This window comes from uncultured Aggregatibacter sp. (assembly GCF_901873365.1).
Taxonomy (GTDB): domain Bacteria; phylum Pseudomonadota; class Gammaproteobacteria; order Enterobacterales; family Pasteurellaceae; genus Aggregatibacter.
This window is the reverse complement of the sequence record NZ_CABFLM010000071.1, coordinates 57,672-99,045: the sequence shown is the minus strand read 5'-3', so window position 1 is coordinate 99,045 and position 41,374 is coordinate 57,672. Positions and strand designations below refer to the sequence as shown.

Here is a 41,374-nt window from a genome sequence, read left to right as displayed (position 1 = left end):
CTCGTAGCGTGCATCTTGATGCACGCTACGAGGGGTAAATAATTCTCCTATATGTTGAATTTTGGTTGTCAGCCTTGTTCATTATATAGCGAGGATTTTTTTGTTCATCGCTTAAGCTATTTGGCTCCATACGCATAGCGTATGGTTTTTATAGCCAGACTTTGGCTAGCTATAATAAAAGTGCGGTGAATTCACACCGCACTTCCACAAGGCTAACAGCTCAGCCTATTACCACTTAGCTACATTATTTTCAATCTCTCAAGCCTAATGAGGTATCAAAACAATGAATATCAGCTTTATTGCTAAATAAAAAATTGTGCAAAAATCTCTGGTAAATGTGCTGTTAACGCATTTTTCCCCGCAATTTCTTCATTTTCCCACGCCTTCAATAGCACTTCAGGGGTAAACACGTTTGCCGCCTGCTCTGCTAACGGTATGTAACTCATATGCCAAGGCTCACGCCCGATTTTTTTCTCTACCGGCATTTGCATAAAAGGCAAACTAAAATCAAAGTGCGGTAGGTTTTCAATGAGAAATTCACTCAGTTCAAAGAAATAACCGCCTTTTTCATATTCCCAAGGCTCAAGCTGTAAGGATTGGCCTTGAGGCAAAAGATCAGGATCGAAAATATCAATTTCCGTGCCCCAATGGTGACGACTCGCCCCCGGTAGCGCTGACCAGCGTAAAATGGCTTGCGCTTTTTGCCAATCATCCAACCGGCTCAAATCTAACGCATTGCCTGCATCATCGTGCACTTTACGTTCACCGTTAAATTTACCGTTCCAAATAAGCTGCTGACGGGCAAAATCACGAAAGCTACTCGCAGGCAGTAAATTAAAGCCATTTTTGACCGCACTTTGCTGTAAGCCTTGAAAGGCTTTTGCCGCTTCCGCCTGTAAAAAATGGTTTGGCGAATGCGGTGTCGGTAAATGGATTAAATGCGCGCGCGATTTGCCGGTCAACATGTCAGGGGTTAATTTCATCTTATTTATCCAATAAATTGACTAACATTTGGTGATAAATCTGACCGCACTTGGTAAGATCCTCTACGCTCACACACTCATTGACTTTATGAATAGTCGCATTGAGCGGGCCAAATTCCACCACTTCTGCGCCCATGAGTGCAATAAAGCGCCCATCAGAGGTACCGCCACCAGTTTCCGCTTGTGGCGTAATGCCTGTGGTTTGCTCGATAGCGGCAGTTAGCGCATCTAATAATTTACCCGGTTTGGTTAAAAACGGTTTGCCGGAAAGATTCCACTCAATGCGGTATTTCAATCCATGTTTTTCCAGCATTTCAGCGACTTTTTGCTTGATGATTTCATCGGTCACTTCCGTGCAATAACGCAAATTAAATTGCACGTAAAGCTCACCCGGGATCACGTTATTGCTACCCGTACCGGCATGAATATTGGCGATTTGCAAACTGGTCGGCGGGAAAAATTTATTGCCGTTATCCCACTGATAGGTTGTCAGCTCTTGTAGGAAGGGAGCCGCTTTGTGAATCGGATTTTCTGCTAAATGCGGATAGGCCACATGGCCTTGAACGCCTTGAATATAGAGGTTGCCTGTAATCGAACCGCGACGGCCATTTTTGACCACATCGCCCAAGGTTTTTGAGCTGGACGGCTCGCCCACCATGCAATAAGTGATTTTTTCACCACGCGCCACCAAGGTGTCCACCACACGCACCGTGCCATCTTTCGCAGCCGCTTCTTCATCGGATGTAATCAACAAAGCGATTGTGCCGACATGATTCGGGTTGGCTTTCACATATTCTTCCGCTGCCACAATCATCGCTGCCAGCGATCCTTTCATATCCGCTGCGCCACGTCCGTAAAGCATGCCATCCACAATCTCGGCAGAAAACGGCGGATGCGTCCATTGGCTTTCATCCCCTGTTGGCACCACATCCGTATGCCCGGCAAAGGCAATCACAGGCTCACCTACACCATGCTTTGCCCATAAATTTAAGGTGTCATTAAAAGGCATCCATTCAATTTGAAAACCTAATTTTTCTAAACGTTCGGCAATGAGTTGCTGACAGCCTTCGTCATTCGGGCTGATAGAGGGACGGCGGATTAAATCTTGCGCGAGAGAAATCACTTTTTCATTCATAAAAACTCCTAAAAAAATCACCGCACTTTAGGCAAAAACAGCTTGATATTCTTTTTCATCAAAACCAATCAATGCCTTCCCCTCTTGCAAAATCATCGGGCGTTTAATTAAGGTCGGATTGTCAGCTAAGACAGAAAGTGCGGTGGATTTTGACAACGTTTTTTTCACGTTTTCATCGAGATTGCGCCAAGTCGTGCTACGTTTATTCACCAAATTTTCCCAACCGAATTGCGCTTCGGCTTGCTGTAAAAAAGCAGTATCCAAACCGTCCACTCGATAATCATGGAGTTTGTGTTCGATGTTGTGATCCGCAAGCCATTTCAATGCTTTCTTCACGGTATCGCAGTTTTTAATGCCGTAAACGGTGATCATAAAATTTCCTCAATAATAATTAATCGCTGAGAAATTGTAGCGTAAATCAAGCGAAATCTTAACTTGAAAAACACTATCTTTAATTATAAATAACTTATAAAATACTTATAATCTTGAAGCAAGGACTCTTAAATGTATCAAGTTATTTATAAAACAAAGGCAATTAAACAACTCAAAAAAATTCAACGGGAACAGGCCACACAAATCCGTGAGAAATGCCGTGGGTTATCCGCTTTCCCCAATTGCCAAAATATAAAATCGCTTACCAACCACCCGTACCAATACCGCCTGCGAGTAGGCAATTATCGTGTCTTTTTTAATACAGGTGCCGATGGTGAGCTTTATGTTATTCATATTGAAGAGGTGAAAAAACGAGATGAAAATACATACTAATTATCAGATTATCAATGACTTACAAGGCATGCCGGCTTATGTCCTCGTCCCTTACCACGAATTTCAACTGAAATTTGAGCAACCTCATTTAAGCCTTGATGATGGTGTGCCGGCTGAAGTCGTCGATCTCAGTTTTGATCATAACTATTCTGCAGCACGAGCATGGCGTGAATATTTGGGATTAACGCAATCAGAAGTGGCTGCTCGAATGGGGATCAGTCAATCCGCTTACTCACAACATGAAAATGCGGAGCAATTAACCCAAACAATGCGAACTAAAGTCGCGACGGCGTTGGGTATTAAAGCGGAACAACTGGATTTTTAATATAAAAAAACGCCTCAGCTTGACACTAAGGCGTTTTTATCACTAACCCAATAACTTATTGATGCGCTTAATAAACGCCGCCGGATTTTCTAACGAACCGCGCTCTGCAAGCATGGCTTGCTCTAGCAACAATTCTACCCAATCGGCAAATTCCGCTTCATCAGAAATGTCAGCCACTTTTTTCACCAAGTGATGTTCTGGGTTAAGTTCAAAGGTGTATTTCACTTCCGGTACGGGTTGACCTGCCGCAGCAAAAAGTTTTGCCATTTGCGTGGTCATTTGGTCATTACCGGTAGAAACCACTGCTGGCGTGTCTGTTAAGCGGTGAGTTAAACGCACTTCTTTCACGCGTTCGCCCAGCAAGGTTTTTACGCGTTCAATAAAGCTATCAAAAGCTTTGTCTTGTTCTTTTTGCGCTTCGTTTTCTTCTTTATCCGCCAAATCGCCTAAATCCAAATCCGCTTTCGTAATAGTTTGGAGCGCTTTGCCGTCAAACTCGGTTAAGTAACTTAACATCCATTCATCAATACGATCGGAAAGCAATAAGACTTCAATGCCTTTTTTATTGAACAATTCCAAGTGTGGGCTGTTTTTTGCCGCCACATAGCTGTCTGCCGTAATGTAATAAATGGCTTTTTGCCCTTCTTTCATGCGGGCAACATAGTCTTCTAATGACACAGTTTGTTCACTGCTGTCGTTGTGGGTAGAGGCAAAACGCAATAATTTCGCAATGGCTTCTTTATTGGCAAAATCTTCTGCTGGACCTTCTTTTAACACTAAGCCAAATTCTTTCCAGAACTGCTGATATTTGTCGGCATCCTCTTTCGCCAATTTATCCAGCATTTGTAACGAACGTTTGGTTAAAGCTTTACGTAACGCCGCCGTGGTTTTGTTGTCCTGCAAAATTTCACGGGACACATTTAACGGCAAGTCATTACTGTCAATTAACCCACGCATGAACCGCAGATAATTCGGCATGAATTGCTCCGCATCATCCATGATAAACACGCGTTGGACATAGAGTTTCAAGCCGTGTTTGTGTTCACGATTAAATAAATCCCAAGGCGCTTTAGACGGCACATAAAGTAAACTGGTGTACTCTTGGTTACCTTCCACTTTGTTGTGAGCCCACAATAACGGATCCGCAAAATCATGGCTTAAATGTTTATAAAACTCTTTGTATTCCTCATCGGAGATGTCGTTTTTAGAACGTGTCCAAAGGGCATCTGATTTATTGATTTTTTCCCATTTTTCACCGGTTTCTTTGCCTTCGTCATCATATTCTTTGGTAAGCATTTCCACCGGCAGACCGATATGATCAGAATATTTACCGATAATTTCACGCAAACGCCATTCGTTTAAGAATTCTTTTTCATCCTCACGTAAATGTAAAATCACGTCAGTGCCACGGGATTTTTTCTCAATATCCGCCACGGAATACTCGCCTTCCCCGGCAGATTCCCAAAGCACGCCTTTATCTGCAGCCTCGCCTGCCGCGCGGGTTTTCACCGTCACTTTATCGGCAACAATAAACGCCGAATAGAAACCCACACCGAATTGACCGATAAGCTGACTATCTTTCGCTTGATCTTGCCCAAGTGCGGTCAAAAATTCTTTTGTTCCGGATTTGGCAATTGTGCCCAAATGATCGATCACTTGTTCACGGGTCATCCCAATCCCGTTATCGCTGATGGTAAGCGTGCCTTTATCCGCATCAAAACTGACGCGCACACGCAATTCGCCGTCACCTTCATATAAAGCCGGATTAGACAGGGCTTTAAAGCGTAATTTATCCGCCGCATCAGAGGCATTTGAAATCAGCTCACGCAAGAAAATTTCTTTATTGGAATATAAAGAATGAATCATTAATTGGAGAAGTTGTTTGACTTCCGATTGGAAGCCACGGGTTTCTTGATTTGTACTCATATTCTTCCTACCTATGTTGAATAAATTGAAAACGTTATGGATATAAGTGCGGAAGGTGAAATTTCAAGAGCAGGAAAAAAGAAAAGTGCGGTGGAAAATGATGCTATTTTTAACGAATATCCTAATCTGAACTGTGATCTTTTCTTCTAATTGCGCTGATATAACCCGTTGTTTTGAGAAATTAAATCCTGTAATTCCAGTTCCATCAGCTGAATCAACACCTGTTCTATAGGCATCTTTAAGTTTGTGGCAAGATCATCGGCGCTCATCGGTGTATGCCCAATCGCTTGGTACAACGCAGGGTGTGCAGGGGGCTCTGCTGGAGGCAAGTATGTGTTGTCAAGCGGCGCTTTTGGTGTGTCTATCTCGTGGCTGAATAGCGCTGCCTGCTGATAAGGTGTCGAAGAATGCAAAGGCAAATTGTCTAAAATATCATGAATATTTTCTACCAACATGGCGCCTTGTTTGATGAGCTTGTGGCAACCATGACTAAATTCATTTTGAATATTGCCGGGGAGCGCAAAAATCTCTCTATTTTGTTCCAAGGCATAACGGGCGGTAATTAAGGAACCGCTTTTTTCCGTGGCTTCAATAATTAATGTGGCAATCGATAATCCGCTAATAATGCGGTTTCTTCGTGGAAAATTTTCCGCAATCGGCGGTTGTGATGGCAGAAATTCGGAGACTAATGCGCCCTGGTATTCCAAAATTTGTTGCGCCAGTGTTCGATGGCGGGTCGGGTAAATTTTATCTAATCCGCTGCCTAATACGGCAATGGTCGGGCGTTTTAAGGTTACTGCCGCTTGATGGCAAATGCCGTCAATCCCGAGTGCTAAACCACTGGTGATAGTTAAACCGTTGAGGGTTAATTCCGTTGCAAAATAATTGGCCCAATACTCACCATAGTGCGAACATTGGCGACTACCGACCATGGCAATTTGGGATTGCGCAAGGCTATCGACATTTCCTTTGACAAATAATATCGGTGGTGCGCTTTCGATTTGTTTTAGGAGATAAGGATAATCCGGCTCGAGGCAGGTTAACAGTCTGTTGCCCTCAGCTTCCGCCCATTGTAATGCAGGTTCAATATAGCGTTGTTGCGGTTGAAACCAAGCGCGAATTTGTGCAGGCGACCAGCCAATTTGTGTGAAAGCGACGTCATCGTAATCCAGTAAATCCGTTATATCGATTTGACTAATGATTTTATTCACCGCTGACGGGCCGAATTTTGGGATCTGTAATAAACGTAATAATAGTGCCGAAGGTGTTGTCATTTTTTGATCCTGTGACAGAAAATGACATCGTTAAAGAAATGCAAGGCTGTTGCTATTTATACCTTTGAAATATGCGATCTCGATCGGATTTTTTCTATTTTGTTTGATGAATTTACCTTATAGCAAACGCTATCTGGCATCTGCTGAGAAACAAATGCATGCTCAGACCAAACAAAACATTGAGGCAATGTCGAGCTTTCTTGATTCACAAAAAAGGCGAGATAAAAAGGAAGTTCATCGGTAAAAAACAATTGTCCACGGGGGCAATGGGCAGAGATGATTTGTAAGGTTTCCGGCTGATGTGTGACTTCTGATAATTTTGTGATGCCCACGCCTTGAGATTTCAACACGGCTTCGCGCAGGCACCAAATGCGGTAAAAAGCAGATTGAGATTCAGTTTGTTGTTGAAACCAGTCGATTTCTTCCGTGCTTGCAAAGTGTTCCAACAGGGCTAAATAAGGACGTTCTTTGCTAGGCGATTCAATGTCGATTCCAACCGCACTTTTTTCGCCTGGTTGGCTGATGTGCAAAATCACTGCCACCCAATCACCGGAATGGCTGATATTAAAATCAAGCTCAGAAGAGGAAAATTGCGGACGATCGGTTTCTGTACGCGAAATTTGACCTAAAAGTGCGGTCGGTTTTTCTGCTGTTTTGAGTAATTGCCACAGCAAGAAATGCGCTAAACGACGACATTGCCAACGTTGTTGCATACGCGGGCTGTTGTGGCTTAACGTCAGCAAATTTGCCGGAATCAGGTCGGCTGGGATGTCATGAAAAGGGAAGGCGGTGTGAATATTTCCCCAAGTGATTAGCGTTGTCATCGTGATAAGAAAAGTGCGGTCAAAATCCATTGAATTTTGTCACCGCACTTTGTCGCCTTATTTCAATAAATAAGCTCTTAACTGCTCAAAATCGTTTTCCATTTCATCGGATAACAACGGCAGTTTGTTGTGTTTATCCAACGCTTCCGGTAGCGGCAGCGTTAAATCCAGAATACGTTCGACGGATTCTTTAAATTTTGCCGGATGCGCAGTGCACAGGAATAAGCCGGTTTCGCCTGGTTGTAAATCCTGTTTTAACACTTCATAAGCTACCGCGCCGTGTGGTTCGCATAAATAACCCAGTTGGTTCATGGCGCGTAAAGTGTCTTCTGTTTGTGCATCGGAAATTGCAGCCGAATGTAACTCAGTCAATGCCCAACCGTTACGTTTGAACAATTCTTCCACACGAGGCCAGTTGTTCGGTCGAGAAACGTCCATGGCGTTGGAAAGCGTAGCGACGGTCGCATTCGGTGACCAGTTTCCACTGTGCAAGTAACGCGGTACAGTGTCGTTAGCATTGGTTGCCGCGATAAAACGTTTAATTGGTAAGCCGAGGGTTTTGGCGATTAATCCGGCTGTGAGGTTGCCGAAGTTGCCGCTTGGCACAGAAACCACCAAGTTTTCACGTTGTTCTTTTGGTAATTGTGCCGCCGCTTCAAAGTAATAGCACACCTGCGCCAATAAACGGCTGATATTGATGGAGTTCGCCGAGTTTAAGCCGATGGCTTGGCGTAGTTCTGCATCATCAAAGGCTTGTTTGACTAAAGCTTGGCAAGCATCGAAATCGGCATTGATCGCGATGGTGCGAATATTGCCGCCAAGGGTGCAGAAGAGTTTTTCTTGCAACGGGCTGATTTTACCTTTCGGGTATAAAATCACCACATCGATATTTTCTAAACCATAGAATGCATGGGCGACCGCCGCACCGGTGTCACCGGACGTTGCAGTGAGAATCGTGATTTTGCCGTCACCGCGTACGGTCGCAAGGGCTTGCGCCATGAAGCGTCCGCCGAAGTCTTTAAAGGCAAGGGTCGGACCATGGAACAATTCCAATGCATAAATATTGTCTTCCACTTTGGCAACCGGTGCCGGGAAAGTGAAGGCGTTGCGCACCATTTGTTCAAGCTGTGCTTGCGGGATTTCCTCACCGATTAAGGCACTAAGGATTTTTTGGCTGCGTTCAACTAGCGGCAATGCCAATAGATCATCGATATTGCTTAAGTGCGGTATGTTTTCAGGGAAAAATAAGCCCTGATCTTTGCCTAGACCTTGGCGTACCGCTTGGGCAAAATTGACCTGTTCTTCGGGGTGTTTGATATTGTATAAATTCATGTGAAACCTGTTCTTTTGTTTGGCACCTTTAAGACAAAAGTGCGGTGATTTTTTCCGGTGTTTTAATCGAGTTCTCTTGCGCCGGCATTATCGACTTTGCAAATGTGCACAAAGCCTTCGTTGTTTTGTAAATAATGGTTTTCAAGGTAAGTGGCAAGTTTGCCGGCAATATGTAAATCCGGTACGATGGAAAAGATCGTCGGGCCGGACCCTGAAATTCCGGTAGCTAACGCACCTAAATCACGCGTCGCTTGTTTCACTTCGGCAAAGTTAGGCAACAAGGCTTCGCGATAAGGTTCGGCAATGACGTCTTTCATCATCATGGCGGCTAAGTTTTCCTGTTGTGTGTGGCAAGCGTGCACGAAACCACCGAGATGACGACCATGTGCGATAACATCTTGACGCGTATAGCTTTTCGGTAAAATCGCTCGGGCTTCCGCCGTAGACACTTCAATCCCCGGATACGCCAAGACCCAATACCAATGGTCAAAAAACGGTAAGGTTTGGCAAATGTTGCCAAGCGATTGCACCATAAATTGCACGCCACCCAAGTAGCAAGGCGCTACATTGTCGTAGTGTATAGAGCCGGAAATGCGTCCTTCCAACTCGCCCATCATTTCTAACAATTCCATTTTAGAAAACGGTTCGTCATGGAATTTATTCAGCGCAACCAAGGCGGCAACGATAGAGCAGGCGCTGGATCCTAAGCCTGAACCGATAGGCATATTTTTCTCTAAGGTTAAGCGTAGCGGTTTGACTTTTGTGTTACGTAGTTTGAGCTGTTCGCTGAATAACACATAGGCTTGATAAACGATATTTTTTTGCGGTTCTTTTGGTAATTTACGCACAAAATAACCCGCACTTTCTAACTCAAAGCCGGCGGCGATAGGTTCGATTTGCACCACATCGCCTAATAATGAGCCGTTAATTGGGGAAATTGCCGCACCTAAGGTATCGAAACCGACGCTGATATTGGCACTGGAGGCCGGCGCATAGACTCTTAGCATAACATTCTCCGTTTAGGGCTTTAAGGTTCTTAAAATATCGGCAAAAATGCCGGCAGCAGTGACAGCATTGCCCGCACCGTAACCGCGTAATAATAGCGGAATCGGTTGATAATAACGAGTGTAAAATGCCAGCGCATTCTCACCGTTTTTTACTTTGTATAGCGGATCATCTTTGCCCACGGCAACAATAGACACTTTGCATTTGCCGTTTTCAATTTGGCCAACATAACGTAAAACTTTTTCTTCCGCTTCGGCTTTTTCGACACGTGCAGCAAATTCGGTATCTAATTGCGGCAACATCGCCATAAATTCTTCGGTAGATTTACCCTCGGCAAAACCTTTTGGAAGAACGCCTTCGACTTCGACATCTGACAATTCCAGTTCTAAGCCGCTTTCACGAGCAAGAATTAACAATTTACGGGCAACATCCTGACCGGATAAGTCATCACGTGGATCCGGTTCGGTGAAGCCTTTTTCGCGGGCAAGTGCGGTCGCTTGGGAAAGGCTTAAATCTTCTTCCAATTTACCGAAAATAAAAGAAAGGGAACCGGATAAAATCCCGTCAAAACGTTCTACTTCATCGCCGGCAGCCAATAAGTTTTGTAGGTTCTCAATGACCGGTAAGCCTGCTCCTACGTTGGTTTCGTATAAGAATTTACGTTGGTTTTTATGGGCCAGTTCGCGCAGTTTATGATAGTAAGTTAAGTCACGGGTATTGGCTTTTTTATTTGGGGTTACCACATGGAAACCTTCCGCTAAGGCACGTTCATATAAACTCGCCAAGGATTCTGCCGATGTGCAATCCACAAAGACCGGATTCACAACATGATGTAACTTAATGAAAGACAACAACACGTCAAAATCAGACGGTTGGGTGGCATTTTCCAAATCTTTTTGCCAATGGTCTAAGTTTAAGCCATTTTCGTTTAATAGCATTTTATTGGAGTTGGCTAAGGCGCAGACACGAATTTCAATGTCTTTTTTGGCTAAATACTCTTTCTGATGTTTGATTTGCTCGATTAATTCACCGCCGACACCGCCAACGCCCACGAGAAAAACTTCCACGATTTTTTTGTTATTAAATAAGGCTTGATGTGTTGCTTTTACCGCTTCAATCGCTTTATTTTGAGCAACCACAGCGGAAATAGAACGCTCAGAAGATCCTTGTGCAATGGCATTAATACTGATATTAGCTTGGGCTAAGGCAGAGAAGAAACGTGCAGCAATGCCTTTGGCTTGGCGCATTCCATCACCCACTACTGAAATGATGGAAAGGTCTTTAATCGTTTCGATAGGATCTAATTGGTGGGCGTTTAATTCTTGCTCAAATTCCGTTTCTAATGCTTTGAGTGCAACCTCCAAAGATTTTACCGGCACACAGAAACTGATGCTGTATTCGGAAGAAGATTGAGTGATTAAAATCACCGATACATTGGCGTTAGACATGGCAGAGAATACGCGTGATGCCATACCAACCATGCCTTGCATTCCCGGACCGGAAACGTTGAACATGGCAACGTTATCTAAGTTCGTAATGCCTTTGACCTGCAAGCCTTCAGATTTAATATCACCGGCGATAACAGAACCGGGTGCGCTTGGATTGCCGGTATTTTTAATTAAACATGGAATATTCGGACGTACCAACGGACCGATAGTGCGTGGATGAATCACTTTTGCACCAAAGTAGGAAAGCTCCATGGCTTCGCGATAAGACAGGCTTGGCAACAAACGTGCATCCAATACTAAACGAGGGTCGCAAGTATAAACGCCGTCAACATCGGTCCAAATTTCACAGACGCTAGCGCCTAAACAGGCCGCCAAACAGGCAGCGGAATAGTCGGAACCATTACGGCCTAACAAGACCAACTCACCTTTATCATTGCCGGCAGTAAAGCCTGCCATTAACACTACACAATCTTTTTCAATGGCTTTGGCATTCACACGTTTGGTGGATTCTTCAATATCAACTGACGATTCCAAATAACTGCCTTGAGCCAATAATTGTTTAACCGGGTCAACAACGTGTACGCTATATCCATTGGCTTCAAACCAAGCTTTCATCATTGCAATAGAGAGTTTTTCGCCGCGGCAATCAATGGTCGCCTTTACCGCATCTTCCACTTTACCGGCTTCACGAATTTGTTCTAATAAAGAGGCGATTTGTTGGAATTCTTGATCAATCAGTTGTTTGGTGCCGGCAAGGTCAAACTTATTGTTTTTGGCATGTAGGCCGTTGATGATGGTATAGAAAATATCTAATGCTTCGTTGAAATGGGAATCGGTAGGTTGATTTAAGCTGGCTTTTTCGGAAAGGGCAACAAGATGATTGGTGATTTTGGCCGGTGCCGATAGCACGCCTGCCGCCTGCTCCTCTAAATGGGCTTTCTCAATAAGCTCGGCAGCCTGCAAAAACCGTTCCGGATTGGCGAGTGATGTGCCGCCAAATTTTAATACACGCATGATATTCTCCTGAGTATGATATATAAAAATGTTTGCATAAAAAAACCCGCTTTATAGAAGAAGCGGGTTGATGAATCTTATTCTTAACGCACTAGCCCGCCCCATTAATCATCGTAATGGTAATCATGGTGGTTGACATAATAATAGTGCGGTTAAGTTGACGCATAATTTATTTTACATGGTGAAAAATTGGATATAGAAATACCGAAATTTCATATCCTTGTCAAACGGAATTCAGAGAATTTTGCATTATTTTCTAACTTTTTTAGTTGGTGTAAAATAAATCGCTATTTTAATAAGAAGGAAACCCTATGATTGTGCAAAATCTTGCTCATATTCGGGCGCAAATACAACAATGCGAATGCCAGTTCAAAACGCAAAGTGCGGTCAAATTACTTGCTGTTTCTAAAACGAAACCGATTGAGGCTATTTTAGCCGCATACGAAGCAGGCCAAACGGTCTTTGGAGAAAACTATGTGCAAGAGGGCATTGAAAAGATTCAATTTTGCCAACAACATCAGATTGAATTGGAATGGCATTTTATCGGGCCGTTACAATCGAATAAAACCCGCTTGGTGGCAGAGTATTTTGACTGGATGCAAACCCTTGAACGCGCCAAAATTGCCGATCGTTTAAATGAACAACGCTCGCCGCATAAAGCGCCGCTTAATGTATTAATTCAAGTGAATATCAGCAATGAGACCAGTAAATCCGGTGTACGACCGGATGATATTTTGCCTTTAGCAAAACACGTGGAAAACCTACCGCACTTACGTTTGCGTGGTTTAATGGCGATTCCGGAACCTACCGATGATGTGGCACAACAGGAACAAACGTTTCGTCAAATGCGAACCTTGTTTGAACGTTTGCAACAGGCGCTGCCTCATGCCCAAATTGACACGTTATCCATGGGCATGACCGATGATATGCAAGCTGCGATTAAATGTGGTTCTACGATGGTACGCGTCGGTACAGCGATTTTTGGCAAGCGAGTTTACAAATAAGATTATCGGCAACGCAGTCGTAAATCAGATTCTCAGATTCATTGTTGCAACCACGCTTAACGATGACAGTTCATTAAGCGTTGGAGTAATTTTCTCTCGCGTATTTGGTTTTGCAAAAAACACATAGAAAAACGACCGCACTTTTAGCATGATTCATAAAAAAATAGCTCCCATTGGGAGCTATTTTTATGTTGAGGATAAAGAATTAGCCTTTGTAGTTGTGAACGTGCGCAACTAAGTCTAATACTTTGTGAGAATAACCGGTTTCGTTGTCATACCAAGAAACAAGTTTCACGAAGGTGTCGGTTAATGCGATACCTGCAGCGGCGTCAAACACAGAAGTGAGTGAACAACCATTGAAGTCAGTAGAAACTACAGCATCTTCAGTATAGCCTAAAACGCCTTTCATTTCGTTCTCTGAAGCACGTTTTAATTCCGCACAGATTTCTGCGTAAGTTGCCGGTTTTTCAAGGTTAACAGTTAAGTCAACAACAGATACGTTTGGTGTAGGCACACGGAACGCCATACCGGTTAATTTGCCGTTTAATGCAGGGATAACTTTACCTACGGCTTTAGCTGCACCGGTAGAAGATGGGATGATATTTTGGGAAGCACCACGACCACCGCGCCAGTCTTTTGCAGATGGACCATCAACGGTTTTTTGTGTTGCTGTGGTTGCGTGAACCGTGGTCATTAAACCATCTTTGATACCGAATTTATCGTTGATCACTTTGGCTAATGGCGCTAAACAGTTCGTTGTACAAGACGCGTTAGACACGATGTCTTGACCTTTATACGCATCAAAGTTTACACCACGTACAAACATTGGTGTGCTGTCTTTAGATGGACCGGTTAAAACTACTTTTTTCGCACCGGCAGTGATGTGTTTACGAGCAGTCTCATCGGTTAAGAATAAACCGGTGGCTTCAACAGCAACATCAACACCGATAGCGCCCCAGTTAAGATTTGCCGGATCACGTTCAGATGTCACACGGATAGTTTTGCCGTTGACCACAAGGTTGCCGTCTTTCACTTCAACAGTGCCATCAAAGCGACCGTGAGTTGAATCATATTTTAACATGTAAGCCATGTATTCAACGTCGATTAAGTCGTTGATACCGACCACTTCAATGTCATCACGATGTTGTGCTGCACGGAACACGATGCGGCCGATACGACCGAAACCATTGATACCAATTTTAATAGCCATAAGTTTTCACCTTATATTTTTAAGTTAAACAAAAAGGTTAAATAGGCATGGAGGTTTGTTTTCTCTCTACCAATTTTGAGGGGGATTATAACATACTTTCTTGAATTTGAGAATGTACCTCTCAAAAACACACAAGACTGCCGTCTCAAAAATTTTGTTAAAAACGACCGCACTTTTGCTGATTTTTTATTGGGTTAGAGGCATAATAAGCTAAATTATCGATGAGAGAATAATATGTTACAAGGCAATTTATACATTATTTCTGCACCGAGTGGTGCCGGTAAATCTTCATTAATTAGCGCATTATTGAAACGTGTCAACAGCCATAAAATGATGGTTTCCGTATCACATACTACTCGGCTCCCCCGCCCTGGTGAGCAAGAAGGCGTGCATTATTATTTTGTTTCACATAATGAGTTCGAAAATTTAATCGAACAAAACGCATTCTTAGAATATGCCAAAGTGTTTGGGGGCAATTATTACGGCACCTCTTTGTTTGCCATTGAAGAAAATTTAGCGAAAGGCATTGATGTGTTTCTCGATATTGATTGGCAAGGGGCACAACAAATCCGTGAAAAAGTTCCTCACGTAAAAAGCATTTTTATTTTGCCGCCCTCATTAAGCGAACTCGAAAAACGCTTAATCGGACGTGGACAAGACTCTGCCGAAGTCATTGCCGGCCGCATGGAAAAAGCCATGAGCGAAATCTCTCATTATGACGAATATGACTATGTCATTGTAAACGATGATTTCGAACAAGCACTTGTTGATTTACAAGCTATTTTGCGCGCAGAGCGTTTAACAACACGTCATCAACAACAAGAAAACAAAGGCTTAATTGAACAATTACTGGCAAACTAAAGGCAGTTTTAGTATCATATTGCCCCTTTAGATTCATTAGATTTAGCAAACTGGAGTAATTTATGGCTCGTGTCACCGTGCAAGATGCAGTAGAAAAAATTGGTAACCGTTTTGATTTGATTTTAACTGCGGCTCGTCGTGCAAGACAATTGCAGTTACATACCCGCGAACCCTTGGTGCCGGAAGATAACGATAAGCCGACAGTTATCGCCTTGCGTGAAATTGAAAAAGGTCTCATTAACAATGAAATTTTAGACGCGCAGGAACGCCAAGATCATTTGGCACATGAACGTGTTGAAGTCAGCGCTGTGTCTTTGTTATCTGAATAAAGTGCGGTTAATATTTACAACGTTTTTCATCGGTTGGGTGTGTTTTGTATCTATTCGAAGGGTTAAATCATATTATTCAGGAATACTTACCGCCTGAACAAATTGAATTAGTTAAACGTGCATTTGTGATTGCTCGCGATGCGCACGAAGGACAGTCTCGCTCAAGCGGCGAACCTTATATCACCCATCCTGTTGCTGTGGCTTCTATCATTGCTGAAATGCGATTAGATCATGAAGCCGTCATGGCCGCATTATTACATGATGTCATTGAAGATACGCCCTATACCGAAGAACAGTTGAAAGAGGAATTCGGCGCCAGTGTCGCGGAAATCGTGGAAGGCGTCTCTAAGTTAGACAAACTCAAATTCAGAACACGTCAAGAAGCGGAAGTGGCGAACTTCCGCAAAATGATCCTGGCAATGACTAAGGATATTCGCGTTGTTCTTATTAAACTTGCCGACCGTACCCATAATATGCGCACACTTAGCGCATTACGTCCTGATAAACGTCGTCGTATCGCCAAAGAAACCCTTGAAATTTACGCTCCGCTTGCTCATCGTTTAGGCATTGAACATATTAAAAATGAACTGGAAGATCTTGGCTTTGAAGCCATGCATCCGCAGCGTTATGCCGTGCTGCAAAAGGTTGTGCAAATCGCACGCGGCAATCGTAAAGATATGATTGAGCGTATTTCTGCCGAAATTAAAGGTCGATTAGACGATGTGGGCATTCAAGCGCGCGTATTTGGACGTGAGAAACATCTCTATGCCATCTACCAAAAAATGCGCTTAAAAGATCAGCAGTTTCATTCCATTATGGATATTTATGCATTCCGAACCGTTGTAGAGAACGTGGATACCTGCTATCGCGTATTGGGGCAAATGCATAGTCTTTATAAACCGCGTCCGGGTCGGGTAAAAGACTACATTGCCGTGCCAAAAGCCAATGGCTATCAGTCTTTACATACGTCGATGATCGGTCCACATGGTGTGCCTGTTGAAGTGCAGATTCGCACAGAAGAAATGGATCAAATGGCAGAAATGGGCGTGGCAGCACATTGGGCGTATAAACAAGGCGGAAGAAATGACAGTACGCCAGCGCAAATTCGCGCACAACGTTGGCTGCAAAGTTTGGTGGAACTGCAACAAAGTGCGGGGAACTCGTTTGAATTTATTGAAAGTGTAAAATCCGAATTCTTCCCAAAAGAAATTTATGTTTTTACCCCGAAAGGGCGGATTGTTGAATTGCCGAAAGGTGCAACACCGGTCGATTTTGCCTACGCAGTACATACGGATATAGGTAAAAACTGTGTGGCCGCAAATGTGGATCGCAAGCCGTATCCATTATCCCAACCTTTAGAGTCCGGACAGACCATTGATATTTTAACCTCACCAAATGCACGTCCAAATGTGGCTTGGTTAAATTTTGTCGTTACCGCTAAAGCCCGTTCCAGTATCCGCCATGCCTTAAAAGATTTACGCCGTGATGAAGCAATTGAGTCGGGCAAGCGTCAATTGGCACACGCCTTAAGTCCGTTAAAACTGGAAGAACTTAATCCAGAATTTATTCAACAGGTATTAGCGGATCTCAAACTCACCAGCCTGAACGATGTCTTTATGGAAATCGGTTTGGGCAATCAAATGAGTACGGTGATTGCCCATCGTTTGTTGGGAGAATCGATCGAAATTGATACGGATGGTAATCCGGATAATAATGCGACGCCATTAGAAATTACTGCCAATGGTGGTTTATTGACTACTTTTGCGCAGTGTTGCCATCCGGTCCCGGGTGATCCGATTATTGCTTACGCAAGTCCGGGGAAAGGTTTAGTGATTCATCATGAAGCTTGCTCAAATCTCAAAGATCGTAAAGACAATCCTAAACATTATATGCCTGTGGATTGGGAGAAAAGTGATACTCAAATTGAATTTGAGACGGAACTACGTATTGAGATGATCAATCAGCAAGGCACTTTACCGCATTTGATGTCCACGATCTCCTCCATGGACAGCAATATTCAAAGCATTTGGACAGAAGAGCAAGAAGGGCGTTTATATCAAATCATCGTCTTATTAACGGTAAAAGATAATAAACATTTGGCAAATATTATCCGTAAAATCAAGCAGATGCCTGAACTGATTCACATTGAACGTAATATCAACCAATAATGCACTCCCAATTATTAGATGCCATTCCACTCACCGCCATCTCCGGTGTCGGCGCTGCAATTGCAGAAAAATTAGGTAAGTTGGGCATTTTCAATCTGCAAGATCTTCTCTTTCATCTCCCTCTACGTTATGAAGATCGTACCCGAATTACGCCCATTGTTGATCTTCGTCCCGAGCAATATGCTACCATCGAGGGCGTAGTTCAGAGCGCAGAAGTGCAATTTGGGCGTCGCCCTATGCTGATAGTTTACCTCTCCGATGGTACATCCAAGTTAGCATTACGTTTTTTCAATTTTAATGCCGGCATGAAAAATAGCTTACAGCCAGGTGCTCGCGTGAAAGCCTTTGGCGAAGTACGCCGTGGGCGTTTTATGGCGGAGATTCATCATCCGGAATATCAAATTATTCATGATAATAAGCCGCTCGTTTTGGCGGAAACGCTAACGCCTATTTATCCTGCTACAGAAGGATTAAAACAAACGTCATTGCGTAAATTAATTGCGCAAGCGTTGTTGGTATTAGAGAAAACACCTTTGGCTGAGTTGTTGCCTGCAGAGTTTAATCCGCATCCTTTTGATTTAAAATCGGCAATTCAGTTTTTACACAATCCGCCGCCGGATGTTTCTTTGGCAATATTGGAAGAAGGCAAACATCCTGCACAACAGCGCCTAATTTTTGAAGAATTGCTGGCATACAATCTCGCGATGCAAAAAGTGCGGTCAGGAATTCAGGAGAATTTTGCGGAACCCTTGTGTGCACAATCAGATTTAAAACAACGCTTTTTAGCACAATTACCTTTCACACCGACCCATGCGCAATTGCGTGTCACCCAAGAGATTGAACAGGATTTACAACAAAATTATCCCATGATGCGCTTGGTGCAAGGTGATGTGGGATCCGGTAAAACCTTGGTGGCAGCACTGGCAGCGTTGACAGCCATTGATAATGGCAAACAAGTGGCGTTAATGGCACCAACAGAAATTTTGGCGGAACAGCATGCCACGAATTTCCGCCGTTGGTTTGAGCCGCTTGGCATAGATGTCGGTTGGTTAGCCGGCAAAGTCAAAGGGAAACAACGTTTTGCTGAGCTGCAAAAAATAAAAAACGGTGAAGTTCAAATGGTGGTGGGGACGCACGCCCTATTCCAAGATGAAGTCGAATTTCATAATCTGAGTCTAGTAATTGTCGATGAGCAACATCGTTTTGGCGTACACCAACGTTTAATGTTGCGTGAAAAAGGCAACCAAGCAGGCGTTTATCCTCATCAGCTTATTATGACTGCCACGCCGATTCCACGCACATTGGCCATGACTGTATATGCCGATTTGGACACCTCAATTATTGACGAAATGCCGCCGGGCCGTACGCCGATTACGACCATTGCCATTTCTGAAGAGCGTCGCGCAGAAATTATCGAACGGGTCAATGTGGCCTGTACACAAGAAAAACGGCAGGCTTATTGGGTTTGCACCCTAATTGATGAATCGGAAGTGCTAGAAGCGCAGGCAGCAGAAGCTGTCGCAGAAGATCTCCATAAAATCTTACCGCACTTGCGTATTGGCTTAGTCCATGGGCGGATGAAACCCAGTGAAAAACAAGCCGTCATGGAGCAATTCAAGCTTGCCGAGCTAGATTTGTTAGTTGCCACCACAGTGATTGAAGTCGGCGTGGATGTGCCCAATGCCAGTTTAATGATCATTGAAAATGCTGAGCGCTTAGGACTTTCCCAACTTCATCAGCTTCGCGGACGTGTGGGGCGAGGAAGTACTGCCTCTTTTTGTGTCTTGATGTATAAACCGCCACTTGGCAAAATTTCGCAAAAACGCCTGCAGGTCATGCGTGACACGCAAGATGGCTTTGTGATTTCGGAAAAAGATTTAGAAATTCGTGGCCCGGGTGAAATGCTTGGTACGAAACAAACCGGCATAACCGAATTCAAAGTGGCAAACCTCATGCGTGATCGTAAAATGCTTCCAACCGTCCAATTTTATGCTAAACAATTAGTACAAAAATATCCGCAGCAGGCAGACTTGCTCATTCGCCGCTGGCTGAATAATCGAGAGATTTACGGTAATGTTTAATGCTGAGATGATGGACATATTTTGAAACAACGTATTAAGAGACAAAAGCTGATTTGACAGGTGAATTATGACAGCATTATCCAAACCTAGAATCCTCTTTTTTGATTCCGGCGTCGGAGGGTTAAGCGTTTACCAAGAAGTCCAAAAACGACTCCCGGATTGTCATTATCTCTATTGTTTTGATAATGCATTTTTCCCCTATTCTGAAAAATCGGAAGCACTCATTATTGAGCGTGTGAATAAAATTTGCACGCACCTTGATCGCTTATATGCCTTAGATCTCATTGTTATTGCTTGTAATACGGCCAGTACCATCGTATTACCCTCATTACGCCAACATTTCTCTATTCCCATTGTTGGCACGGTTCCCGCCATTAAGCCTGCGGCAGAGTACTCTTCGACAAAGCATATTGGTTTATTAGCCACAAAAGGAACTGTTAAACGAGAATATATCGATCATTTAATTGAAAAATATGCACAATCTTGTCGAGTTGAAAAAATCGGCAGCACCAAACTTGTCGAACTGGCAGAACGTAAATTACGTGGTTATCCTGTTGATTTAAATGACATAAGAACGGAGTTAAGCGAATGGATAATGATGCCCGATTTAGACGCGATTGTGCTGGGTTGTACACATTTTCCGCTCATAAAATCGGAAATTCAGCAATGCTTACCACAAGTGAGCCATTTCATTGATTCAGGGGAAGCAATCGCTAAACGAATAGCCTTTTTACTAAATGAAGTCAAAGTGCGGTCAAAAAATCATATGATTTCTCAAGTGTTTTATACAAAGCCATTTATCATTGAAGACGACTTATCAGAATGTCTTCATGCGCTTGGCTTTGAACAATTTAGCTTAATCCATATAAACAGTTAAAATTTCGACCGCACTTTTGATTGTGTTATGCCATCACATTATTGGGAGTCAGGTAAAATTTTAGTGGGTGTAACAATTTCACTTGGATAACATCCTAAAATTTTCAACTGGTGGCTAACTTGTTTTAATTCTTCCAATGCAGCCTGCGTGTCAGGATGATGAATATTCGCCTCAATTTCCAAATAAAACATTTCCTGCCATGGTTTCCCATAAATCGGACGGGAAGCTAATTTTGTCATGTTGATATTGTGTTTTTTAAACACCCATAACGCCTCCACCAAAGCACCAGCCTGCTGCCCCGTACTCATTAACAAGAGTGTTTTTGCATGAATTTGTGGCGAAACATTATGCGATTCTTTCGCGATAACAATAAAGCGAGTGATATTGTTTTCTTGGTTGGCAATACTGCGTTTCAGCACAGTCAAACCGTATAACTTTCCTCCCTCTTCGCTGCCCAAGGCAGCAATATTGGGTTTGTTCAATCCGGCAACCAACTGCATAGCATGAGAACTGCTTTCACAATATTCAATATGCACGCGATCTAAACCATGGATAAATTGACTACATTGCTGGATCACTTGAGGATGGCTATATAGGGTATCAATTTGGCTTAACTCATGCTGCCCATTGACTAAAACGCAGTGCTGAATAGGATAAGCCAATTCCCCCACCAAAGACAAATCAGTGTGTTGCAACAGATCATAAACTTCGTTAATCGTGCCGGATGTGGTATTTTCCAATGGGAGAACACCATAATCTGCTTCACCGTTTTGCACTTTAGCAAAAACCTGATCAAAACTGGCACAACTTATTTCCACCAATTCTTCTTGGTATCGAGCGGCATAATTTCGTGCCGCCAAATGAGAATAAGATCCTCGCTTGCCGAGAAAGGCAATGTGGATGTTCTCCTCGCGTTGTGAATTCAACTTTTTCTGTAAATAAACTTGTTGCGTCAGCACCGAATCTTCAATAATTTTTTGGAAAATTGCAGTAATATATTGTGGCTCAAGTTGATAATTTTCATTTTCAGAAAATTGCACTAACTCTTGTAACAGCTGTTCTTCACGCACCACATCACGTAATGGCTTCTGTGTCATTTCTTTACTACGCGCCACATCAAACGCAAGACGATGACGCTCGGAAAGTAACTTTAATAAACTGCGGTCAATTTGGGTAATCTGCTGTCGAATTTCACTCAAATCCAATGACATAACTTTTCCTTTATTTGAATACTATTGCGTTTTTCAGCTCAAATTTTTTGGTATCGACGAGGAATTATCAGAAATTTCCTTAACGAATCGGCATTAATAAAGCATTTGCCGGTGCTAAGTTACCATAAAGAAACTGCACCATACTAGGACAATATGCCTAATCTTGGTGCAGTATATAAGACAAGTGGTTTATCAAGCCGGGATTATACTCTAACAACTATTTCGCCCGAGCCGGTGCAAATGTTGAAGAACGTAGAAAACCGTTAGAAACCGTTCCCTTCTGCGCAATCATGCTCTGAAAAAAGCTATTCACTTCTACGCACAATGTAACTTGGTAAAGAGGGATCTTCCGTAAATTATTCGTTTCTGAACGAGGAGAAAGATGCTCCAATGTATTCAATGGTTTATATGGCTCACAAGCGGACGAATTACTCACTTTATCATATTGCTTTGAGTCAGGAGAAAAACGTTCCAAAGTCACTTTTGCTTTGTTCGCATTTCGATCGCCAAATAACATCAAGTTTGCTAACTGAATATATTGGTTCAAATCACCATCACTGCTACCAACAACGCTAAAACCGCCGGCAGCACCTTTTGTACCATCCGTTAATACTGCGTTACCGTTGTCACTATACAATTGAACCCTTTCACGTAATATACTCACTAAAGACAGAGAAGTATTATCTAACTTTGCTTGGGTCGAACGCTGAACGACTAAATCGGCTAGGAACGCAAAAACAATAACTAAAATCATCAGCGTAAGCGCAAATTCAATCGTCACTGAGCCTTTTTTACTTTGTCTAAAAGAACTCACTCGATTTAAAAAATTATTATTCATACCGTCTACCATAATTTTGTCGCAAACAAACCTACCCAACTCTCTGGATGATTAAGGCGTAACAGGAAATTGAGAACGTTGCCATTCCTGCACCATAACAAATTCTCTGGTTAAAACATGTTGAACTAAAGAATTCGGGACAAAGGGCACCGGAACCAAAAACTTATACTTATACACGACCGTATAATAAGCTAATGTCGAACCTTTCCCATCTGTATCATATTGTGTTGCTCCACTCGATGATGGAATTTTTTTGAAGTCTTTATTTAGCAACGCATTGATACAAGATTTCCCTTGAGAACAATTAACATATTTGACATCAACATCATAACCGTTGTTTTTATCTAACTGAAGGAAATTTCCTAATGTTGACTTCTCTTGTGCGTTAAGTTGCTTCTGAAGATTATTTTTAAAGACATTCAGATAACTGCCTTTACCATCATATTCATTCTTTGAAATTCTAACACTTTCCGTCACTGCTAAATCCCAATAGCTTGTTGTAATAGCAATCCGACAGAACTCTAGAATCAAACATACGGCAAGGAAATAAAAAGCAATTGTTAACACGAACTCAACAGGGGCTGCACCTCTATTACCTAATACAAACTTCTTTAGTTTCATATCAACGTTCCTGAAAATTATTTTGCAATATAATCTGAAATGCGTTCTGTTTTTCTAAGTGCATCAATTAACGAATCTGGTGAGGTATTCAAATTTTCTTTCAGGATAATATCTTTCGCATAATCAAGTTCATTGTTCTTCACTAAAGCAAAAACTAAATTATGAACCAAACGTTGCTCTCTAATACCATTCAAATATTGCGGCAATAATAAAGAAATTGCATTACGATAATCACCATTAATAATGCTTAACATTGCTAGGTTATTAATTGCAATAACATCATTCAGAAAATACTCGCGAGCTTTATCAAAATTCTCTCTTGCACTATTTAAATCATTTAAATGCGCATAAGTCACACCGCGTAAATTATAAACTTCACCATTCGTTGGAGAGGATGATAACACCGCATTTTCAACATCCAATGCTTCTCTATAGCGTTTTAGCATATTGAGATTCTTAGCCTGCAAAATCTTTGCCTTTTCAGCCAAAGAACCGCCGGAACTTAAGATAGGCTGCAAATACAATAAAGATGAACTACTATCTCCTTTCTTGTAGTAAGCTTCAGATAATTTATAACGTGTTAATAAATCATCTTCATTTTTTAGAATACTACGATACATTGAAATCAACGCATCATAATTTCGCGTATTTTGATACAAGGTTTCTTTAGTTGTAATGCTTTCATCATCTGCATAAACTCCAGCATCATCAGTGGAACCACCCTCAAACATAGATGAACAAGCACTAATAGACAATAAAACGCTACAAAATAAAGTTTTTTTGATAAGTTTAAAAGACATTTGGAAATACCCTCAATACGCCAGGAGCTAAAATTAATATAATAATCGGGAACATGATAAAAAGAATCAACGGAACGCTCATTTTAGCAGAAAGAGTCCCTAGTTTTTCTTCTATCGTTAATAACTGTAACTCTCGAATATCACTAGAAAGCTGGATGAGCTGATCATAGATAGACGAACCAAAATTTAAACTTTGTTGCATTACTGTACAAAACATTCTGATTTCAGTAGTCGGTAATGAAATTGCCAAATCTTGTAGAGCCTGCGACATACCTGTCAGCTCAGATTTTCGAATGACTCTCAACATAACATAAGATAAATCCGGATTTAGCTTTTTAAAATCTGTTGCAACCTGTTTTAATGCCGCTTCAATACTCACCCCTGTTTGCACATTAACTGCAACAAGATCAATAAAACTGGTTAAATCATTCATTATTTTTTTAGTTTTGGATTTTAAGACAAAACCGGTAAGAAATCCAGGAACAATGATAATACCAATAAAAATCAATAAACAACTAATAATTAGAGAAAAACCCTCAGCATCTCGACCAAAAAACAAGTAATATACAAAGAATACTAAAGTCATAATCGCTAATTTTAGCTTAATATTCTTATCAATAATTCCCAAAACCTTTAATAAAGGATTATTATTAATTAATAACAATTCAAGTTCAATTTGCTGCTTTGTCTTATTTTTATTCGCTGCATCAGACTCATTAGCTTCAGAGAATCTACCGGCCAGAATATCTTCATTACGACGAAGGTTCTTACCACCCGAAATTGATATAAACAGTAGAACAAGAGAAAACGCAATAACTAATAGGTAAATTAGAAGTAATTTTACTGTCATGTTGACTTCCTCATTAATCCCCAAATAATCAACATACCAAACGCAACACTACCAAACACATAATATAATATATATCGCCCTGTAGGATCGGTGGTAATAAACTCAAAATTCTCCGGCATTGTAAATTTCATGAAAATAAAGAACCCAATAGGGAAACAAGCCACAATCATTGCTGACATTCTTGCTTCCGATGTCATTGCTTTTTTCTTTTTTTCCATCTTAGTACTATCGGCAATAACGCGTCCTAATCTTGATATAACTTCTTTTATCTGTCCCCCTTTACTCAGATTGGTCCGGATAATCGTAATAAAAAAGTAAAATTCTTTATATGGATAACGTGTATAGCTCTCATCAAACACCGTAATTGGATCCTCACCAATAGCCAAACGTCTATGAATATTTCTGAACTCAGCACCTAACTGCCCTGTCAATTCTTGTCCACAACGTTCCAGCCCTTGTAATAACCCTGCACCGGAAGAAGATGCTGCTATCAAAATCTGAATAACCTCTGGGAATACATTATTAAATACTTTTCTATTACGTCGTTGGCCTAACTTCCATATAAACATAACAAAAGCAAAAACAAAAATAATACTAAAGGTTAGTCTATCAATATGAATATAACTCACATTAATTGCAAAAAAAGCTAAGAATGATAAGACGCTAATTACACTATTCCGCAGAATATTCTTTCGTTGCCCACCTGAAAAATAGAATAACCATAGCGACAACTTAGACTTAATACCTTGAGCAAAGGTTTCTAATTTGTTCTCTGTACTATTATATTCATTAATTTTTTTCTTAGTCACAAACCAACTGGTCAATACATAAATGACTAACAATCCACCGAAGGCTAAAAGAATATAATAAAGTAAAGACATTAGTTCACTTCTCCAAAAATACTTTGCAATTCATTGCTAAGATTAAACACCTGTGCATTTTGGAAAACAACAGAGCGACTTAATAATCCATGATTGATAAACTCACCCATAATTTTCCCATTCGCATCACGGTATCTACTTGCCTTATAACTAAAAATATCCTGTAGAACAACCTGTCCATTTTCCATTCCCATCACTTCTGTGATGTTCATAATTTTTCTTGAACCATCATTGAGTCGGGAAGCTTGCACAATAACATTTACCGCAGATGAAATATTTCTCCGAATAGCCTCTAAAGGTAATGCCGCACTCGACATCATTACCATACTTTCTAGACGTGATATTGCGTCTCTCGGGCTATTCGCATGCAGAGTAGACATTGAGCCATCATGACCGGTATTCATTGCTTGCAACATTTGGAATGCTTCTCCACCACGACATTCCCCTACAATGATACGTTCAGGCCGCATACGCAAAGCATTAATCACCAAATCCTGCATACTCACCTCACCGGTATGCTCCACCCCGGCTAAACGTGTTTCTAGACGTACAACATGAGGTTGCTCTAAACGTAACTCTGCCGTATCCTCAAGGGTAATAACCCGCTCAGTATGAGAAATATAGTTAGATAACGCATTTAATAACGTTGTTTTACCTGAACCTGTCCCCCCCGATACAATGATATTGACACGAGATCTTGCTGCTATAATTAAAAAGTTCGCCATATCACGCGTCATGGAACCAAAGCTTACCAACTCCTGTAAACTCTTTTTATTCTTACTGAATTTACGAATAGAAATAGACGTACCATCTAATGCAATAGGTGCAATAACGACATTTAAACGGCTACCGTCCGGTAAGCGAGAGTCTACCAGAGGACTACTATCATCAATACGACGACCTACTCGCGCAACCAAACGTTTTGCAATATCTGTTAACTGCTCATTATTGATAAATGTTTTATCTGTTTTTTCAAGAATACCTGCACGCTCTACCCAAATATCATTAGGACCGTTAACTAAAATATCATTTACTGTATCATCTGACATTAACTCTCTCAGTGGCCCATAACCACCGATTTCATCCGCCACCATTTCTGCCATAGCGAGAGCATCTGCTGATGAAACATACACAGAACTCTTATTAGCAACTCGGTTAACTATTTGAATTAACTCATTTACTAATAAGTTTCTGTCAGTTTGAAGCTGATCAATCTTTTCAATATCAAGATTACTTAAAACTTCACTTCTAAAAAATATCTGCTGTTCTTTAGTTAACATACTTGATTGTTCTACTTGTTAATAAGTTTTTCAAGGATTTGAGAAAATAGACTTTTCTTTTCTTTCTCACCTAATTTACTATTACGTGAAACGGCACCTATAATTTTCATAGCTAAAGAGTTCATTTCTTTTTTCCCCTCTTTACCAAGATTAATATCTAATACCGTTTTTGTATTGGTATTTTTAATAAACGGTATTACACCATCAATTTGTGTTCCTAATAACACTTGAATATCACTTTTCGCCATTAACTTAGAGGTTTCAAGGCGGCTATCTGATATACAGACAAATGTTCTAATAGGCTTCCCTTGTGAAATACGGATACGTTCGCATTCATCTAAAAACTGCTTAGCTACTCTCAAAGAACTAATTCTACGCTCTACAACTAATACAAAATTGCTGTACTCATTTAAAAAATGAGAAAAATCATCCTTATGAACATTGTAGAGTGCTTGATCGTAAATAATAAAGTTATATTTATCTAAAACTGCTTTAGAAAGTTGTTCTAAATTCCCATCAAATAAATCAAGGTGAGACACTCCTTCAACAACACTATTAGATAGCCGCTTATCAAATAAAAGATCAAGATCATGAGAACCGTTTAGCCCTTGAGCTAACAAAGTAGGAACCGCTTTATTTCGAGCTATTTCATTAGCGATATGCGCACTAATTAAACTTGTACCAATTCCCCCTTTACAACCTAAAACGGCAATTTTTACAGTATCTCTTACTCTTGGAATATTGACGCCAGAGACAATTTTATCAGCCATCTGGATTAATTGCGTGTGAGAGTTAAAGTATAAGACACCTTCGCCTAATAATTTTTGAGACAGCGAAATAGAATCACTATCACCAATAACGCAACACCAAACATTTTGGGGAACAATACTAAAGACATGATCAATAATTGTTTTATTATTTGATTCATTGCCGGCATCAATAATCACGCCTACATAATTTTCCGTAGCAAAAGACAAGCCTTCAGAAGAAACAAAAACATCCCGTTTAACAATTTCAATATTTTCCAAGCCTCTTGTACGTAGTACTTGAGCAACTTCACTTAAAATATTTTCACGCTGAGAAACGACAGCAATAATTCTTGCGTTATCAAACGAAACTGTTTCTTGATCCAGTAATAACATATAAATACCTACTTTAATACTTTAATACTTTAATTGAATACGTTCATTGCTTTTTAATGCACAAGACGTTTCATTCGGATTCCAAAATACAGACTCTCCATAGCGAGCGCGACAAGTTGCTTTCTTCGCAGCATACTGGCTCACTTCAACATAAAGAGGATAAGTTGTATTTTTATACTTTCCACCCACAATCTGAATAGCATTCTTAGAAATACCGGCTTTAACTAAATCAGTATGTAGTGCTTCCGCTTTCGTTTTAGCTGGGGAAGTGTGCCAAATAATTTTTACCTTCTTCTTTTTATTACTACCAATATCACGAATAATGGTATCTAAGAGAATCGTATAATCACGCTCGGTAATCGTTGCTAAAGGATATCGATTAATCAACTCAACCCGATTAAACTCACTATTTTGCGTTGCTTGTGCAACGGAAGCATCTTGAACTAATTCGCTTGATGCAAAAGTATGCAGAGATACAGAAACACCAATCAATGCTAAAAATGTATTAAAAGTTAACTTACTCATTGGATGAACCCACTATTCTTTAAGAAATTGGTTGTTAACGTATTATGATAGCCATCTTTTAATGGCGTTGTATGGAAATAGCGCTCCATTGTGCCGGTTTGTTCAAATGTTGGATATACCACATCTTTCCCATCAACCGGTCTGACAGTGTTCACTGTCGCCACAATAATCAATTCTTTCTTATCTCGACTTGTTGTTGCGCTGCGGAAGAACGAACCAAGAATTGGAATATCACCTAATACAGGGATTTTATTAATCCCCTCAAGATCTGTAGTACTAAACAATCCACCAATAATGAAACTTTCTCCATCGGCTACTTCAAATAAAGATTTTGATTTTCTTGTATTAAAATAAGGAATATTGCTTGCATCGCCACCAAAATTATAATTACCGGCAATGGAACTTACACTTTGATCAAGAACCAACCGAATTCGATTATTTTTCTGTACTTTCGCCGCCACTAACAATTTAACCCCAAACTCCTTGTATATGATTGTTGCATGACCATTATTATCACGCTGTACAAATGGGACTTCACCACCAATCAAAATATCCGCAGTCTCACCTGAAAGCATGGAAATATTTGGTTCGGCCAAAATCTTACCATTTGACTGATCATCTAAAGCATTTATAAAAGCTGAAAGACCTGGTGCCGTAATTGTAAGCCCCCCTTGAGCACCAGTATATCCACCGCCAAAACCAAAGCTTCCGCCAAAGACCGCACTTCCATTTCCACTAAACGGCCCTGCTCCTTGTAAGTGTCTCCAATTAATCCCCAATGCTTCAGATACTTTTTTATTTACCTCAACAACTGTGAGTTTCACATTAATTTGTGTGGCATCACCAACATTGGAATTATCAACAACATTGTCATAGCTATATTTATCTAAAAATGGGAACGTTTCATTACCTAACTTAGTCTGGGTAACATTTCTTGTTCCTCCCATAGCCTCACCAACAATACGGTGAACTTCATCGCTTTCTTCCTGTGTTTTTGCTTTACCCTCAATTACATAGGCTTTACCAACCTTTTTAACAGAAAGATTAGAATTCGGGAAACGAGCCTTAAGTTGGTTATTTGTATCAGTGATACTACTTACAACCGAATCCACATTTACAGTGTCTGATGTCAAAGGACGACCATCTGCACCAAAAGACGTCACTTCAGCGCGTCCTTCATCTTTGGCATAAATAATAAAGGTGTTATCGTCTAAAATTTCATAATCAGCCACATTGGGTGAAGAAACAAAAATGGTGTCTATTTTTTCTTTAGTTTGAACAAGACGCGTTGCACCTTTTTCCATAGGAAACGTTTGCGCAGAAACTTGAAAAGAAGCAAAAGCACAAAAGATCAACCCTGAAATGATGTGTTTTTTTCTAAAAATAGAATTCAAAGTCGGCATTTTATAGACCTCTTAATTTTCTGATGAATGTGCCACGGGAATCAATATACTGAGACGTATTCTCAGCAGGTAAGACGACGAGTTTAGAGTCTTTGTCTAGAGAATAAAAATTCTTTGCCTGTGCACCTGTAACTTTTAGTGCAATAAATCCGACATATTCCATGTCAGAAGCAAAACCATCATCCGGCTTTCTCACATTCCCTTCATCATCATCTGTTTTTGGTAATGGGAACGTTTTTGACTGTAACACTAAAACTCTTGGCGCCACCTTAATAAGATTTTTTCGTTCGTTTGAATTTCGAGAATCTCTTGCAAGCTGTTGGTTAAACACTGACACATAATCACCACCACTTACCGTGGTAAGAATATAAGCATCTTCAGGTCGAATATAAACGCGATAGGCCACTTCCTGATTCGGATTTAAACTTGCCGTATAAAACCCGGAATCATTTGGTGAAAGGAGGGTCTTAGGTGATAGGAAAGAGCCGGAAACCAAGTTCTCAGCGACTAAAAATCCTTGCAGACTATTATTAATCGCTAAATCACGCACATCATTACTGACTAACGGGCTATCAACAGTAACTGTCATTTCGTTGAGTGCATAATCCTCTGCTTGTAATAAGCGACCTTTGTTCACATCGCGTTTCAGCTGAGCAACTAAAATTAGCTTTTCTTCAACTTTCTTTTCTGGCTCTACTTGCTCTGCCACTTGCTGAGCCGGTGTTTCATCGCCACTAGGCAAAAACATAATACCTGCTATACCCACAAACAGTATGAGCAATGAAATAATTAAGAGAGTTCTATAGTTCATTTTTTTACCCTTTTTGTTTTAATAAAAAGCATTATCAAGCACTAGGCACGCTTGATAATGCCAAATTCGTTAGAAATCCCAGACTAATCGCCACCCCATAAGGCAATCCACGCACTTTTATTGATTTACGGTAAAAAAGCCAGCCGATAATAATAAGAAATAATCCGGCAATGGCTGTAAAGAAGAAGAAGAAAATTATCTGCTCATAAGGAATCATAAGCATCAACACGGCTATAAGCTTTATATCACCTGCGCCCATCACATGCAACATAAAAAGAACAAACCCGACCACAAGCGCCACAAGTGCTGGAACAAGAAAAACAGATTGGTATTGTAATAAACTGAGAGGAACAACAATAAAAAACAATAGCGCAACAACACGATTACTGATAACTCGGTCTCGAACATCCGTATAACTCAATCTGAGAAGGAGACAAACTAAGACAATGTGTAAAGCAATAATTAGATAATTCATTGTGTCAGGCGCTTACTTTAAGTGAGTAAATAGTGATCATTACTTCGTTGAAAATATTCAACATCTTCTAATTTAAGAAATTATTAGAATGTCTGCCCCATCACGATGGTCGCCACAGCTATCAGGTCATTTCTAATGGTTGATACTAAACTAGGATACGTATAAAAAGTTGCAACAATCATTGCCGCAACGGCAACCGCAATAAGACCATACTCAGTCGCAGTTACCCCTTTTTCTGAAGACTTAAATTCGTTAAATATACTTTTTAATTTTATAAAAAAAAGATTCACGTCAAAATATCTCCTCACTAAATCAAGTTATTAAAAAGGCCTCTATTAGGAGGCCTTTATATAAACTAAATATTTCTACTAATTGATTACAGCACCGTTAACTTTAGTTGTTAAGGTTGAGAATTTAGCTTTTAATGCATCGATGAAGCCGCCTTTGTTGTAGAATACAGCAACGATTAATACTGCGATTGCTACTGCGATTAGACCGTATTCAATTGCAGTTACACCTTCGTTATTTTCTTTGAAAGAACGGATTGCTTCGGTAACTTTAACGTATGCTTTAGTAGTTAATGCGTTTAACATTTTTAATACTCCTAATGTGAGATTTTAGATTTAAAATGAACAAGTCTGTTTGAATTATTAATCAATTCCAGTTCACTTAACCAGCCTACCTAATTAACTGAACGAGGCCTATTATAGTGATTCAAAAATAAAATGCAAACGTTGTCGTTAAACCGTAAAATCTCTATAATACATAACAAAATCAAATGGTTAAATGGTATCTTATACACATCAAAACATAACATTTGCCATGTTTTACATAAAATTTACAATTCTAATATTTCATTACGTTTATAGATAAAAAATGATGTTTTTGTGCATAAAAAACCAGCAACTCAAACATAAAAACTCACTGAGTTTTATTCGCGTTCATGCTATATTGACGCAGCTTTTGGCGGCACGCTACGCTTGAATCAAGCTGAACAATCCATATTGCGCCAAAACGCAGAAAGAAAAGTGCGGTCAGAAATCACAATGAATTTAGGAGAGTAGAATGGGTAAGATGATCATTGATTTACAAATCGCTTGTGAACAAGAAACCGGCTTGCCAACCGCAGAACAAATCGAACAATGGGCGACAGCCGCGGTGCAACCGCAAAGTGATGAAGTGGAAATGACCGTGCGGATTGTGGATGAAGCGGAAAGCCATGCCTTGAATTTGAATTATCGCGGTAAAGATCGCCCGACCAATGTGTTGTCTTTCCCTTTTGAATGCCCTGATGAAGTGGAGCTGCCGTTACTCGGCGATTTGGTGATTTGCCGCCAAGTGGTAGAGCGTGAAGCGCAGGAACAAGACAAACCCGTCATAGCGCATTGGGCGCACATGGTGGTACACGGCAGTTTACATTTGCTTGGCTACGATCACATTGAAGATGACGAAGCGGAAGAAATGGAAAGCTTGGAAACCCAAATCATGACGGGGCTAGGCTTTGCGGATCCGTATTTGAGCGAGAAATGAGTCGAGCACTCCTCATTTTAGTGGGCGAGGATGATTTTCTTGCCCACCAATTAAACCACAACCTTTCACTTAAAAGTGCGGTCTGGATTGGTGATGTTTCGCCGCACTTTAATTCCCAATCTTATTTTCCTTTTAGCAAAACGAAAAATCTGCTCGGAAGTGAATTGCCTGCCATCATTTATGACGCACGACAAGGCATTCACTTGGATGCTCTCGCCATTGCGGCAGGCACATTGCAGGACGGCGGTCAGCTGTTATTGTTGTTGAATCATTGGGCAGATTTAGCCAACCAACCCGACAGTGACAGCCTGCGTTGGTCGGGTGAAAAATACGCCATAAACACACCGCACTTTATCGCCTTTTTGCAGGAAAAAATCGCAAAATACGGTTTTCCTGTTTATCAAAGCACGCCCTTAACACTTGCCTCGCCGATACCTCAAAAAGACCGTTCAATCCATTGTCAGCCAACCTTAGAACAAGCCCGTTTATTGCAACAAATGGCGGAAGCTGAGGAAACGATTTTAATCGTGACGGCAAAACGTGGGCGTGGAAAATCGGCATTGGCGGGACTCTTTGCCAAACAGCAACTGGCACAAAACCAACCAGTGATTCTCACTGCGCCGAATAAAAGTGCGGTCAATATTTTCAATGAATTTGCCGGGGCGGACATCACCTTTATGCCGCCTGATGAACTCAGTCAAAACCTCAGCGACGCGCCACAACAATTTGCCAACCATTGGTTGTTTGTGGACGAAGCGGCGATGATTCCGCTAGACATCTTATTTCGTCTAACTAAGGCTTTTAAACGGATTGTGTTGACGACTACCATTCACAGCTATGAAGGCACGGGCAGAGGCTTCTTATTAAAATTCATGGCGAAAACCGACCGCACTTTGCGTCATTTTGAACTGTTTACGCCGTTACGCTGGCAGGCAGATGACAAACTGGAAGCGTTTATTGACGACCTGTCGCTGTGCGATTGCGAAGATCGTCTGCTACAACTGCCTTATAATGAGGCGCTTGCGGAGCAGATCCAAATTTCTCATTGTGAACGGATTCCTCATGATCAAATTGAATCTGTTTACGGCTTGCTGACCTTGGCGCATTATCGAACTTCGCCTTTGGATTTACGCCGCTTATTGGATGCGCCACAGCAGCAATTTTATCTTGCTCAAGCGCACGATGCCTTGCTTGGTTGCGTATGGGCGGTGCCGGAAGGCGGGATGGAGGACAACACGTTAATTCGCCAAATTCGACGTGGCGAACGTCGCCCGCGTGGCAATTTAGTGGCGCAAATGTTGTGTTTCCAAGCCGGATGGGAAGAGGCGTGCGCATTGCGCTCTCTGCGCATTTCCCGTATCACCGTGCAACCCAACTGGCAACAACAGGGGCTTGGACAACGTTTAATAGCCAAGATGAAACAACAACAGATAAAACAACAGAGCGCAGTGGATTTTCTTTCCGTCAGTTTTGGTTACACCCCGGAACTGTTGGCATTCTGGCAAAAGTGCGGTTTTATTTTGGTGCATTTTAGCGAAAGCAAAGAAGCCAGCAGCGGCTGTTATTCGGTGGTGGCGTTGTGTCCGTTGAGTGAGGAAGGGCGAGCATTCGTGCAACGAGCAGAAAAACAATTTCAGCGCAATTTGCCTCTTTCTTTACATCCGTTGGCAACACAGTTTACTCGAACAGAAATAGATTGGACGCTGGATAGCTCGGATTGGCAATTGTTAAACGATTTTGCCGATTTTTTCCTGCCCTTATCTTCTGCCTTGCCGTCCATTCGGCGTTTAATTACATCGGCAGGTGAAGCACCTTTTCCTTTGTTGACAGATTATTGCAAACAGCCGGAAAAAAGACCGAATAAAAAAACGTGGTTAGAAAATTGTCGCTTGGAAGTGAAGAAATGGTTGCAAAAAAATGCCGTCCTTTTATGATAACAATCCCTTAACAATTTAAAAGAAAACAAAAACCAAGGAGACAAAAATGAGCGAAGAAGGCAAAAAAAGTTGGGTGAAACGTGCCTGGGAAGCCTATTCTGATTTCTGTAAAGAAGCCGGTATTGATCAAGGGACTTGCCGTGGCTGCGTGCCTGTGGTGAAGTTTGATGAAGATCCCGAGAAACCAGAAAAGAAGCCGCATGATATTCAACATTCATAATGGGTAGGCGGCGCAAAACGCAGCCTATGGCAATATTATAGGGCTAAAACAAGGACTCCCGATAAAATTAACCCTGCGCCTAGAATTAATTTCATACTGATAGGTTCGCCTAAAACAACCACCCCAAGAATAATCGCAATCACCACACTGAGCTTATCAATCGGCGCCACCCAAGAGGCAGGCGCTAATTGTAAGGCGCGGTAGTAACATAACCATGAAAGCCCTGTTGCCACACCGGACAGAACCAAAAAAACGACCGGTTTGGCAGCAATATGCTGTGGCAGTTGCCATTCATTTCGCATTGTAATAATCGCTATCACAACAAATAAAATGACGACAGTGCGGATAAATGTTGCAAGATTGCTGTTTAACCCTTCTACGCCTAACTTGCCTAAAATTGCCGTTAAACCGGCAAAAAATGCGGAACCGATCGCAAACCCTACCCAATTCATGTTTTTCCTCTAAAGTTTCTATCTATTTTCCAGTATAATGTGCCTGCCTTTTTAACCAGGCTTTTGCCCTATAGCCTAGGCATTTTATCACACAATGTTGTGCGGCATTGATCCTTTCTTGTGATGTAAACAGGAATTGATCACGCCGTATTCACTACGGATAAACGGATTCATGAATCACAAAATTAAAATTCAAATTGCTTATGCCCTGCCAAATCATTATTATTTAAAAGCCTTTACGGTAGATGACGGCACAATGGTTCAAACAGCAATTTTGCAATCGGGAATCCTAACACAATTCACCGACATTGATTTACGCAACAATAAGGTGGGTATTTTTAGTCGCCCCGTGAAATTGACGGATTTGCTCAAAGAAGGCGATCGTATTGAGATTTATCGCCCACTCCTTGCCGATCCGAAAGAAATTCGGCGTAAACGCGCTGAAGAACAAGGAAAGAAAAATAAATCATCCTGATTGGGAAAGATCGCAAATCTCCCCAATTTTAAGCGAGTTATTTGGGTGCCATCCTATAAGGTTCAAGTCGCAAGCCTAACCCATAATTATTCGGGCAAACGATTTGACCGCAACCTTGATTCAATTCTTGCTTATCCGCGCTTGTCAACGATTCGCCGATGATTAGCCGATGAGCCAGTGAATCAAACCTGTTATTTCACAGCTTAATAAGGGATTCAAAATGAACAAGAACTGCCTTCCATTCGATATTACGCCAGAAATCTTTTTACGTGATTACTGGCAAAAAAAACCGCTCTTAATTCGTAACGGACTACCGGAAATTATCGGTCAACTTCTGCCCGATGATATTTTAGAGCTCGCCCAAACAGATGAAGTTGTTGCGCGTTTAGTAAAACAACACGCTGAAGATCACTGGGAACTGCGTAAAGCTCCATTATCCGCACAAGATTTTGAAAATTTGCCTGAGAAATGGTCTGTTTTAGTGCAAAATTTAGAACAATGGTCGCCGACTTTAGGTGGTCTTTGGAATAAATTTAGCTTTATTCCACAATGGCAACGTGATGATATTATGGTCTCTTTCGCGCCACAAGGCGGTTCTGTTGGAAAACACTATGACGAATATGATGTTTTCCTCGTTCAGGCCTATGGTCACCGACGCTGGCAGTTAGGTAAATGGTGTGACCCGACCACCGAATTCAAAGCCGATCAACCGATTCGTATTTTCGATGATATGGGCGATATCATTTTTGATGAAGTTTTAGCACCGGGTGATGTGCTTTATGTGCCTTCTCGCTTATCTCATTATGGCGTTGCACAAGATGACTGCTTAACCGTTTCTTTTGGTTTACGCTATCCGAATAGTGCCGATTTGTTTGAAAACATTGAACAAAGCCTTTGCCATACAGATTTGGATGTCAGCGAATTAGCCATTCCGTTCCGACTTGCGCCACCTGTGCAAAATACCGGCGAATTAACCGCTGATTCCGTAAAAGAATTAAAACAGCAATTCTTGCAACAACTTGCACAGTCAACACAATTCGATCACTTATTCCAACACGCCTTGGCAACTACCGTCAGCCGCAGACGTTATGAATTGCTTGCCACGGAAGACATTGCCGATCTTGATGATGTTCGAGAAACCTTTGAGCAAGGCGGAAAATTGCTGCAAGACAATAACTGTAAGTTAGTTTATACCACAAGCCCTCTTCGTCTTTATGCTAATGGCGAATGGTTAGATGAATTAAGCCCTGCCGAAGCAGAGATTCTAAAACATCTCGCCGATGGTAAAGCCGTTGATTATGCTTTCTTGTGTCAATTAGCCGACGCCGATAATACCGTGTCGCTTGACGTATTATTTGACAGCATCTGCAACTGGTTGGATGACGGCTGGGCGTTGTTATACGAATAATCACTCATGGCCGATAACATTTATTCTGTCAGCCAACTCAATCAATCTGTGCGATTGATGTTGGAAAATCAGCTGGGTGCCGTTTGGCTTACCGGTGAAATTTCTAACTTTAGCCAACCGGTTTCCGGTCACTGGTATTTAAGTTTGAAGGACGAAAACGCTCAGGTGCGTTGCGCGATGTTCCGCATGAAAAATCTGCGTGTGAGCTTTCGTCCGACCAATGGAATGCAAGTCTTGGTGCGTGCCAATGTGAGTTTGTATGAGCCTCGCGGCGATTATCAACTCATTATTGAAAGCATGCATTTAGCCGGTGAAGGATTATTAATGCAACAATTTGAAGCATTAAAACTGAAGTTAGCGGCAGAAGGGTTATTTGCCCAACATCTCAAAAAAAACCTACCGCACTTTAGCAAGGCGGTAGGGATTATCACGTCAAAAACCGGCGCGGCATTGCAGGATATACTACACATTTTGCAACGCCGCGATCCCAGCTTAAAAATCATCATTTATCCGACAGCTGTTCAAGGCAAAGATGCCGCCACTGAGATTGCGCAAATGATTGAACTGGCGAATCAACGGCAAGAAGTGGATGTTCTGATTGTCGGCCGTGGTGGCGGCTCCTTAGAAGATTTATGGTGTTTTAATGAAGAAATGGTGGCGCGTGCCATTTTTCATTCTCATCTTCCGGTGATCAGTGCTGTAGGGCATGAAACCGATGTCACCATTGCGGATTTTGTTGCCGATTTACGCGCACCAACGCCCTCTGCCGCGGCAGAATTAGTCAGTCGGAATCAAACGGAATTATTGCAACAACTCCAATACCGCCGGCAACGTCTTGAAATTGCCCTAGATCGTCTCTTTGCAGAAAAGCAACAAAAGCTAAAACATCTGTCTTTGCGATTACACAATCAACACCCACAGGCACAACTACGCATTCAACAACAGCTCATCACGCAGTTAAGCCATCGGCTGCAACAAACACTACGCCACCACTGGCAAAAAACAGCGGAAAATCTGACCGCACTTTCAATGCGATTGTATAAAAACCCGCTTCCATTACGCCTACAACAATATGAACAGCAGCTTGCGCAGCTAAAAGTGCGGTTAAATTCTCACATGAATTTAACGTTCAGTCTTCAGCAAAAACAGTTAGCACATTTGTGTGGCAAGCTGGATAGTTTAAGTCCGTTAAAAGTGTTGGCACGCGGCTACTCTATTACACAAAATCAACAAAATTTCACGATTCGTTCGATGAAAGAGGTGAATGTCGGTGAACAAATCAAAACCCGACTACCCGATGGCGATATCATCAGCCAAGTCATCCGATTAGAAGAAAAATAATCTTTTTTTGACTTGTCCGCTTGCCGAAACCACCAAAGAAAGGCATAAAGCACGTTTCAAAATAAATGAATCGGATTTTAATTTCATTTCCAACGCAAAGGAAAAATTATGCAACCTACTTTAATTGTAAGAAATCTCGGTATCCAAGATTATCAACATGTATGGCATAACATGCAGGCGTTTACCGATAATCGCACGGCAGATACGCCTGATGAAATTTGGTTAGTGCAACATCCCTCCGTCTTTACTCAAGGTCAAGCCGGCAAACCGGAGCATCTATTGCAACGTACGGAAATTCCGGTGGTACAATCAGATCGTGGCGGGCAAATCACTTATCACGGCTTAGGGCAACAAATTATGTATGTGCTGATTGATATTAAGCGCCATGAGAATTTAAATGTGCGTCAATTAGTGACCGCACTTGAACAATCGGTGGTGAAAACATTGGCGGATTATGGCATTGAAGGCTACCCAAAACCGGATGCGCCCGGTGTGTATATTGATGGCAAAAAAATTTGTTCTCTCGGTTTGCGCATTCGTCATGGTCGTTCTTTTCACGGCTTAGCGTTTAATATCAATATGGATTTAACGCCTTTCCATCAAATTAATCCTTGTGGTTATGCCGGATTAGAAATGTGTCAACTGGCGGATTTCATTGGCAGTGAGCGGGCGGATTGCCACCAAGTTTCCCTCCAATTAGTTAAGCATTTTTCCACGCTGTTAGGGTATAATGTAACAAATCATTAACAGTCTTAGTGAATTACCGTTTAATCTCGTTACCCTTGCCATTTACTCGCAATATAAGGAATTTCAATGGGAACACCTTTTAAGATGGAGCGCGGCGTTAAATATCGTGATGCCGCCAAAACCTCTATTATTCCGGTAAAAAATATCGATCCTAATCAGGAATTACTGAAAAAACCGGAATGGATGAAAATCAAAATTCCCGCCAATGGCGCGCGAATTCAAAGTATTAAATCCGGTATGCGCCGCCACGGATTGCATTCTGTCTGTGAAGAGGCCTCTTGCCCGAACCTGCATGAATGTTTTAATCACGGCACGGCAACCTTTATGATTCTTGGGGCGATTTGTACTCGCCGTTGTCCGTTCTGTGATGTGGCACACGGCAAACCGCTTACACCGGATCCGGAAGAACCACGCAAATTAGCGGAAACCATTCAGGATATGAAGTTACGTTATGTGGTGATCACTTCCGTTGATCGTGACGACTTACCTGATCGCGGTGCCGGTCACTTTGCCGATTGCGTACGCGAAATTCGTGCCTTAAATCCGAACATTAAAATTGAGATTTTAGTGCCGGATTTCCGTGGACGCATTGAGTTGGCGTTGGAAAAATTAAAAGACAACCCGCCGGATGTGTTTAACCATAATTTGGAAAATGTACCACGTTTATATCGTGAAATTCGTCCGGGTGCAGATTATCAATGGTCGTTGCGCTTACTGAAAGAATTTAAAGCCATGTTCCCACATATTCCAACCAAATCCGGGCTAATGGTAGGCTTAGGCGAAACCAACGAAGAAATCTTAGAAGTTATGCAGGATTTGCGTGATCACGGTGTGACGATGCTCACTGTCGGTCAATATTTACAACCAAGCCGACACCATTTACCGGTTGCCCGTTATGTGCCTCCGGCAGAATTTGATATGTTCCGCGAAAAAGCACAAGCCATGGGCTTTGAACACGCTGCTTGCGGCCCGTTCGTCCGTTCTTCCTACCATGCCGACTTGCAAGCCAGTGGCGGATTGGTGAAGTAACGTCCCCATTTAAGAAATAAAACAAATCTGCGCATTAATTCACTCGTCTTAATGCGCAGATTTTTTTATCTATTCTCTATGCTTAATGATATAACTCACTGTGTTGGCAAAAAATTCTTCCGTCCGGAAATGTCTATTTTCATATTTTTATTTTAGGTTTGGTCGTGCATCAAGATGCACGCTACACACGAAATTGTGAATGTCTGAAAGGGATAAATAATGTTCCGTCCTTGGTTGGTCGTGCATCAAGATGCACGCTACGTACGAAATCGTTACGGATCGAAGTTAATAAAAAAGACCGCAAAATTGCGGCCTTTCTAAGTTGGTGCTCTGGGCGAGACTTGAACTCGCACGACCTACGGTCACTACCCCCTCAAGATAGCGTGTCTACCAATTCCACCACCAGAGCTTAATTCGATAAATTTTATTACTGAGGAATATCGCTATTTTTTGTATCTAACACAGCCGGTGCTTTTTGCTGTTGTTGCTGAATTTGTTCAGCCGTGCCGGATAAATCATCAAATGCACCTTGCTTCACATTATTTTTGTGTGAGTTGATGTTACCAATAACAATACTAATAATAAAGAAAATCGTTGCTAAAACTGCCGTTGTTCTAGAAAGGAAGTTACCTGCACCGGCTGCACCGAACACGGTACCGGATGCGCCACCACCAAAAGATGCACCGGCATCCGCACCTTTACCTTGTTGTAACAGGATAAAAGCGATAAGGGCAATGGAAACAACCAAATAAAGGATTAACAACGCTGAATACATTTTATCTTCTCTGATTTAGCAAATTCTAATGAAAAATAACGGCGCAGATATTAGCGAATATC

42 protein-coding genes and 1 tRNA gene are annotated in these 41,374 nt (G+C 41.6%); 16 read left to right on the top strand and 27 right to left on the bottom strand.

Going from position 1 to position 41,374, the window contains the following annotated elements; translation table 11 throughout:
* Positions 1-302: 302 nt before the first annotated feature.
* The 3 genes from QZ106_RS06555 to QZ106_RS06545 are packed head-to-tail and all read right to left on the bottom strand — an operon-like array spanning position 303 to position 2,490.
* Positions 303-983, bottom strand: a complete 681-nt coding sequence (locus QZ106_RS06555; RefSeq protein ID WP_295975791.1) for a M15 family metallopeptidase — start codon at positions 981-983, stop codon at positions 303-305.
* Position 984: 1 nt separating this feature from the next.
* Entirely contained in the window at positions 985-2,118 is a 1,134-nt protein-coding gene (dapE, locus tag QZ106_RS06550) for a succinyl-diaminopimelate desuccinylase (RefSeq protein WP_295975789.1), read from the bottom strand.
* A gap of 27 nt (positions 2,119-2,145) precedes the next feature.
* Positions 2,146-2,490 carry an ArsC family reductase gene (locus QZ106_RS06545; RefSeq protein WP_295975787.1) on the bottom strand — a complete coding sequence of 115 codons (345 nt, stop codon included), beginning with the start codon at positions 2,488-2,490 and terminating at the stop codon, positions 2,146-2,148.
* A gap of 132 nt (positions 2,491-2,622) precedes the next feature.
* Between QZ106_RS06545 and QZ106_RS06540 the strand changes: the two genes are divergently transcribed.
* Positions 2,623-2,883, top strand: a complete 261-nt coding sequence (locus QZ106_RS06540) for a type II toxin-antitoxin system RelE/ParE family toxin (RefSeq protein ID WP_295975785.1) — start codon at positions 2,623-2,625, stop codon at positions 2,881-2,883.
* Positions 2,867-3,208, top strand: a complete 342-nt coding sequence (locus tag QZ106_RS06535; protein ID WP_295975784.1) for a helix-turn-helix transcriptional regulator — start codon at positions 2,867-2,869, stop codon at positions 3,206-3,208. The genes QZ106_RS06540 and QZ106_RS06535 overlap by 17 nt, the downstream gene beginning before the upstream one ends.
* A 42-nt stretch (positions 3,209-3,250) precedes the next feature.
* On the opposite strand, the gene htpG is transcribed toward QZ106_RS06535, so the two are convergent.
* The 6 genes from htpG to thrA form a co-directional block, all read right to left on the bottom strand.
* Positions 3,251-5,134 carry a molecular chaperone HtpG gene (htpG, locus tag QZ106_RS06530; protein ID WP_295975783.1) on the bottom strand — a complete coding sequence of 628 codons (1,884 nt, stop codon included), beginning with the start codon at positions 5,132-5,134 and terminating at the stop codon, positions 3,251-3,253.
* Positions 5,135-5,280: 146 nt separating this feature from the next.
* Positions 5,281-6,408: a DNA-processing protein DprA gene (dprA, locus tag QZ106_RS06525; protein ID WP_295975782.1), complete on the bottom strand. Its 1,128-nt coding sequence runs from the start codon at positions 6,406-6,408 to the stop codon at positions 5,281-5,283.
* Between the two features lie 56 nt (positions 6,409-6,464).
* The gene (locus QZ106_RS06520) at positions 6,465-7,232 is read right to left on the bottom strand and encodes a 4'-phosphopantetheinyl transferase superfamily protein (RefSeq protein WP_295975781.1); all 768 of its coding nucleotides are present in this window, start codon (positions 7,230-7,232) and stop codon (positions 6,465-6,467) included.
* A gap of 57 nt (positions 7,233-7,289) precedes the next feature.
* Complete coding sequence (gene thrC / locus QZ106_RS06515) at positions 7,290-8,564, bottom strand: threonine synthase (protein ID WP_295975779.1); 1,275 nt, start codon at positions 8,562-8,564, stop codon at positions 7,290-7,292.
* 62 nt (positions 8,565-8,626) lie between these two features.
* Positions 8,627-9,571, bottom strand: a complete 945-nt coding sequence (thrB, locus tag QZ106_RS06510) for a homoserine kinase (protein WP_295975777.1) — start codon at positions 9,569-9,571, stop codon at positions 8,627-8,629.
* A gap of 12 nt (positions 9,572-9,583) precedes the next feature.
* Positions 9,584-12,031, bottom strand: coding sequence for a bifunctional aspartate kinase/homoserine dehydrogenase I (thrA, locus tag QZ106_RS06505; RefSeq protein WP_295975775.1), 2,448 nt, complete (start codon positions 12,029-12,031; stop codon positions 9,584-9,586).
* A gap of 311 nt (positions 12,032-12,342) precedes the next feature.
* Between thrA and QZ106_RS06500 the strand changes: the two genes are divergently transcribed.
* Positions 12,343-13,035 (top strand): YggS family pyridoxal phosphate-dependent enzyme, encoded by a 693-nt coding sequence (locus QZ106_RS06500; RefSeq protein ID WP_295975774.1) that lies wholly within the window; start codon positions 12,343-12,345, stop codon positions 13,033-13,035.
* A 205-nt stretch (positions 13,036-13,240) separates the two neighbouring features.
* Here the strand turns inward: QZ106_RS06500 and gap are convergent, their stop codons facing one another.
* The gene (gene gap / locus QZ106_RS06495; RefSeq protein ID WP_021615630.1) at positions 13,241-14,245 is read right to left on the bottom strand and encodes a type I glyceraldehyde-3-phosphate dehydrogenase; all 1,005 of its coding nucleotides are present in this window, start codon (positions 14,243-14,245) and stop codon (positions 13,241-13,243) included.
* A 234-nt stretch (positions 14,246-14,479) separates the two neighbouring features.
* Between gap and gmk the strand changes: the two genes are divergently transcribed.
* The 5 genes from gmk to murI all read left to right on the top strand — a co-directional run bounded on the left by gmk (position 14,480) and on the right by murI (position 20,561).
* The gene (gene gmk, locus QZ106_RS06490; RefSeq protein ID WP_209363028.1) at positions 14,480-15,106 is read left to right on the top strand and encodes a guanylate kinase; all 627 of its coding nucleotides are present in this window, start codon (positions 14,480-14,482) and stop codon (positions 15,104-15,106) included.
* 62 nt (positions 15,107-15,168) lie between these two features.
* A complete protein-coding gene (rpoZ, locus tag QZ106_RS06485; protein WP_021615632.1) occupies positions 15,169-15,435 on the top strand; it encodes a DNA-directed RNA polymerase subunit omega in 267 nt (88 codons plus the stop codon).
* Positions 15,436-15,479: 44 nt separating this feature from the next.
* On the top strand, positions 15,480-17,603 hold the full coding sequence (spoT, locus tag QZ106_RS06480; RefSeq protein ID WP_021615633.1) for a bifunctional GTP diphosphokinase/guanosine-3',5'-bis pyrophosphate 3'-pyrophosphohydrolase: 2,124 nt from the start codon (positions 15,480-15,482) through the stop codon (positions 17,601-17,603).
* Positions 17,603-19,684: an ATP-dependent DNA helicase RecG gene (gene recG / locus QZ106_RS06475; protein ID WP_295975768.1), complete on the top strand. Its 2,082-nt coding sequence runs from the start codon at positions 17,603-17,605 to the stop codon at positions 19,682-19,684. The genes spoT and recG overlap by 1 nt, the downstream gene beginning before the upstream one ends.
* Before the next feature lie 67 nt (positions 19,685-19,751).
* Positions 19,752-20,561: a glutamate racemase gene (murI, locus tag QZ106_RS06470; protein WP_295975764.1), complete on the top strand. Its 810-nt coding sequence runs from the start codon at positions 19,752-19,754 to the stop codon at positions 20,559-20,561.
* A gap of 38 nt (positions 20,562-20,599) precedes the next feature.
* On the opposite strand, the gene QZ106_RS06465 is transcribed toward murI, so the two are convergent.
* From QZ106_RS06465 to QZ106_RS06400, 14 genes are all read right to left on the bottom strand, one after another.
* Positions 20,600-21,772, bottom strand: coding sequence for a chorismate mutase (locus tag QZ106_RS06465; RefSeq protein WP_295975763.1), 1,173 nt, complete (start codon positions 21,770-21,772; stop codon positions 20,600-20,602).
* 217 nt (positions 21,773-21,989) lie between these two features.
* Positions 21,990-22,610: a tight adherence pilus pseudopilin TadF gene (gene tadF, locus QZ106_RS06460; RefSeq protein ID WP_295975759.1), complete on the bottom strand. Its 621-nt coding sequence runs from the start codon at positions 22,608-22,610 to the stop codon at positions 21,990-21,992.
* Between the two features lie 51 nt (positions 22,611-22,661).
* Entirely contained in the window at positions 22,662-23,231 is a 570-nt protein-coding gene (locus QZ106_RS06455; protein WP_295975756.1) for a TadE family protein, read from the bottom strand.
* A 17-nt stretch (positions 23,232-23,248) separates the two neighbouring features.
* On the bottom strand, positions 23,249-24,031 hold the full coding sequence (locus QZ106_RS06450; protein ID WP_033002441.1) for a lipopolysaccharide assembly protein LapB: 783 nt from the start codon (positions 24,029-24,031) through the stop codon (positions 23,249-23,251).
* Entirely contained in the window at positions 24,021-24,881 is an 861-nt protein-coding gene (locus QZ106_RS06445; protein ID WP_295975753.1) for a type II secretion system F family protein, read from the bottom strand. Before QZ106_RS06445 ends, QZ106_RS06450 begins: the two co-directional genes overlap by 11 nt.
* Positions 24,878-25,762 carry a type II secretion system F family protein gene (locus tag QZ106_RS06440; protein ID WP_295975750.1) on the bottom strand — a complete coding sequence of 295 codons (885 nt, stop codon included), beginning with the start codon at positions 25,760-25,762 and terminating at the stop codon, positions 24,878-24,880. Before QZ106_RS06440 ends, QZ106_RS06445 begins: the two co-directional genes overlap by 4 nt.
* Positions 25,762-27,042 (bottom strand): CpaF family protein, encoded by a 1,281-nt coding sequence (locus tag QZ106_RS06435; protein ID WP_295975747.1) that lies wholly within the window; start codon positions 27,040-27,042, stop codon positions 25,762-25,764. Before QZ106_RS06435 ends, QZ106_RS06440 begins: the two co-directional genes overlap by 1 nt.
* A gap of 11 nt (positions 27,043-27,053) precedes the next feature.
* Entirely contained in the window at positions 27,054-28,184 is a 1,131-nt protein-coding gene (locus QZ106_RS06430; protein WP_295975744.1) for a pilus assembly protein, read from the bottom strand.
* Between the two features lie 21 nt (positions 28,185-28,205).
* Positions 28,206-28,709 carry an RcpB protein gene (locus QZ106_RS06425; RefSeq protein ID WP_295975742.1) on the bottom strand — a complete coding sequence of 168 codons (504 nt, stop codon included), beginning with the start codon at positions 28,707-28,709 and terminating at the stop codon, positions 28,206-28,208.
* The gene (locus QZ106_RS06420; RefSeq protein ID WP_295975740.1) at positions 28,706-30,112 is read right to left on the bottom strand and encodes a type II and III secretion system protein family protein; all 1,407 of its coding nucleotides are present in this window, start codon (positions 30,110-30,112) and stop codon (positions 28,706-28,708) included. Before QZ106_RS06420 ends, QZ106_RS06425 begins: the two co-directional genes overlap by 4 nt.
* A 1-nt stretch (position 30,113) precedes the next feature.
* Positions 30,114-30,923 (bottom strand): flp operon protein C, encoded by an 810-nt coding sequence (locus tag QZ106_RS06415; RefSeq protein WP_295975738.1) that lies wholly within the window; start codon positions 30,921-30,923, stop codon positions 30,114-30,116.
* Positions 30,924-30,957: 34 nt separating this feature from the next.
* On the bottom strand, positions 30,958-31,398 hold the full coding sequence (locus QZ106_RS06410) for a prepilin peptidase (RefSeq protein ID WP_295975735.1): 441 nt from the start codon (positions 31,396-31,398) through the stop codon (positions 30,958-30,960).
* Between the two features lie 83 nt (positions 31,399-31,481).
* A complete protein-coding gene (locus QZ106_RS06405; RefSeq protein ID WP_295975732.1) occupies positions 31,482-31,688 on the bottom strand; it encodes a Flp family type IVb pilin in 207 nt (68 codons plus the stop codon).
* 78 nt (positions 31,689-31,766) lie between these two features.
* On the bottom strand, positions 31,767-31,991 hold the full coding sequence (locus QZ106_RS06400; protein WP_295975730.1) for a Flp family type IVb pilin: 225 nt from the start codon (positions 31,989-31,991) through the stop codon (positions 31,767-31,769).
* 472 nt (positions 31,992-32,463) lie between these two features.
* On the opposite strand from QZ106_RS06400, the gene ybeY reads away from it, so the two are divergent.
* From ybeY to QZ106_RS06385, 3 genes are read left to right on the top strand one after another with little or no spacing between them, the layout of a single operon-like run.
* The gene (gene ybeY / locus QZ106_RS06395; RefSeq protein WP_295975728.1) at positions 32,464-32,928 is read left to right on the top strand and encodes an rRNA maturation RNase YbeY; all 465 of its coding nucleotides are present in this window, start codon (positions 32,464-32,466) and stop codon (positions 32,926-32,928) included.
* On the top strand, positions 32,925-34,862 hold the full coding sequence (locus tag QZ106_RS06390) for a GNAT family N-acetyltransferase (protein WP_295975725.1): 1,938 nt from the start codon (positions 32,925-32,927) through the stop codon (positions 34,860-34,862). The genes ybeY and QZ106_RS06390 overlap by 4 nt, the downstream gene beginning before the upstream one ends.
* Before the next feature lie 49 nt (positions 34,863-34,911).
* Positions 34,912-35,085, top strand: a complete 174-nt coding sequence (locus QZ106_RS06385) for a DUF5363 domain-containing protein (RefSeq protein ID WP_295975723.1) — start codon at positions 34,912-34,914, stop codon at positions 35,083-35,085.
* A 35-nt stretch (positions 35,086-35,120) separates the two neighbouring features.
* On the opposite strand, the gene QZ106_RS06380 is transcribed toward QZ106_RS06385, so the two are convergent.
* The gene (locus QZ106_RS06380) at positions 35,121-35,537 is read right to left on the bottom strand and encodes an EamA family transporter (RefSeq protein WP_295975719.1); all 417 of its coding nucleotides are present in this window, start codon (positions 35,535-35,537) and stop codon (positions 35,121-35,123) included.
* Between the two features lie 172 nt (positions 35,538-35,709).
* Between QZ106_RS06380 and QZ106_RS06375 the strand changes: the two genes are divergently transcribed.
* From QZ106_RS06375 to lipA, 5 genes are all read left to right on the top strand, one after another.
* Positions 35,710-36,012, top strand: a complete 303-nt coding sequence (locus QZ106_RS06375) for an RnfH family protein (RefSeq protein WP_021615654.1) — start codon at positions 35,710-35,712, stop codon at positions 36,010-36,012.
* A 220-nt stretch (positions 36,013-36,232) separates the two neighbouring features.
* A complete protein-coding gene (locus QZ106_RS06370; RefSeq protein ID WP_295975714.1) occupies positions 36,233-37,420 on the top strand; it encodes a cupin domain-containing protein in 1,188 nt (395 codons plus the stop codon).
* A gap of 6 nt (positions 37,421-37,426) precedes the next feature.
* Positions 37,427-38,761, top strand: coding sequence for an exodeoxyribonuclease VII large subunit (xseA, locus tag QZ106_RS06365; protein ID WP_295975712.1), 1,335 nt, complete (start codon positions 37,427-37,429; stop codon positions 38,759-38,761).
* Between the two features lie 108 nt (positions 38,762-38,869).
* Positions 38,870-39,508 (top strand): lipoyl(octanoyl) transferase LipB, encoded by a 639-nt coding sequence (lipB, locus tag QZ106_RS06360; protein WP_209363062.1) that lies wholly within the window; start codon positions 38,870-38,872, stop codon positions 39,506-39,508.
* Between the two features lie 66 nt (positions 39,509-39,574).
* Positions 39,575-40,537: a lipoyl synthase gene (gene lipA / locus QZ106_RS06355; RefSeq protein ID WP_295975706.1), complete on the top strand. Its 963-nt coding sequence runs from the start codon at positions 39,575-39,577 to the stop codon at positions 40,535-40,537.
* A 323-nt stretch (positions 40,538-40,860) separates the two neighbouring features.
* Here lipA and QZ106_RS06350 read toward each other — a convergent pair.
* Both QZ106_RS06350 and secG read right to left on the bottom strand, forming a co-directional pair.
* A tRNA-Leu gene (locus QZ106_RS06350) sits at positions 40,861-40,946 on the bottom strand.
* Positions 40,947-40,964: 18 nt separating this feature from the next.
* Positions 40,965-41,312: a preprotein translocase subunit SecG gene (gene secG, locus QZ106_RS06345; protein WP_209363065.1), complete on the bottom strand. Its 348-nt coding sequence runs from the start codon at positions 41,310-41,312 to the stop codon at positions 40,965-40,967.
* Between the last annotated feature and the right edge of the window lie 62 nt (positions 41,313-41,374).

What these genes read in the sequence shown, in the direction of transcription:
- QZ106_RS06400 (WP_295975730.1), bottom strand. Translation starts at nt 31,991, where the DNA reads ATGTTAAACGCATTAACTACTAAAGCATACGTTAAAGTTACCGAAGCA.
- secG (WP_209363065.1), bottom strand. Translation starts at nt 41,312, where the DNA reads ATGTATTCAGCGTTGTTAATCCTTTATTTGGTTGTTTCCATTGCCCTT.
- QZ106_RS06440 (WP_295975750.1), bottom strand. Translation starts at nt 25,762, where the DNA reads ATGTCTTTACTTTATTATATTCTTTTAGCCTTCGGTGGATTGTTAGTC.
- QZ106_RS06390 (WP_295975725.1), top strand. Translation starts at nt 32,925, where the DNA reads ATGAGTCGAGCACTCCTCATTTTAGTGGGCGAGGATGATTTTCTTGCC.
- QZ106_RS06410 (WP_295975735.1), bottom strand. Translation starts at nt 31,398, where the DNA reads ATGAATTATCTAATTATTGCTTTACACATTGTCTTAGTTTGTCTCCTT.
- rpoZ (WP_021615632.1), top strand. Translation starts at nt 15,169, where the DNA reads ATGGCTCGTGTCACCGTGCAAGATGCAGTAGAAAAAATTGGTAACCGT.
- QZ106_RS06455 (WP_295975756.1), bottom strand. Translation starts at nt 23,231, where the DNA reads ATGAAACTAAAGAAGTTTGTATTAGGTAATAGAGGTGCAGCCCCTGTT.
- QZ106_RS06500 (WP_295975774.1), top strand. Translation starts at nt 12,343, where the DNA reads ATGATTGTGCAAAATCTTGCTCATATTCGGGCGCAAATACAACAATGC.
- QZ106_RS06385 (WP_295975723.1), top strand. Translation starts at nt 34,912, where the DNA reads ATGAGCGAAGAAGGCAAAAAAAGTTGGGTGAAACGTGCCTGGGAAGCC.
- dapE (WP_295975789.1), bottom strand. Translation starts at nt 2,118, where the DNA reads ATGAATGAAAAAGTGATTTCTCTCGCGCAAGATTTAATCCGCCGTCCC.
- QZ106_RS06535 (WP_295975784.1), top strand. Translation starts at nt 2,867, where the DNA reads ATGAAAATACATACTAATTATCAGATTATCAATGACTTACAAGGCATG.
- QZ106_RS06450 (WP_033002441.1), bottom strand. Translation starts at nt 24,031, where the DNA reads ATGTCTTTTAAACTTATCAAAAAAACTTTATTTTGTAGCGTTTTATTG.
- QZ106_RS06465 (WP_295975763.1), bottom strand. Translation starts at nt 21,772, where the DNA reads ATGTCATTGGATTTGAGTGAAATTCGACAGCAGATTACCCAAATTGAC.
- QZ106_RS06435 (WP_295975747.1), bottom strand. Translation starts at nt 27,042, where the DNA reads ATGTTAACTAAAGAACAGCAGATATTTTTTAGAAGTGAAGTTTTAAGT.
- thrA (WP_295975775.1), bottom strand. Translation starts at nt 12,031, where the DNA reads ATGCGTGTATTAAAATTTGGCGGCACATCACTCGCCAATCCGGAACGG.
- htpG (WP_295975783.1), bottom strand. Translation starts at nt 5,134, where the DNA reads ATGAGTACAAATCAAGAAACCCGTGGCTTCCAATCGGAAGTCAAACAA.
- gap (WP_021615630.1), bottom strand. Translation starts at nt 14,245, where the DNA reads ATGGCTATTAAAATTGGTATCAATGGTTTCGGTCGTATCGGCCGCATC.
- QZ106_RS06370 (WP_295975714.1), top strand. Translation starts at nt 36,233, where the DNA reads ATGAACAAGAACTGCCTTCCATTCGATATTACGCCAGAAATCTTTTTA.
- tadF (WP_295975759.1), bottom strand. Translation starts at nt 22,610, where the DNA reads ATGAATAATAATTTTTTAAATCGAGTGAGTTCTTTTAGACAAAGTAAA.
- QZ106_RS06430 (WP_295975744.1), bottom strand. Translation starts at nt 28,184, where the DNA reads ATGTTATTACTGGATCAAGAAACAGTTTCGTTTGATAACGCAAGAATT.
- recG (WP_295975768.1), top strand. Translation starts at nt 17,603, where the DNA reads ATGCACTCCCAATTATTAGATGCCATTCCACTCACCGCCATCTCCGGT.
- lipA (WP_295975706.1), top strand. Translation starts at nt 39,575, where the DNA reads ATGGGAACACCTTTTAAGATGGAGCGCGGCGTTAAATATCGTGATGCC.
- thrB (WP_295975777.1), bottom strand. Translation starts at nt 9,571, where the DNA reads ATGCTAAGAGTCTATGCGCCGGCCTCCAGTGCCAATATCAGCGTCGGT.
- thrC (WP_295975779.1), bottom strand. Translation starts at nt 8,564, where the DNA reads ATGAATTTATACAATATCAAACACCCCGAAGAACAGGTCAATTTTGCC.
- lipB (WP_209363062.1), top strand. Translation starts at nt 38,870, where the DNA reads ATGCAACCTACTTTAATTGTAAGAAATCTCGGTATCCAAGATTATCAA.
- QZ106_RS06425 (WP_295975742.1), bottom strand. Translation starts at nt 28,709, where the DNA reads ATGAGTAAGTTAACTTTTAATACATTTTTAGCATTGATTGGTGTTTCT.
- QZ106_RS06420 (WP_295975740.1), bottom strand. Translation starts at nt 30,112, where the DNA reads ATGCCGACTTTGAATTCTATTTTTAGAAAAAAACACATCATTTCAGGG.
- QZ106_RS06555 (WP_295975791.1), bottom strand. Translation starts at nt 983, where the DNA reads ATGAAATTAACCCCTGACATGTTGACCGGCAAATCGCGCGCGCATTTA.
- QZ106_RS06545 (WP_295975787.1), bottom strand. Translation starts at nt 2,490, where the DNA reads ATGATCACCGTTTACGGCATTAAAAACTGCGATACCGTGAAGAAAGCA.
- xseA (WP_295975712.1), top strand. Translation starts at nt 37,427, where the DNA reads ATGGCCGATAACATTTATTCTGTCAGCCAACTCAATCAATCTGTGCGA.
- gmk (WP_209363028.1), top strand. Translation starts at nt 14,480, where the DNA reads ATGTTACAAGGCAATTTATACATTATTTCTGCACCGAGTGGTGCCGGT.
- ybeY (WP_295975728.1), top strand. Translation starts at nt 32,464, where the DNA reads ATGGGTAAGATGATCATTGATTTACAAATCGCTTGTGAACAAGAAACC.
- dprA (WP_295975782.1), bottom strand. Translation starts at nt 6,408, where the DNA reads ATGACAACACCTTCGGCACTATTATTACGTTTATTACAGATCCCAAAA.
- QZ106_RS06380 (WP_295975719.1), bottom strand. Translation starts at nt 35,537, where the DNA reads ATGAATTGGGTAGGGTTTGCGATCGGTTCCGCATTTTTTGCCGGTTTA.
- QZ106_RS06445 (WP_295975753.1), bottom strand. Translation starts at nt 24,881, where the DNA reads ATGACAGTAAAATTACTTCTAATTTACCTATTAGTTATTGCGTTTTCT.
- QZ106_RS06375 (WP_021615654.1), top strand. Translation starts at nt 35,710, where the DNA reads ATGAATCACAAAATTAAAATTCAAATTGCTTATGCCCTGCCAAATCAT.
- QZ106_RS06415 (WP_295975738.1), bottom strand. Translation starts at nt 30,923, where the DNA reads ATGAACTATAGAACTCTCTTAATTATTTCATTGCTCATACTGTTTGTG.
- QZ106_RS06540 (WP_295975785.1), top strand. Translation starts at nt 2,623, where the DNA reads ATGTATCAAGTTATTTATAAAACAAAGGCAATTAAACAACTCAAAAAA.
- QZ106_RS06520 (WP_295975781.1), bottom strand. Translation starts at nt 7,232, where the DNA reads ATGACAACGCTAATCACTTGGGGAAATATTCACACCGCCTTCCCTTTT.
- murI (WP_295975764.1), top strand. Translation starts at nt 19,752, where the DNA reads ATGACAGCATTATCCAAACCTAGAATCCTCTTTTTTGATTCCGGCGTC.